Source organism: Alcanivorax sp. DSM 26293, from assembly GCF_900107995.1.
Classification (GTDB): Bacteria; Pseudomonadota; Gammaproteobacteria; order Pseudomonadales; family Alcanivoracaceae; genus Alcanivorax.
The window spans coordinates 115344-173014 of sequence record NZ_FNUM01000006.1; the positions used below are offsets into that span (position 1 = coordinate 115344).

Here is a 57671-nt window from a genome sequence, read left to right on the forward strand (position 1 = left end):
GAGCCGGTCTCACTCCGCTGCTGATTGGCGCTGGCCAGAAAGACCGCCAACAAATTGCCCGCATCCAGGGCTTTCTCAGTGACCCGGTGATGGATTTGTGCGACCAACTGAGTCTGGCCGGTCTGGTGGCCTTGCTGAAACGCAGCCGGGGGTTTATCGGTAACGACAGCGGCCCCATGCATCTGGCCGCCGCCTGCGGGGTTGCCACCGTGGCCCTGTTCGGCCCCACCGATGACACCCTCTGGCACCCCCTGTCTCCCCATGCACGGGTACTGCGGTGGCAGCATTGTCTGCGCAATTGCGAACGCAGCAGCTGCGCCCTGGACAGCTACCCGTGTCTGCAACGGATCACCATAGACCGGGTAATCCGTACCCTGGACGAACTGGGCGTGATGCCTGACGCCCACCTGGGCGCGCTGAAGACATTGCGTATTTCCTGACGCGACACACCTTCCCGGTTGGAGCCTTGCTTGCAAGGCGAAGGGTCAAAACCACCCCGGAGCCTGCTGATACCATCGCTTTGCAAGCAAAGCGCCAACGAGCGCTTTCCCCTGTCAAAAAAAACCGCGAGGCGTTTCCACCTCACGGTTTATGGACAAGGAAGACGGCTTTTTTGTTATTGGAAATCAGAACCCATCCAGTAGCCCGGCCAGCAGATCGGTAACCGGAGATAACAAATCCAGCAAGGGGGCCAGGGGACTGAGGAGACGCTCATCCAGTTGCTCAGTCACTTCCCGCACCACGATCAGCAGTCCGGAAGACAAGGCATCGCCGGGCAAGGTGGAGTATTCCTCGGCACCGGGGATCTGGTTGAGCCAGAGCACATCATTGACCAGGTTTTCCAGGGTTTGCTGCACCGTGCCCACCAGTTGCTCACCGGTGGCGCTGGTATCCAGCAGCACCAGCTGCTCCAGGGTATTGGCCAGCCCCAGGGACACCGTGGACAGCACCGAGGTCAGACCGGCAAACACCGGCACCTCTGCCGGCACCTGTTCTTCGATGCCGTCGAGGATGTTATTCAGGTTGCGGGACAGCGCCACCAACGGGCCGGCGATAAAGGCGATGTCTTCCACCGTGCTGCCATCACCCGCGTCGCTGCCATCGCCGCCAAAACCGTCTGCCAGGGCATCAAAGGCACTGCCCAGCTGATCAAAAGGTGCCGGCAAACTGCGGGTATCGATGGCCTGCAATTGCTCCGCCGCCGCCAGCACCGCCTGCACGGACTGGCTCATCTCGCTGCTGTCGCCTTCCAGGATGGCAGCCGTGGCCGCGTCCAGCGCATTGAAGAGAATGTCGGTGCCGGCAATCATCTGATCAAAGACCTGACGCTGCTCTTCGGGCAGGTCTGCTCCCACCTGTGTGAAGCCGGAAACCAGGGTTTCACGGAGTTCTTTCAGTGGCCCGGTAAAGTCCGCATCAAAGCCATCCGGCAAGGGCAGCGGCAAGGCACCTTCCCCCAGTGGCAAGCCGGAGAAGTCATTACCCGGAGCAATACCCGCCATGGGCTGTTTGTCATAGCAATGGGTATAGGCCGGCGTCAGTTCGCCATCGCTGATCACACCGAGCCCCTCCGCCTCCGGATCCACCACGTAGGCATCCAGGCAGAGCCTGGCCGGCGCCAGCGTGGCCGGGTCGGCTTCGGTGGCCTTCATCCAGAAGAAGCCATAGACATCGCCCTGCTGGAAGCGGGCCACATTGCGCTCCGGGTCATCAATGGAGCGAGTCTTGCCCGCCGCACCACTGACCACGAATTCGGTACGACCACACTCCGGTACCGCTTCAAGCACCTGCAGGTCATGATCGTGACCGGCAAAGAAAAAGTCGGTCTGATCACAGACCGCTTCTTCCATAAAGGCTTTCCACCGCTCGCCGGCCAGCACTGGCAGGATCTCACTGGGCACACCATCGTAGTTACCGGCATTACCGTGAGTGCCGTTGGACAGGTAGGGGTGGTGGGCCATGGCGATCTTGAAGACCGCATTGGAGCCGGCCAGCGTATTGACCACCCAGTTACGCTGATCAACGCCGTAGGTGTGGTAGGCATAGGCGATATCCGGATCGCCAAAGCCGCCGGCAATCGGATTGGAATCCAGTGCGACAAAATCCACCAGCGGGCGCGGGTTGGTGTGGGTGGTGCCGGCACTGTGCAGGAAGTAACGATCCGGCATGTTCCAGCGGTTGGACAGTTTGCCGTCAAAGTAGGTGTAATCCACCTGGAACTCGCCACGGGCATTACCGGCGCCATCACCGCCCACATAGGCCGTGTTGTCGTGGTTGCCAAGCACCATGTAGAAAGGCAGTTGCACCGGCTCGAAAGGCTTTTCGAATTTTTCCGCGAACTGGGGATCATCCACGCTGGTGACACCGGATTCATAGATATTGTCACCCAGACCGACGACAAGATCACAACCCGGGAACGCCATATCACCCACGAACTCATCTTTTTCCTCGCAGACGCTGGCGATGGCTTTACCTACCGCATACTGACCGGCGGAGCCACTGCCGGAATCGCCGATCACGATAAACCGCACGGCTGCCGGCGGGTTGCTGGCCACCGGATTGTCGCCCCCGTCATCATCGCTGTCTCCGTCACCCGGCTGGGACGGATTGTTTGGGGTTTCCGTATTCCCCCCCGAGCCATCGTTATTGGCGGGGTTGGAACCGGAAGATCCCCCGCCGCCGCAGGCAGTCAGCGTCAGTGCCGCCACCAGGGGCAGCAATTTCCAGGGAAAAGTCATGACATCACCTCATTGGAACTCGGTACAGGGGGGTGGAAAAACGCGGTGCGCAGCGCACGGGGACGCGAGGGCGGCAGGTCTTCGACAATGCGACTATCACCGCTTTTCACCGCCACCACCTTGGTTTTGCCGGTATCAATCTGGCCGCGCAGGTCGAAGGACTCGATGCTCTGCGCGTAATAGAACTCGCCCTGGGTTCGCTGGCGATCCACATCCACCAGAATGAAACCGCGGGATTTGGCTTCCACATAACGGATATGCGGGTTGACCACCGGAATCAGTGCGCCGGCCACTTCCGCGGCACCATCCGGGAAGCCCGGGCTGGTCACCGCCGGGGTGACCAGTTCTGCCGCCAGCGGCTTGTCGAAGAGATCCCCGAGCAGCGAGCCCGGATTGCGGTAGATTTCACTGGCCCAGGAGGTGTGAATATCCCCGGTGAGAATCACCACATTGTCGATACGGTTGTCATCGATATGGTTGAGAATTTTCAGCCGGTCTGCCGCATAGCCATCCCATTGATCCATATTGATGGCGGACAGATTGCCGCGCAGCTGGGCACTACGCTCATCCAGGGTTGGCAGCTCGGCAATATTGAGCTGGGCAAACATGACCTGCTGACCGATGAAGCGCCACTGGCTGGTGGAGGCGCTCAGGCTGTCGAGCAGAAAGTCCATCTGCTCGGTACTGATCAGATGGCGATCTTCACTGTTGCGGGCCGGGTCAGCGGGGATCGTCAGTTGCTCGTCACGGCCTTCCAACCGCGTATCGAGCATGGTGAGGTCCAGCAGATCACCGAACTGGAAGCGGCGATAGATCACACTGTTATTCCCCGGCTCGCGGGGACGAATGGGCAACCATTCAAAATAGGCCTGCTGGGCAATCTGCTTGCGGGTCTCCCAATCGCCTTCGGTGAGCGGCTGGTGATTCTCGGCGCCGTCGCGGTAACTGTCGTTGGTAGATTCGTGATCGTCCCAGACAGCAATCATGGGGAATTGCTGATGCACCGCTTGCAGATCCTGGTCGGTCTTGTATTGGGCATGGCGCTGGCGGTAATCGCTCAGGGACACCATTTCATGGGGCGGCTGGGGATCCCGCTCCGGGAAGTTGCCGTATTCACCGGCACCGTACTCGTAAATGTAATCCCCCAGGTGCAGAACAAAATCCAGATCCGCCTGATTGGCCACCGCCCGGTAGACGGAGAAGAAACCATTGGGGTAATTGGAACAGGACACCACCGCGAAACGGGCACGGTCCGCAAAGCGATCGGCGGCCGGGAAAGTCCGGGTACGCCCCACCGGGGAGATCTGCTTGCCCACCGAGAATTGATAGTAGTACCAGCGGTCCGCCTGCAGGCCGGTCGCATCCACCTTCACACAATAATCCGCTGCCGCTGAAGCGGTGACCCCATAGGAGGCAACGGTCTGCTGCATGGCCGGGTCACTGGCAACAGTGACGGTCACAGCCACATCCTCACCGTTGCCCAGGTCCGGGGTGACCCGGGTCCACAGAATCACCCGGTCAGCAAGCGGGTCTCCGGAGGCCACACCATGCAAAAAGGAGACGCCGGGCAAGGCATCAGGCTGATCCGGTACGTCCGGCTGATTGGGTGTGGGCGTATTGACCGGTGCCGGTGATGAGCTGCTGCCCCCGCCACAGCCCGCCAGTGCCAGGGTGCTGCCTGCTCCCAGCGCCTGCACCAGACGACGTCGTTTGCGATCCATGGAATTCCCCCTGATTGAAACGTCAGCGCTTCACGCGATAACGACTCAAGATTAGGCAGGAAATTGCATCGCAACAGTGGGCCTTGGGTAGTTGCACTGTAGTGCTATGTAGCCCCCTGTAACTGCCCAGTTAAAGGTGACAGGGGCATGACCGGGCATTGAAGCGCTGATGATTTTTGCGGCTTCAGAGGACCGCAAAGGCGCCGGGTAAGTGCTGACGCAGCGTAAGCAGGTTCTCTTCCTGCACCGCCATGGGACCAAAACAATTGGCCATGGTGCCGGCATAGCGCAATCCGTCTTTCTGGATCGCTTCAGCGGTAAGCAGGGCATGATTGATGCAGCCCAGCTTCATGCCCACCACCTGAATCACCGGCAGCTCCAGTTCGGCAGCAAGGCCGGACAGCATTTCCCGATCATTGAGCGGCACCCGCCAACCACCGGCACCTTCGATCAGGATCAGGTCCGCCTTGTGGGCACTCAGGGCACCACGTACATAGCCCGCCAGACGCGCCAGGGTAACCGCTTTGCCTTCCTGCTGGGCGGCGATATGTGGCGCTACTGGCGCTTTCAGTGCCACCGGATTAACCAGCTCATAGGGCAATGTCACCGAGCTGGCCGCCATCAGCTGCAGGGCGTCATCATTGCGCCAGCCCTCCGCCGTTTCCTCACAACCCGCCGCCACCGGCTTGAGCCCATAGCAGCTCAACCCGGCCTCACGGGCCCGCTCCAGGAGACGACAACTTACCCAGGTCTTGCCGACTTCGGTGTCGGTACCGGTGACGAAGAAGATGCCCTTGAGGGCAGGAAGGGGTGGCTTCTGATTTTCCATAGCTATCCTTGGATTGAACTTATCGCTTTGATCACCCTGCGGTCGATTCCGTGCTTCGCACGGTTCGTCCCTCAAGAGGAACGCCTACAAGCGGCCTCGTAGACACTTCTGACCCCCCGCGAACGTCCGGGCCTTTCTTAATCCAATCAGCGCAGCTCAAAGCTTTTCCGCTTCCAGAAACAACACATTCCACGTCAACGGCAAGCCCTGACCGGTTCTTTTGGTTTCATACTCGGCCACCATGGCTTGCCAGGCATGCTTGCCGGTCAGGCCGCTGGCGCCACTGACATGGTCGGCGCCGGTGGCCTTGAGGCGGCGGGCAATCTGTTTGACCGATTCGTAATATTCCACCATCACCTGTTGCTGAATTTGCACGTCAGCTAACCCGGCCCGCAGTGAGGCTTCTTGCCAGTCGCCCAACGTTGGCAAGGCATTCACATGGGGGCGATGATTCACCGCTTGCCAGCTCTGGCTCAATTCCCGCAGGGAGCCCGCCAACGGCACCGCCAGCAACAGTCGGCCGCCCGGTGCCAGCACCCGGTGCACTTCCGCCATCACCCGGGTCGGGTCACACCATTGCAAGGCAAAACAGGAAAAGACCAGCCCCTGGGACCCACTCTCCACGGGCAGCGATTCCGCATCGGCGCACAGAGGCCGGTATTGGTCGTTGAGTCGGCCCCGTTCAGCGGCCTCATTCAGCATATCGGAAGACAGATCCACCGCCTGCCACAATACGCCTGGCAGGGCCTGTTGCTGGGCGCGGGCAAACGGTGCGGTGGCGCAGCCCAGATCCAGTGCAGCCGGTATCGCCAGCTGCGCAGGCAAGCGCTGCACCAGGGAGCGCCCTACCGCCAGCTGCAACGCCGCATGGGCATCATAGCTGCGCGCGGCGCGACTGAAGTGCTGGCTGACCGCCGTCTTGAGAGGTCTGTCCACGGCAGCCTCAGTGGACCAGTTGATGGTCGCGATAGAAGTCATAGACCGCCCGGGTAAAGGTATCGGGAGCGGACAGGAAAGGCACATGGGCCACCTGTTCGATCAGTGCGGTGCGACCCTTCTGGATCAGGGGTTCCACCGCCGCCATGGCCGCCGCCGGTACGATATGGTCGTGCTCGCCAAACACCATCAGCACCGGCATGGGCAACGATGGCAGGGTACTGCGCAGATCCGTATCACGCAGGATATCGAGCCCGCCGCGCAACGCCCTGGGGGCAGGCAAACCACAAAAATAGAGAATTTCCTTCAAGCGCGCCGTGTCCTCACGCATGGCCACGCTTCCCTTGCAGTTGAGGGCCAGGAAGCGCACCAGGGTGCCTTCATTATCTTCATCGAACAGCTCGGCAAACTTGGCCAGGATGTCCGCCTTCATGGCCGGCTCCCAATCCGCTGCCGCGGTAAAGCGCGGAGAGGTGGCCACGGTGACCACGGACTGCACCCGCTGCGGCGCCTTCTCGGCCATGGCCAGTGCCACCAGCCCCCCCAGGGACCAGCCCAGCAGGTGAGCGTTTTTCGGCATGATGGCCAACACCTGGTCGGCGAGGAAGTCCAGGGTGTAATCATCATTGGGTAGCGGGCTTTGCCCCATGCCCGGCAGATCCACCACGGTGACCCGGAACCGCTCCAGCAATGCCGGCACAATGTCGTCAAAGACAATGGCATGCAGACCCCAACCATGGATCAGCACCACGTCCTGGGCATCCGCATCCGCGACGCCAGTGGCTTTGTAGGTGTTATGGAAAGGGACCAGCTTTGGCATTCGAGTTCCTTTGGTCAGACGTCTGACGTCGGAGGCCTGACGACAAAAACAAACAACATAATCCGGCTATCGTGGTTAGCGTCCGACGTCAGACGTCCGACATCCGACCTTTTCCAGCGCCGCCAGCAACGCATCCACGTCGCTTTCTTCATGGGCCGCCGACAGGGTGACCCGCAACCGGGCTTGCCCGTCCGGCACTGTGGGCGGGCGAATGGCGGTGATCAGAAAGCCCTGCTCGCGCAGTTGCTGGCTAAGGACCATGGCCTGCTGATCAGCGCCGATCAGCAAGGGCTGGATCGGGGTAGCCGAGTCCATCAGGGTGAAACCCAATTGCGCGGCTCCGGCCCGAAAACGCTGAATCAACACAACCAGTTTTTCGCGACGCCAATGCTCTTCACGGGCCTTGGACAGACTCACCAGGGTGGCTGACGCCACCGCTGCCGGCATGGCGGTGGTATAGATATAGGTCCGCGCGAATTGTATCAGGGTCTCGATCAATACATGGCTGCCAGCCACAAAGGCACCGGCGGTACCCAGCCCCTTGCCGAGCGTGCCCATCAGTACCGGCACCCGCTCATTGACGCCCTGTGCAACGACACTGCCACGCCCCTGGGCATCCAGTACGCCCAGACCATGGGCATCGTCCACCATCAACCAGGCATCATTGTCGTCGCAGGCAGCGGCATAGTCAGACAACGGCGCCACGTCGCCATCCATGCTGAACACACCGTCAGTGACCACCAGCTTGCGGCGCGCATCACTGCGCTGCAGCTGACCCCGCAGGGCGGATGCATCATTGTGGGCAAAACGGCGAAACCGGGCGCCACTGAGCAACCCGCCATCCAGCAGGGAGGCATGGTTCAGGCGATCATGAAAAACCGCATCGCCCTTGCCCAGCAAGGCGGTCATCACCCCCAGATTGGCCATGTAACCGTTGGAAAACAGCAACGCGCTTTCGCGACCGAGATGATCGGCCAGCGCCTCTTCCAGCTGTTGGTGGGGGCGCTGATGACCGCAGACCAGGTGGGAGGCACCACTGCCCACACCCCAGTCTGCCACGGCCCCCTGAAAGGCGTTGATCACCGCCGGATCATTGGCCAGCCCCAGGTAGTCGTTGCTGCAAAAATTCAGATAGCGGCGTCCCTCGACCACCGCATAACGGCCACAGGGGCCGTCCTGAATCACGGGTTGGCGGTAACGGTGCTGCTCACGGCGGGCCGCCAGGTCGGCAGCCAGATCGAAAGCCATGGCTCAATGTTCGGTGGCAGCGGGACGGCCGGTGTCCTTGTCCAGCACATGTTTGGCCGGTCGTTTGCCGCCCTCGCTCTGCGCCATGGCGTTATAGAACAGCCCGGCGTCTTCTGCCTGTTGCTCGGCCACCTGGGCCTTGATCACCTCTTCGTGGGCCTCGTCGGAGGCTTCATGGCGGAGGTCCAGAGGGTGAATGCCCAGCCTGTTGAACAGCTGCTTGTCGTGGCTGGCTTCCGGGTTGTCCGTGGTCAACAACCGCTCGCCGTAGAAGATGGAATTGGCACCGGCCAGGAAACACAGGGCCTGGGCCTCATCATTCATCTCCTGGCGACCGGCGGACAGGCGCACATAGGATTCCGGCATCAGAATACGGGCCACCGCCACGGTGCGGACAAACTCGAACGGGTCCAGATCATCCACATCCGCCAGCGGTGTCCCTTCGATCTTCACCAGCATATTGATGGGCACGGATTCCGGATGGTGCGGCAGATTCGCAAGCTGCTGCAGCAGACCGACCCGGTCATCACGCTGCTCGCCCATGCCAACGATACCGCCACAGCACACTTTCATGCCCGCATCGCGCACGTTGGCCAGGGTTGAGAGACGGTCGTTATAGGTGCGGGTTGTAATGACCTGGCCATAGTATTCCGGCGAGGTGTCCAGGTTGTGGTTGTAGTAATCGAGGCCGGCATCCGCCAACGCTTCCGCCTGTCCCGGATCCAGCATGCCCAGGGTCATGCAGGTTTCCAGCCCCAGGGATTTCACCTGACGCACCATATCCAGCACGTAAGGCATGTCCTTGTCGCGGGGGCTACGCCAGGCGGCGCCCATACAGAAACGCGAGGCGCCCTTGTCACGGGCGGCCCGGGCTTCTTCCACTACCCGCGCCACTTCCAGCAGCTTTTCCTTTTCCAGCTCGGTGTTGTAGTGGCCGGACTGGGAGCAGTATTTGCAGTCCTCCGGGCAGGCCCCGGTCTTGATCGACAGCAGCGTACTCACCTGCACCGCATTGGGATCGAAATGGGCCCGATGCACGCTGGCTGCCTGAAACAGCAAATCGTTGAATGGCAGGGCAAACAGGGCGTCGATCTCACTGCGTTTCCAGTCATGGCGTACAGCAACGTCAGTAGCTGACGATTGGGCGGGGCTGGCGGTTGCGGGCATGCTTCTTCTCCATTCGGGAATCCAAGCAGGCTAGGGAGCAACATGGCATCTGTCAACTTGATAGAGGTAACAAAAGTTTACTGCAGTATGATTTTTAACCAATCATGCCAGTGCCTGCTCTGCGGGCAGACACAGCGCTCCCCGGTTTGTCCGCTGTGCCTGGCAATGCTGGCCCGTCTGGATGGCCCGCTGTGCCGATGCGGCCTGCCCCACCCCGCCGGTGATCCCGGCAACCCCCTCCCTGCTCCGCTATGCGGGCGCTGCCTGAAGCGCCCGCCATCCTTTACCGTCAGTCAGGCCCCGCTGCATTACCGTTTCCCGCTGGATCACTTGATTCGTCGCTACAAGTACCGCGGTGACCTGGTCGCCGAAAGGGGCATCGAAAAATTACTGGAGGACACACCCTGCCCCTGGCCAGAGATGGATGCCCTGTGCCCCCTCCCCGCGCATTGGTACCGTCGCTGGTGGCGGGGGTTTGACCAGAGCCAGCGACTGACCGACCGCCTGGCGACGCTGTGGAAAATACCCTGCTTACCGGCATTGCAACGTCGCCAATCGACCCCCATGCAGCAGGGCCTCAGTCGTAGCCAGCGGCAACGCAATCTTCGCGGCGCCTTCGCCTGTACACGACCGGTCAGTGGTCTGAGGCTGATACTGGTGGATGACGTCATGACCACCGGCAGCAGCGCCCGCGCCGCCAGCGATTGCCTGCTGCGCCAGGGTGCCGCGGAAGTACGGGTGTGGACCCTGGCGCGGACACCGGAGCGTTAAATGCGCAATTGCGCTCACTGCGCAAACGCCGCCTTATGCGCTGTATTTCACCTGCCTGTTAGGCATAATGATGCCCAGCAGTTGCAGCATCGCCCCCTTGAGGAAAAAGGGGCACAACTTTGAAGGTGTCTGTCCACCCATCGAAACGCTCACCTTCAAGAACGGCCATAACGAGTACGCCAGGGGCTTTTCAACAGCCTGCCGGTTCACGGAGGGATACCCATGAGAACAATAATAAGCGCGATAACCCTGTTTTTTCTGTCCACTACCTTTGCCAGCCATGCTTATGCGGAAGACCGCTATAGCGGTGTTACCCTGATCCGTGGCACCGTTGTCTCGGTGGGCCGTGTCGACCCCACCGAAAATGTGGACACCGGTTTCTTTGTGGACGCCAACTACACCAGCGTGGCCATCAATGCAGGCATTGGCACTAAAAAATTCGGCGACTCCCCGCTACGCTCTGACCAGCGGGAAGACGATCTGTCTGCAGCGGATGGGGAACGGGTCAACAATGCCTACGCCGGTATCGGTTTCGGTCGCATCGTGCAGATTCAATACGGCTACGGTAACCACGGCGATCTGCTGCGCTTCCGTTCCGATTTCAATTACCGCTCGGTGGTGGATTTCTTTACTGGCAAGCGCACCCCCAAGGACCGTATGACCTTGGGCGACCGCATCACCTTTACCATTGCGGTCGAGCAATATCAGGACAGTGACGAGGAAATTTTCGACAACGCAACCTGGGGCGTGGGCTTACTGTTCTGACACGTCTCCCGGGAAAGGATCATTCATGGAAGTCCATATTGCCCAAGGACATAACCCGCCCCACAACATCCACGGCATCACTGTGGTGATCGACGTGATCAGGGCGTTCACCACCAGCCATCACGCCTTCCGCCGGGGACTGCGCTGTATCTGGCCGGTGGCCAATGCGGAGCAGGCCTTTGCCCTGCGTGACGAGCACCTGCCCGACGCCCTGTTGGCGGGTGAAGTGGACGCGCTGCCAATCAAGGGCTTCGATTTTGGCAACTCCCCCTGGGAAATCGACCAGGCGGACCTGCAGGATCGCGAGCTGATCCTGCGCACCACCAATGGTGTAGTGGCCACCCTGAAGGCCCAGGACAGCAAGGAAGTCCTGGTGGCCGGCCTGGTCAATGCGGAAGCCACCGTCAACTATCTGCGGCAACAGAACCCGCCCACCGTGGTACTGGTTGCCTCGCACCCCACGGGAGATGAAGACGTGGCCTGTGCGGAGTACATGCGCCACCTGCTGGGCGGCGAGGGCGTGAGCTACGCCAACGCCCGCGAGCGGACCCTGAACGCCCGGGCCGCAAAAAAATTCTATGACGGCACGCACCCGCGCCTGCGTCCCGAGGATATCGAAGCCGCCGCCAGCAGCGATGGGCCCGGCGCCCTGATCATGCGGGTCCGCTTTGATCCGATTCCCTGCATCACCGCCCACCCGGCACCACAGGACTGACCCCGGACGTCAAGGTTTCCGTTCTTTTTGATCAATGCGGCACCCATCACGGCCCTGCTACTGTTGAAACCAATTCAACAGACAAGGCAGCCCCATGATCCAGTGGTCCGAACAACAACAGATGATCCAGAAAATGGTGCGCGATTTCGTGGAAAAAGAAATTGTGCCGCAACTGGATGACATCGAATACAACGGTGTTCCGCCTTACGACATCCTCCGCAAACTGATCAAGACCTTCGGCATGGATGTCATGGCCAAGCAGTCTTTCGAGAAACAGCTGGCCCGTGAGAAAGCCATTGCCGCTGGGGAAACCGTCGAGGAAAAGAAAAAAGACGGCCCTTCTGCCATGGCCGGCGAAGAGGCAGCCATGCGCATGATCCCCATTATTGAAATCTGCAAACATGCCCAGGGGCTTGTCACGGCCATGGGGGTGTCCATGGGGCTTGGCGGTGGCGCCATCATGAGCAAGGGCACCATCGAGCAGAAAGAGCGCTGGGCCTTGCCCCTGCTCACCCTGGAAAAGGTGGGCGCCTGGGCAATTTCCGAGCCGAATGCCGGCTCCGACGCCTTCGGACAGATGAAGACGCTGGCCAGACGCGACGGCAATGGCGGCTATATCATCAACGGCAGCAAGACCTGGATCACCAACGGTCCCTATGCGGATACCATCATCCTGATTTGCAAGCTGGATGAAGAGGGCGTGCCCGCCGACCAGCGCAAGATTGTCTCTTTCATCCTCGACAGCGGCATGGAAGGCCTTGAGCAGTCCAAGCCCTTCAAGAAGATGGGAATCGGCTCCTCGCCCACCGGTGAACTGTTCCTGTCCGATGTGAAGGTGGGCGCCGACCGGCTGCTGGGCGGCAGCGAGGACGGTTACGGCCGCAGCGGCGCCAAGGGCACCTTCATGCAGGAACGCGCCGGCGTGGCCGCCATGGCACTGGGTATGGTGGAACGGGCGCTGCAACTAAGCACCCAGTACGCCCATGACCGGGTCCAGTTCGGCAAGTCCATCGGCCAGAACCAGTTGATTCAGCTCAAGCTGGCCAAAATGGAAGTGGCCCGCACCAACCTGCAGAACATGGTATTCCGCTATATCGAAATGACTGCTGCGGGCCAGCAGATGACCCTGGCAGAAGCCTCGGCCATGAAACTCTATGCCGCCCAGGCAGCCATGGAGGTAGCCACCGAAGCGGTGCAAATTCACGGCGGCTACGGCTACATGCGTGAGTCACGGGTGGAACAGCTGATGCGTGATGCCAAAATCCTGCAGATCTACGCGGGGACCGACGAAATGCAGATCATCGCCATTGCCCGGGATCTGCTGGGTCGCCTGTAAGCCTTTGACCACAAATGATGTAAGCATTCTGCTTGGCGCAATATCAGCATATTGACCTTTGCGCCCGGCAGAATGGTTTTTGTGGTCTTCATCACGCTCTGGATTACGGCATAAACTCAACCATTATTCGTAGTAAAGGCTGAGAAATCAGCCTGGGTGGTTGAGATGTTAGTACGCTATAGGGCTGATCGTGCCGCAGTAGCCCTGGTGTTGGCGGTGTTTGCCATTCAACTGGGCCTTTTCTTTTACAGCGAGGGCCTGACGACCTGGCTGGCCATGCTGGCACTGCTGCCCATTCAGGTGTCCTGTGGCGCCATCTGCCACAATCATCACCATGTGAATGTGTTTGTGAAAAAGCCACTGAACCGGCTTTTCGAATGCATTCTCTACCTGCAGACCGGCACCAGCCCCCTGAGCTGGACCCTGCATCACAATATCGGCCACCACAAGCACTACCTGGACCCGGAACAGGACCCCTCGTCCTGGCAGCAGGCGGATGGCTCGCTGATGCCCCGCTGGCGCTATGTACTGGTCAACACCCTGAAGGTCTACCCGGAAATTCATCGGATCGGACAAAAGCACCCTCAGTTATACCGGCGCTTTCTCCGTTTGTTGGTACTTGCAAACCTGCCCCTGCTTCTGGCGCTGCTGTACGACCCGCGGAACGCCGTCATTCTTTTCGTCCTGCCCATGGCGGCCATGTTGTTCATGCTGCTGGACAATACCTACGGCCAGCACGCCGGCACCGGTTTTGACGACCACTACCACGCATCACGGAATGTGGAACTGAAGCGCTACAACCTGCCATCCTGGAATCTGGGCTACCACACCGCGCATCATATGCTGCCCGGCATCCACTGGAGTCAGTTGCCACAACTCCATGACAAGATCCGCCACCGCATCCCCGACCACCTGATCACCGACAACGTCCTGCTGCAGTGGGAACCCGCCCGCCAGCAGCGCGAGGGGATTCCCTCATGATCCGCGTATTGCTGGTTTTCCTGATCATGGGCTGCGCGGCAGTCGCCCGGGCCCAGGATTGTTATTACTACTGGGTCCACCAGTGCATTGAGGTGGTTGACGCCAGCCAGCGACAGCTGCAGCAATATGTACTGATTTCACCGGCAGTGAACTACCTGCAAGCTGACGAGGGTCAGCAATGCAGCGAGGCCGTGACGCTTCGCCAGAGCCCCATTGCCACCGAATTGCTTGCCCGCTTCAACCAGGCGGCCAGCAAGATCAGCGCCTGCCAGACCCCCATCACGGAATTGCCAGCCAGAATCTACGACAAGCCTCACCAGGCCACCTGGCACTATAACCGCAGCCGCAAGAGCAACCCCCGGAAAACCGTGATCCCGTTGGCGGACTTGCCGGTGCTCTGACAATAAGCCCTGAAGATCACTGCCAATCGCTGCACATCCGGCTGGTTGTGCTATGATCGACCTGCTTTTTTCATCCGGGGCGAATAATGAAAACAATCAAAACTGCCGCGTTACTGATCTGCACCCTACTGCTCGCCAGCTGCCAGAATCTGCAGGGCGAACGACAAGGGGATTACTACTTCTCTCCCGCCGGCGCCTATATTCTGGATATGAGCATCAACACCTTCCGGGGTGAAGTGGTGCTCGACGAACGATGTGACCGTCAGGGTGGTTCCACCACCTTCTGGGACGGGAGCGGGCGACTGTTTCGCGTTGATTACCTGAGCGCCGAAGACCATCCGATGATCCAGGCACCACGGTTTGCCTCCGATCTGACCCTGCTCAACCTGACCCTGAACAGCTACCTGCGTGAAGTGGTGGCCAAGGCCCCCATGATTACCAGTGCGGAAGCCTCCTACCGGGAATTCCTGGAAGACGCCGATCCCCGCGCCCTGTTCGCCATTATCGGCATCAATGTGGATGCCGCCCAGGTCAAAGACAGCGAAGTGGAGAACGGGACTTACTACTACGGCTTCATGCTGTTCAAGCGCGGGGATCGTATCTATGTGTTGCAGCATCGCCAACCGGTACTGATGCCCGAGAAAATGAAGGCGGTACTGTTGAATCTGGCTGACGGCATGGAAATTCCCGGTCGCGTGCGCGATGACACGGACATGGAAAAGCTGCGTCGACTGCTGAAGAAAATGGCTCCCGGCGGCACCAGCGGCGATCCGATCCGATTGTGCGAACCCGCCTGATATTGGTTGCTTCGTAAGCGCCTGACGTTGCAACAAGCGCCCGACAAGGTGTTTACTAAACCTGTGTAGCCCGCGTTTCAGAATGATGCGACGCGGGGCTGCCGGCGCATACAAGAAACAGCGCCCAGACCCTCTTTACGGGTCTGTCGCTGTTCAAATTCATCCTCAAAACGATTCGTGCTGTTATGACTTCATTGACACAACAGAGCTGCGACGCATGCCGAGCCGATGCTCCCCGGGTAACCGATCAGGAACGCCAGGAGCTACACGGCCAGATCCCAGACTGGATTCTGGTGGAAGAAGACGGCATTGAAAAACTGCAACGGGTGTTCCCGTTCGGCGATTTTGCCGAGGCACTGACTTTTACCAATCGCGTGGCCGAACTGGCTGAAGATGAGGGCCATCACCCCGCCATCCTCACCGAGTACGGCAAGGTCACCGTCACCTGGTGGACCCACAAGATTGGCGGCCTCCACCGCAATGATTTTATCTGTGCTGCCAAAACCGACGCGCTGCTCAACGACTAACTGAGAAGCGCGTTTCGAGGTACGAGTTTCGAAGAGAGAAACCGGTTTTGCCTTTCGCTCCTCGTACCTCGTGGCTCGCCCACCGTATTTCGCTGCCCTGACCATTTCCTCCACCGCCATGATCAAAACGGCTTGCGGCAACCGCCGTTGCCTTTGCTAGCATTCTTCTCAACTGAAGGAGAAACAGCATGGCCCTTTCTGAAGAACAGAAAACCCTGATCAAAGCCGCCAGTGACAAGACCTTTCCGTTTGTGGAGCGCTGCGGGGTAAAAACCCTGGATGTGGAACGGGGCTACTGCAAAATGATGATGCCCCTTGAACCCAATCTTAATCATGTGGGCATCATGTATGCGGGCGCCCTCTACACCATCGCCGAATTGCCCGGCGGAGTGATCTACCTGACGTCCTTCGACACCAAACGCTTCTACCCCATCGTCAAGGACATGGCGATCCGCTTTCGTCGCCCGGCCACCACGGATATCACCGTGGAGATCACCCTGAGTGAAGAGGAAATTGCACGCATCGAAAGCACCACGGAAGAGGTGGGCAAGTGCGATTTCGAGTGGGACGTGGAATTGAAAGACGCCAATGGCGAGGTGGTTGCCATCTCACATAACGTGTATCAGATGCGCAAGATTGGCGCGTGACCCGATTTCCGGCGCGCCCCTGAGATCCCGGAGATACAACGCGCGCCCCCTGGGTGTCGGGACACGAGTTGAAAGAAGCGCAACGCAAGCTTGGCCTTGTCTTTCGAAACTTGCCTCCCGGAAGCCGGGGGTTCGCTTTGCAGCTCGTCGCTTACCGCCTTGTTATTTCCTGCTGAATTCCTGCACAGCGTCAATAAAGACGCCGGCATGGGACGGATCCACCTGCGGGGTAATACCGTGCCCCAGATTGAAAATATGGCCCGGGTGGTCACCAAAATCCTCAAGAATTCGCTTCACTTCCGCACGGATCGCATCCGGGGAAGCGTATAGCACCGCCGGGTCCATATTGCCCTGCAAGGCCACCTTGTGGCCGACACGACGGCGGGCTTCACCGATGTTGATGGTCCAGTCCAGTCCCAGGGCATCACAGCCGCTCGCTGCCATGGATTCCAGCCACAGGCCGCCGTTCTTGGTAAACAGGATCACCGGCACCTTGCGGCCTTCGTGATCGCGGATCAGGCCGTCAACGATCTGCTGCATGTATTTCAGGGAAAACTGCTGGTAGGCCTCCGCGGACAGGGCGCCGCCCCAGGTGTCAAAGATCTGTACTGCCTGCGCACCATGACGAATCTGGGCGTTGAGATAGGAGGTCACCGACTGTGCCAGCTTGTCCAGCAGGGCGTGAGCCAACTCTGGCTGGCTGTAGACCATACCCTTGAGATGGCGAAAGTCCTTGCTGGAGCCACCCTCGACCATATAGGTGGCCAGGGTCCAGGGGCTGCCGGAAAAGCCGATCAGGGGAACCCGGCCATTGAGCGCGCCACGAATGGTACTCACCGCCTTCATCACATAACCCAGGTCGCTTTCCGCATCCGGGATTGGCAACGCCGCCACGTCTTCCTCTGTACGCACGACCTTGCGGAATTTCGGCCCTTCGCCGGTCTCGAAATACAGCCCCAAGCCCATGGCATCGGGGATAGTCAGGATATCCGAGAACAGAATCGCGGCATCCAGCGGGTACCGCTCCAGTGGCTGCAGGGTGACCTCGCAGGCCAGATCCGCGTTCTGGCACAGATCCATGAACGAGCCGGCATGCTCGCGACTGGCCCGGTATTCCGGCAAATAACGCCCGGCCTGGCGCATCATCCACACCGGTGTCTGATCAACGGGTTCACGGTTCAGAGCACGCAGAAAACGGTCGTTTTGGAGGGGTGCGAAAGTCATTATTGATCCTATCGGTCTGACATCGGACGCCTGACGCCGGTCGCCCTGAAACACATTACAGAACCCCGCACTTTACCCTATTCCGGGCTCTGTGCGCATAACAAAAAGGCCCGCAATGCGGGCCTTTTGCATCCGGCGTCAGACATCAGATGCCTGACCGGATTCATACATCCAGATAATCAAGAATACCCTTGGCCGCTTCGCGCCCTTCCCAGATGGCGGTCACCACCAGGTCGGAGCCGCGCACCATGTCGCCGCCGGCAAAGATCTTCTCATTGCTGGTCTGGAACGGGAATTCCTGCTCTTCCGCCGCCTGCACACGACCGGAATCGTCCGTAGCCACATTCTTGGGCTCGAACCAGTCCGCCGGACTGGGACGGAAACCGAAGGCCACGATCACCGCATCCGCCGGCAGAATTTCCTCACTGCCCGGAATTGGCTCGGGACGACGACGACCGTTGTTGTCCGGCTCGCCCAGCTTGGTTTCCACGACTTTCACGCCGGTGACCTTGCCGTCTTCTCCCACCACTTCGATGGGCTGACGGTTGAACAGGAACTGCACGCCTTCTTCCTTGGCGTTGGCCACTTCCTTACGGGACCCGGGCATGTTCTCTTCGTCGCGGCGGTAGGCGCAGACCACGCTGTCCGCCTGCTGGCGAATGGAGGTGCGGTTACAGTCCATGGCGGTGTCACCACCCCCCAGCACCACAACACGCTTGCCTTTCATGTCGATGAAGTCGGCCGGATCTTTCTCGAAGCCCAGGTTGCGGTTGGCATTGGCCACCAGGAACGGCAACGCCTCATGCACACCCTCCAGGTCTTCACCGGGGAAACCGCCCTTCATGTAGGTATAGGTACCCATACCCATGAAGACCGCATCGTAGTCAGCCAGCAGTTCATCAATGGTGATGTCCTTGCCCACTTCCACGCCCAGGCGGAATTCCACGCCCATGCCTTCAAACACCTCACGGCGCTTGGCCATGACCGGTTTTTCCAGCTTGAACTCGGGAATGCCGAAGGTCAGCAGACCGCCGATTTCCTCATAACGATCGAAGACCACCGGCTTGACGCCGCTGCGTACCAGCACGTCAGCACAGCCAATACCCGCGGGGCCGGCACCGATCACGGCGACTTTCTTGTCGGTCCACACCACCTTGGACATGTCCGGACGCCAGCCCATGGCCAGGGCGGTGTCGGTGATGTACTTCTCGGTGGCACCGATGGTGACCGCACCGAAACCGTCATTCAGGGTACAGGCCCCTTCACAGAGACGGTCCTGCGGGCAGACACGACCACAGACTTCCGGCAGGGAGTTGGTCTGGTGACTCAGCTCCACCGCTTCCATCAGGTTGCCTTCACTGATCAGCTTCAACCAGTTGGGAATGTAGTTGTGGACCGGGCACTTCCACTCACAGTACGGGTTGCCACAGTGCAGGCAACGATGTGCCTGGTGCTCCACTTCCCGGGTTTCGAACGGGTAGTAGATTTCCTCGTACTTGTGCTTGCGGTCTTCAATGTCCTTTTTCTTCGGATCGTGCCGGGGCACGTCGAGAAACTGGAAGTTGTTGCTCAAACGTTCAGCCATGGTCTCCCCCGTTATGCCGGATTGGCACGCGTGCTCTTGAGCAGGTTTTCCAGGCTTGCGGCCTTGGGCTTAACCAGCCAGAACTTGCGGCTCATGGCATCAAAGTTATCCAGAATGTACTGGCCCCATTCGCTGCCGGTCTCTTGCACGTAATCGGAGATCACGCCCCGCAGGTGACTGCGGTGAGATTCGGTGGCTTCGGAGCTGATGCGATGCAGTTCGATCAGTTCCGGGTTGATGCGGTCGAAGAAGTCGTTGTCCTCGTCCAGTACAAAGGCGAAACCACCGGTCATGCCGGCACCGAAGTTATGTCCGGTGCGACCCAGCACGGTGATGGAACCGCCGGTCATGTACTCACAGCAGTGATCGCCGGCGCCTTCCACTACGGCGTGGGCGCCGGAGTTACGCACCCCGAAACGCTCACCGGCCGTCCCGGCCGCCAGCAACTTGCCGCCAGTCGCCCCGTACAGACAGGTGTTACCGATGATGGCGGTTTCCTGGCTCTTGAACGGGCTGCCATTGGGCGGACGAATCACCAGCTTGCCGCCAGCCATGCCCTTGCCCACGTAATCGTTGGCATCACCTTCGATGTACATATGCAGGCCGCCGGCGTTGAACACACCGAAACTCTGACCCGCGGTACCGGTGAAACGCACCTTGATCGGCGCCGTTTCCATATCCAGGTTACCGTGACGCTTGGCAATCTCGCCGGACACCCGGGCCCCCACGGAGCGATCACAGTTGGTGATCTCGTAGTGGAAGGAACCGCCGGATTTGCTGTCGATGGCGGTCAACATGTCTTCCACCATCTTCTGGTTCAGCAACGCCTTGTCGAACGGCTCGTTACGGCTGACCTGACAGTGGGTGGGCTTGTCCGCCGGCACCAGGTCGTTGCGCAGGATCGGGGTCAGATCCAGCTTGCCCTGACGCACGGTCTCGCCTTCCAGCACTTTCAGCAGGTCGGTACGACCGATCAGCTCGGGAATGCTTTTCACGCCCAGCAACGCCAGCAGCTCACGGACTTCCTTGGCCACAAAGGTGAAGTAGTTGATCAGCAGCTCAGGAGCACCAATGAAGTGCTCCTTGCGCAGATCGTCACGCTGGGTCGCTACGCCGGTGGCGCAGTTGTTCAGGTGACAGATACGCAGGTACTTACAACCCAGCACCACCATGGGCACGGTGCCGAAACCGAAGGACTCTGCACCCAGGATGGCCGCCTTGATCACGTCCAGACCGGTCTTCAGACCACCATCGGTCTGCAACCGGATCTTGTCGCGCAGGTCGTTGCCACGCAGGGCCTGATGGGCTTCCGCCAGACCCAGCTCCCAGGGAGAACCCGCATAGCGGATGGAAGTCAGCGGGCTGGCCGCGGTACCGCCATCGTAGCCGGAAATCGTGATCAGGTCCGCGTAGGCCTTGGCCACACCAGAGGCCACGGTCCCCACGCCAGGCTCGGACACCAGCTTCACGGACACCTGGGCATCCGGGTTGACCTGCTTGAGGTCGAAGATCAGCTGGGCCAGATCCTCAATGGAATAGATATCGTGGTGCGGCGGCGGCGAGATCAGGGTCACGCCGGGCACGGAGTGACGCAGACGCGCGATCAGCGCATTCACCTTGCCGCCGGGCAGCTGGCCGCCCTCGCCGGGCTTGGCGCCCTGGGCCACCTTGATCTGCAGCACTTCGGCATTGACCAGGTAATGCGGGGTCACGCCGAAACGACCAGAGGCGATCTGCTTGATCTTGGATACACGCTCGGTGCCGTAACGGGCCGGGTCTTCGCCGCCCTCACCGGAGTTTGAACGACCGCCCAGACGATTCATGGCGGTGGCGATGGCCTCGTGGGCCTCCGGGCTCAGGGCGCCGAGGGACATACCCGCGGAATCGAAGCGCAGCAGGATGTTCTCCAGCGGCTCCACCTCTTCCACGTCGATGGCGTCCACATCATCACGCAGAGCAAAGAGATCCCGCAAGGTGGCCACCGGGCGCTTGTTCACCAGCTCGGCGTATTCCTTGTAGGCATCGTAGTCACCGTCCTGGGTGGCCCGGTGCAGAGCGTAGATCACGTCCGGATTGAAGGCGTGATATTCCTTGCCGTGGATGTACTTGAGAATACCGCCGGCATCAATGGGCTTGCGCTGTTTCCAGGCGTCCTTGGCCAGGCTCTGCTGGTCCGCCTCGAAATCCTCGAAGCTGGCACCCTGGATACGGCTGGGCACACCCCGGAAGCACAGATCCACCACATCACTGGCGATACCCACGGCTTCAAACAGCTGGGCACCCCGGTAGGAGGTGATGGTGGAAATCCCCATCTTGGAGAGGATCTTCATCAGGCCCTTGTTGATGCCTTTGCGGAAATTCTTCTGCAGTTCCACCGCATCACCGAGCAGCTCGCCGGAACGCACCATGTCGGAGATCACGTCGTAGGCCAGATACGGGTAGACGGCGGTGGCACCGAAACCAAACAGCACCGCGAAGTGATGGGAATCACGGGCGGTGGCGGTTTCCACGATGATATTGGCGTCGGAGCGCAGCCCTTTTTCGGTCAGGGAATGGTGCACCGCGCCGGTAGCCATCAAGGCGTGGATGGTCAGCTTGTCCTGGACAATACCGTGATCGGTAAGCACCAGGATCACCTTGCCATCGCGGACCGCCTGGGCAGCCTGTTCGCAAAGGTTTTCCACCGCCTTGCGCAGACCAATCTGCGGATCGTAATGCAGGCTCAGCTTGGCCACATCGTATCCGGGACGATCGATCTTCATCAGGTTGGTGAACTTGGAATGGGACAGCACCGGCGTGGACAAAATCGCCCGGTCGGCATGGTCCGCCGTTTCCTCGAACACGTTCCGTTCGGCACCCACACAGGTTTCCAGGCTCATCACGATCGCTTCGCGCAGCGGATCGATGGGCGGGTTGGTCACCTGGGCAAACTGCTGCCGGAAGTAGTCATACAGGGAACGCTCACGGCGTGACAGCACCGCCATGGGCGTGTCATCGCCCATGGAACCGGTGGCTTCCTGGCCGGACTCGGCCAGAGGGCGCAGCACCTGATCGCGCTCTTCGAAGCTGATCTGGAAGAATTTCTGATAGCTCAGCAGGTCCTGCTGATCCACCTCGTCGGTACGCTCCACTTCGTGGTCGTAGTCCGCTTCGATGCGCAGGGCATTGCCTTTCAGCCAGTCCCGGTAGGGGTGACGCACCTTGAGACGGTTGTCGATGTCCTTGGTGTGCAGTACCTCGCCGGTTTCGGTATCCACGGCCAGGATCTGGCCCGGTCCGACCCGGCCCTTGGCCACCACGTCTTCCGGCTTGTAGCCGTAAACGCCGATTTCCGAAGCCAGGGTAATAAAACCGTTCTTGGTCACTACCCAGCGAGCCGGGCGCAAACCATTACGATCAAGCATACAGACCGCATAACGGCCATCGGTCATCACCAGGCCGGCAGGACCGTCCCAGGGCTCCATGTGCATGGAGTTATATTCGTAGAAGGCACGCAGATCCGAATCCATGGTTTCCACGTTCTGCCAGGCCGGCGGGATCATCATGCGCACGGCGCGGAACAGATCCATACCCCCAGCCAGCAACACTTCCAGCATGTTGTCCATGCTGGAGGAGTCGGAACCGGTACGGTTGACCAGCGGGCTGAGCTCTTCCAGGCCGGGCAGCAGTTCGTTTTCGAACTTGTTTTCCCGGGCCAGCGCCCAGTTACGGTTACCCTGCACGGTGTTGATCTCACCGTTGTGGGCCAGGTAACGGAACGGCTGGGCCAGCGGCCACTGCGGCAGGGTGTTGGTGGAAAAGCGCTGATGGAACACCACAATGGCGGTTTCCATGGCGCTGTCACCCAGGTCCGGGAAGAACGCCGGCAGATCCACCGGCATCATCAGACCCTTATAGGAGATCACCGAGGCCGACAGGGAGCAGACGTAGAAGTAACCATCGTTCTCGATGGCCTTTTCCGCGTGGCGGCGGGCAAAGAACAGGCGGCGGTTGAGCTCCTGCTCGGTGTTGCCGTCGGCCGCCACCAGCACCTGCCAGAAGCCGGGCAGGGAAGCACGGGCCAGGTCACCGAGACAGGCGTCGTCAGTGGGCACTTCCCGCCAGCCCAGCACCTGCACATCCTGGGCTTCCAGCGCGGCATTGATAGCCGCTTTCTGGGCGTCAGCCTGGGCCGCGTCCGGGTGGGTGAATACCATCCCCACGCCGTAGTTTTCCGGCAAGGTAATGGACTGGGCCTCCGCAACCTTGCGGAAGAAAGAATCGGGTTTCTTGAGCAACAGACCGCAGCCATCACCGGTTTTTCCGTCGGCATTAATGCCGCCCCGGTGAGTCATACATGTCAGTGCTTCGATGGCCGTTTGCAAAAGCTCGTGGCTGGCGTTGCCCTCCATATGGGCAATCAGACCAAAACCACAGTTGTCCCGGAATTCTCCGGGCTCAGTGAGCCCCCGCACCAGCGTTGAGTTCTGCTGCATCAAAACCTTTCCTCTTGAAATTCAGAGACTTACAGAAGGCGAATGGCGTCAGGATAGTGGTGACGGCAAAAAAGGGATATGCATTCTACACATTGCGCCCTTGGGCGACAAATTGAACAGTCACCCAAGGGCCATTTTTGTTTTCAGAGCTCGCTGCGAATGTCGGCCATCTTGCGGGGAAAAGGCCCCGCTGAGCGCAACTTTGCAGGCAACGTCGACTTTGCATCCAGGGCAGCCTGACGGCTGGAATAGTCCCCTGAGAGCACCAGATAGACGGATTTCCCGTTCCGCTCAGCCCGATAATAGGCCCCTTTGCGCTCCAGCTGATCCAGCACCCCACGGGCGCTGGCCTCCTGACTGGTGACCGTAATCTGCAGAAACCAGCGGCTGTCGTCCAAGGTCGCCAGCCAGTCTTCCCGCTGATAGCCCAGCTCCGCATCCAGCCCACTGAGGGCCGGCTCACTGGCAGGCACCGTATCCGGCTGATCAGGCTCTTGCGCAGACACCGGCTGCGTTTCTGGCCCCTCCGCAGGCTCAGATTCCTGAGCTGCCGGCTCCTGTGTCATTGCCACCTCAGGCTCCTCACGAGCAGGGGCGGATTGCATGACCGGGTCCGTCACCGGCGTCAGGGACACATTGGCCGCTTCCTCATTGGCTTCCGGCTCGGACTCTGGTGACTGACGTTCCGGCAGGTCCTCCAATCTCGCCACCGGCTCCATGGAGGAGGCCAACGGACGTGTGGGCGCATCGTCTGCGCCACTGGCATCAGCATCTGCCGTGGCGGGCTGCTCGGGCACCGGCAAGGCAAGCTCACGAGATTGCCCTTGGCCCTCGCCGTCATCATTGCCACCTGAGAAAACCGACCAGACGATCGCCACCACAACGAGCAGGCCAACAGCCGCTGCCACATGACGCCATGGCGGCGTCACCGCGGCGCGACGATCCTGCCCCTCTTCCGGACTGTCCCGGTCATCAAACTCCGTATCGTCTTCATCCTCGACGTCCACTGCCGATGAGGAAAAGGACAGCTCTTCCTGGGAATCGTCATCCGCCGGGCGGGACGCGAAGGCAGCAGCAGGCTCGACACCGGCTTCTTCTTCACGAGAGGCGGACATCATCATTGGCGCCCCCGCATCCTGGCTGCGCAGCAGCTCCAGAAGGCGGGCGATATTGCCATCACTGTCATGGCGCAAGCGGTCAGCCTCGTCCGCCTCCAACTCAATTCCGAGCACGAACCAGGCAAAATCCTGAATGTCATCAGCAACCAGGGAGGGCAGATCAAGCACATCATCCAGCGCCAGATCCGCGCTCTTGAGTTTTTCCACCGTGCCCGGCAGCCCCCCGAACACATAACCCAGGCGGGCGCCCAGCTTCTGCTTCAGGGCAGCCATGGTAGCGACAGCGTCGTCCTGCAGATCCTCACTGTTGTCGACCACCACCAGGATGCGGCCGTCGGCCAGAGCCTCGCGAAGCTTGTCAGGAAGTGCCGCCCTGTCGATATCGAAATGCCGCAGCAAAGACTCAATGACCACGTTGGCATTGTGCTCCGCCCCGCCGTCGATCCGCACAATTTCCATATCGCCAAGCAACGCCATCACCGTATGGCCAAGCAACGTAGAGACACCGCTACCGCTATCGCCTTCCAGTGCCACCACGGAACCCAGTCCGGCATGGGCAGTCAGCGCATCCAGATAATCGCCACGGGATGCACCACTGAAAAAACGGTCGTCATCATGTTCCACAAAAAGCCTCCAGTGTCTGGCGTAATGCCCCAGCATCATAGTCTGCCGTGACCACAGCCTCACCCAGCTGTCGCAGCAACACAAGACGAAGCTGGCCGTTTTGTACTTTCTTGTCCAGCGACATCAGATCCATGAACTGATCCGGCGTCATCCCGGCAGGCGTTGCCACCGGCAACTGCCATTGTGCCAGCACATCGGCCAGCCCGGCCTCCAAACCCGCGTCTACCCAGCCCAGCCTGACCGACATATTCACTGCCATGAGCATGCCGACCGCGACTGCCTCTCCGTGCAACCACTTACTGTAACCCGTGGCCGTCTCAATAGCGTGACCAAAGGTATGACCCAGATTGAGCAAGGCACGGTTACCCTGCTCGGTTTCATCATCAGCCACCACCTGAGCCTTGTTATCGCAACTGCGATAGATCGCTTCAGACAATGCCTCTGTGTCTCTGGACAACAGCCTTTCGTTGTTGGTTTCCAGCCAATGGTAAAAATCCGGGTCGCGAATCAGGCCATACTTGATCACTTCCGCATAGCCAGCGGCCAGCTCACGCTGCGGCAGGGAGGCCAGAACATCCGTGTCGATCAACACCAGGCGCGGCTGGTGAAACGCACCAATCATGTTCTTTCCACGGGGATGATTGACGGCGGTCTTGCCACCAACAGACGAATCCACCTGGGCAAGCAACGTCGTCGGCACCTGAATAAAGTCCACCCCACGCTGATAACAGGCGGCAGCGAACCCCACCATATCGCCAATCACGCCGCCGCCGAGAGCAACAAGCGTGGTCGTGCGCGAGTGGCGCTTGGCCATCAACGCATCGAAAATGCTTTCCAGCGTTTCCAGCGTCTTGAACGCCTCACCATCCGGCAGGACCAGGGTATCGCACTGACATCCCGAAAAATGCGGGGTCAGTCGCTCCAGATAAAGAGGGGCAATGGTCTCGTTGGTAACGATCATCACCTGATTGCCGCGCACCTGCTCGGCAAGGGGGAAGGTGTCGAGCAAGCCGGCACCGATGTGAATCGGGTAACTACGCTCGGCCAGGGCCACCTGAAGTGTTCGCATTGGATCTCCGACAGACATTGGGATGGTAGGCAATGGCAAGAGAGAAGCATCGGCAACTGCCAGACAAAACGATGCGCCACATCGCCGAGGGCCACTCAGTCAGCGCCGTTCATTCGGTGCAACAATCGCCTGCCAAGGCCATATTATCCTTGTCGGTGAGACGCCAAACAAGCCAGCACGTCATCCGCCACCTTTTTCAGGTTACCGGAGGCCGTAGACACCAAGTGATGAGACACCTGTCGATAAAGAGGATCCCGCTCGGCGAACAGCGCTTCAAGTTTAGCGCGCGGGTCTGCGGTTTGCAGGAGGGGGCGATTCTTGTCGTTTCGGGTGCGGGCAAGCTGAACGTCAACAGGGGTCCACAGATAGACCACACAGCCGCGCTCATGGAGCATATCCCTGTTCGCTGGCGTCACCACAACGCCACCCCCAGTCGCCAACACAATACCATCCTGGCGAGTCAGCTCATCAATAGCCTCTTGCTCGCGACGGCGAAAACCGGCCTCGCCTTCCATATCGAAGATCCACGGGATATCCGCCCCCGTCTTCTCCTCAATAACCCGATCAGAATCGAAGAAGGGATAGTCCAGTATCTGGGAAAGGTGGCGCCCCAGGGTGCTTTTCCCAGCACCCATGGGGCCAACCAGTATTAGAGAGGGATTCGTCTTGGTCACCGATTTGCCAAAGCATCCTTCATCAGGCGGGGAGTGATGAAGATCAGGAGTTCCTGCTTGTTATCACGCTTGATGGTTTTCTTGAACAAGTTGCCAATCCACGGCAAGTCACCCAGGAAGGGAGTCTTGGTCACGGAATTGATCTTTTCTTGCTGGAAAATACCACCAAGCACGACAGTCTCTCCATCATTCACCAGAACAGAGGTTTCAACACGGTTGGTGTTGATGGCAGCAGAACCTTCCGCGTTGAAAGAATCGTTATTCACCTTCAGCTCCATGATGATATTACCATCCGGAGTGATGTGTGGCGTCACCTCCAACTTGAGTTCCGCCTCCACAAAATCAATGGCAGTTGCACCAGAAGCAGTGGCGATCTCGAAAGGCACCTGCTGCCCGGAGGCAATAATTGCAGGCTGCTGATCGGCGGTAAGAACCTTGGGAGTCGCAACCAGCTCACCATGCCCCTCAGCCTCCAGGGCGGACAATTCCAGCTCAATCAGACCAGATGTCAAGGACGTGAAACCAATGGCAAACCGGGAGGCATCCGCAGAATCCACACCCAAATCCACGATCAAATCATCGCCATTCTCAATATCTTCGAACTCAAAATCATCTGGCCCGAAATCCACATCATCGGGATCAATAGCCGGAGTTGCCTGAGCAACTGTAGAATCCACATTGGTTGCATGCAGGTTTCTCAGCGATTGGAGCCGACCGGAAAAGCCAAAGGTCTTTTTATCCTGCAGCATTGATTCGGTATTGAAACCCAATCCGCCCCAACGCACACCGAATTCGTCAGCAATATTATTGCTTGCGACGACAACACGAGCCTCAATCAGTACCTGCCGAACAGGAACATCCAGGGTATCAATCAAGTCCCTGACTTCCTGCAATTTCGCCTGTGTATCCTGAATAATCAGCGTATTCGTTCTCTGATCCACGACCACGGAACCACGAGCAGATACCAGCGCCTCACCTTTGCCACCAGCATTACTGATCAAGGCTTTCATATCGGTGGCATTCGCGTAATTGATATTAATAAACTGAGTACGAAGGGGCGCCAGGGCCTCAATTTTCTTCTGGCTTTCCAGTTCCAGTTGTTCCCGCGCAGCGATTTCATCGGCAGGCGCCACCAGCAAGACATTGCCCACCTGACGCTTATCCAGACCTTTGGTCTTCAGAATCAGCTCCAGAGCCTGATCCCAAGGAACGTTCTGCAGCCGAAGGGTAATTCGGCCATCAACCGTATCTGACGCAACGAGATTCAACCCTGTGAAGTCAGCGATCAGCTGCAAAACCGACCGCACCTCGATATCCTGAAAATTCAGAGACAGCTTCTCACCGGTGTATTCAAAGGCATCCTTGTTTTTGCGTTCAGCCTCTGCACGGGTAATGGGCTTAACATTGATGCTGAACTGATTGTCCGCCTGATACGCCAGATACTCCCAGGTACCGGTTGGCTCAATGGTAACAACGACGCTGTCATCGCTACTCTTCGTGTCCACAACTCGGACTGGTGTGGCAAAATCAGTGACATCCAGTTTTCTGACCAATTCATTGGCAACACCAGCGCCAACGAATTTGGCAACAATTCTTCCACCCTCTTCTTTCACATCGACAGGTATGGAGGCTTTGGAAAGCCCAACAATAACCCGACCTTCGCCGCTATCGCCGCGTCTGAAGTCAACACTCTCTACAGAAGCATCATCGTCAGCCGCTACGTCACTGGTCTGGCCGGAAGCCGGCTCCCGTTGCTCATCGCCCAGCAATACAACAAGGTCATTCCCTTCAACCCGGGTTGAGTACCCTGTCAACGAGTCCAGATTAAAAATAAGCCGGGTTCTGTCCTTTGCCTCGACGATGGTGACACTGCGGGCATTGCCCGTTCCAAGGTTCTTTTGTTTTTCCGCAATTTCACTATCAGCCCCAACAAGGTCCAACGCGATTCTGGCGGGTTTTTCGATGCTGTAACCTTTTGCCTCGGGCACACCACCATCAAACTTCAGGCGGACTTCCATGCCATCGCCGGACAGAGAATTCGCTTCAATGGACGTGAGAGTGTCCGCGGCTGCGAAAGAGCTGCAGACTGACAAAACCCCCATAGCGAGAAAGCCCGCCAAGCGCCGGGAGAAGCTCATTTTTGTTGTCAATTTTTTGATATTCATAACTGGATCCCCAGCAACTGTTATTCTGAAATGGCGACGTTACTAGAACGCTCGACCCAGCCATCACGACCATCTGGCACGATTTCTATAAGGCTAACCCTGCTTTCGGAAACATCCTTCACCAAGCCAAAGTTTTTCCCCATGTAGCTCCCTGGCTTGACTCGGGTAACCGCACCGGATGGATCAGCTATCAGCGCCTGAAGTGATTCTCCCGGCTTGGTAATCGTACCTACCATTTTCAATGCATCCAGAGCGAATCGCTCCAGGTACTCTTTTGGCCTACCCATGTCTGGCTCCACTTTCCGCCCATCAGGTACAGCCATGATTTCTTGGTCGGAAGGTGCAGAAAATGGTGAACGAAGCTGATGCGCACCATATGCATAGGTTGCAATTGGCTTGAACTCCGGCGGCGGCTCTATTCGCCCTCTTGGCCTCGCCTTTATTTCCTGCAACCGGGCCTCAAGCTCACCCAGGTTCGCCCCTGTTCCACACCCCGTCAAACCCAGAAGAAAAAGTATCGCAACAGGAACCGCTGCATATTTTTTTGCCAACATCACCTGCCCCCTATTTATTCTGACCACGAGCCGGTCCTGTACTTTGAGAACTGCCGTCCTGACTTGAATAACGATACGTCTTGGCGGTGATATTCATATTCAGCAGGCCCAGGGCCTTGGCTTCTTTATCGGTAGGCCACTCAATCACAAAATCGTGGAGCGTCACAATTCGCGGCAAGGCTGCCACACCAGAAACGAAGGAGCCGAAACCATGATAATCGCCCAAGGCACTGATCTCGATGGGAAGTTCGGCATAAAACTCTTTTTCAGCCTCTTCCTTGAGTTCGATTTTCTCAAACTCCATCCCACTTCCCAGTCCGGTATGGGTAATATCCTCAAGCAAACCCGGGACTTCAGTGTCCTTTGGCAGCTGCTTCAGAAGCGCCCCGAAAGTTTGCTCCATTTCGACAAGCTGTGCCCGGAACTGATCAAGGTTGTGCGCCTCAAAAGCTTTATTCTCATAACTCTTGAGTAGCGACGCCTCTTCTCTTTGCTGTTGCTCCAGAGCAGCATTTAAATCCTTGATAACCAGGAAATAGCCCATCAAGAGCACGGCAATCAAAACGAGAACTGCGGCACCCGCTTTTATTGGCGCAGGCCATCCCCCCACATTTTCAAAGTCGAGACTATTGAGCTCTTCGATCAGCTCTCGCATATCCATGTTTTTCAGCTCAGAGGCTTTCATTGTTTTTCTTCCTCTTTATTGCTGGTCGGGGAGGCTTGCTTAACCGTCAATGTAAAGCTGTTTGCCTGCGAGCCATCTTCCAGAGCCGTTACATTTTGCAGATTCGCTTCTTTGAACCATTCAGATTGATCCAGATTACGCATCAGCCTTGAGATACGGTTATTGGACTCGGCGATCCCGTTGATTGTGTAAAGATCGCCTATACGACTCAATTTTGAATAAAACACGCCGTCCGGCAAGGTCCTGACCAACTGATCAAACACATAGACGATTGTTGGGCGGTTGCCCTGGAGGCTCTGTATCACCTCCATTCTCGCAACCAGCTCATCTCTTCTCGTCTTTAGCTCTTTGATCTCTTTAATTTTCCCATCAAGCTCCGCTGCCTTGGTCTGGATATGACTATTCCTGGCGCGCTGGTCAGCAATTTTTTGATCCACCACGCTTTTCCAACCAAAAAACAGCACCGCACCCAAAACGGCGGCCATCACCAAAAGAACGATAAATTCCTGTTGCTGGCGCTTGCGGCGCTCTTCCCGCCACGGCAGCAGGTTAATTGTTGTTGTCATTGGTCAAAGCTCCTCAATGCCAAACCGCATGCGATCATCAATGCCGGCGCATCATTGGCAATAGCAGAAGCCCCCACCTTGTTTGCCAGCGCCATATCATTGAACGGGTTGGCCACGGAACAGCTGGCACCCACTTTTTCCTGAATCAGGTCTGCCAGGTCCTGGATTGACGCTGAGCCCCCGGCCAGCAGGATATAGTCCACCTCATTGAACTGGGTGGAGCCATAGAAAAATTGCAGCGACCGATTGACCTGCTGAACCACAGCATCCTTGAAGGGCTGCAGCACTTCCGCTTCATAATCATCCGGCAGCTCGCCGGTTTTTTTGGCAAGCCCGGCCTCTTCCATGGAAATACCGTAACGGCGCTGAATTTCTTCGGTCAGCTGCTTGCCTCCGAACAGCTGCTCGCGGGTGTAGACGCTGCGCCCCTGATGGAAAACGTTCAAGGTCGTCATGGTGGCACCGATATCGAAGACAGCGACGGTCTCCAGTTCCTCGGCGTTGGGCAGTCCCGGCAACACCAGCTGGAAAGCCCGCTCCATCGCGTAGGCTTCCACATCGACGGCCTTGGCCTGCAAACCGCCAATTTCCAGAGCATCGGTTCGCATTTCCACGTTTTCTGTCCGGGAGGCGGCAACGAGCACTTCCACACGCTCATCATTACCTTCGACAGGCCCCATGACCTGGAAGTCCATGCGGACCTCGTCCAGCGGGAAGGGAATATACTGGTCGGCTTCCACCTTCAGCTGGCTCTCCATCTCGTCTTCGCTGAGAGAGGCATCCATTTCAATCAGTTTGGTGATCACGGCAGAGCCGGACACTGCCACCGCCGCGGTTTTCGCCCCGGGACGGGCGCGGCTGACCAGACGGGCAATCGCATCCCCGACGCCCTCCACGTCACTGATGTTTTTTTCGACAACCGCATTGGCAGGCAAGGGCTCAACCCCATAGCTCTCTACCTTGTAGCGGTTCCCCGATTTGGACAGCTCTAGCAGCTTCACCGCCGTGGAGCTGATGTCGATCCCCAGGAGTGTCTGGGCCTTTTTTCTGAGGAAAGGCAGCACTGTTGTCGTCCCGTCTGGTTATTATTAAAGTGTTTTTTCTTGATAAAGATACACTTACAGGTTTTTTATGTCGAATCACTTTAGGTCTAGTAATAGCAGAACAGATATTAGATCACAACAACCTTTCCACCATATAATGACCCACTTCACGGGCCCACTAGGCCTTTCTACCGATCCCAGCCAGTAGTTGCCGAAAACATGCGCTTACCCACCTGGACCCGATACCTGCTCCTTCTCCTGATTGCCGGCGCCGGTGGCGGGTTATCCATTTTGGCCGCCAGTTATCTGTATCTGGCTCCACAACTCCCCCCAGCCAGCCAGATCCGCGAAGTGGAATACCAGATTCCACTGCGCATTTACAGCAATGATATAAAACTTATTGCCGAATACGGGGAAAAGCGCCGACAACCGGTATCCTTTGACGAATTGCCGAAAACCCTGGTCCAGGCGGTGCTGGCCGCAGAGGATGAACGCTTTTTCAGGCACAACGGGGTCGACCTGAAAGGCCTGGTGCGGGCCGCGGTGGAATTGGCACGCTATCGGGAAATCCGCTCCGGCGGCTCCACCATCACCATGCAGGTGGCGCGCAACTTCTTCCTCAGCCGTGACCAGCGCTTCCTGCGCAAATTCAACGAAATCGTGCTGGCCATCCAGATTGAGCGGGTGCTCAGCAAGGAAGAGATTCTCGAGCTTTACCTGAACAAGATCTATCTCGGCCACCGGGCCTATGGGGCAGAAGCCGCCGCCCAAGTGTACTACGGCAAATCCGTCGGCGAACTCAATATCGCCCAACAGGCAATGATTGCCGGCCTGCCAAAGGCTCCTTCCGCTTACAACCCGATCACCAACCCGGAGCGGGCCAGAATAAGACGTAACTGGATTCTGTTCCGCATGGAAGAAACCGGGGCGCTGACTCGCGAAGAACGCGAAATTGCCCAGTCCGAGCCTGTCAGTGCCCGCTTCCATGCCGCCCAGCCTGAAGTGGATGCTGCCTATGTGGGGGAAATGGTACGCCTGCAGGCCGCCAGGCTGGTGGAGCAGGACATTTTCACCGACGGCATTCGCATCATTACCACCATCGACAGCAAACGGCAGACCGCGGCTGTCCAGGCACTGCGAGCCGGCCTTCACAGCTATGACGAGCGCCATGGTTATCGCGGGCCGCTGGCACAACGGGACGTGAGCGCAGCGCCGACGCTGCCAGCCATCAGCGCTTCCGACAATGAGCAGCCCCCTGCGGAGGAGAGCGAACTGCCCGCACAGGCTGAAAAAGCGGAAATCGAGAAAACCATTACCGGACTGGACCCCAACGTGGCCCACTGGGTTGCCATGATCCGCGACCAGCAACGTATCGGCCCGCTGCAACCGGTCATCGTTACCCGAGTGGGAGAAGAGGATGCCGACATCCTTTTCCGGGACGGCAAACGCGCCCGGCTTGCCTGGGAGGACATCCGCTGGGCTCGCCCGCAGCTCAACAACAAGTATGTGGGAGAAGAACCCAAGACCGCCGGCGATGTACTATCCCGTGGCGATATTATTCGCGTTCGCCCCGTGGGCCCGGAGGAAAGTCGCCGCTGGCGCCTGGCCCAGCTCCCCGCTGCACAGTCGGCACTGGTCTCGCTGGACCCGTCCAATGGGGCTGTGGTCGCCATGCAGGGCGGCTACAGCTTCTCTGCGTCGAACTTCAACCGGGCCGTACAAAGCGAGCGCCAGGCCGGCTCCGTGTTCAAACCCTTTATCTATACCTCGGCCATGGAAAACGGCTTCACCCCCGCCTCCATCATCAACGATGCGCCGGTGGTGTTCGATGACGACAAACTGGAAACCGCCTGGCGTCCCACCGGAGCCAGCGGCAAGTTCTACGGCCCCACCCGCATGCGCGAAGCCCTGTATCGCTCGCTGAACCTGGTCTCCATTCGTATTCTGCGCCAGATCGGCATCAGCCAGGCCATGAACACCCTGAAACGCTTCGGCCTTCCTGCAGAAGGCTTCCAGCGCGACCTGTCCCTGGCACTGGGCAGTGCCAGCGTCACCCCGATGGATATCGCCACTGCCTACAGCGTTTTTGCCAACGGTGGTTACCGGGTCACCCCCTGGGCCATTCAACGTATCGAGAACGCCGATGGCGACATCCTCTGGCAGGCACCGGAAGTGATACTCTGCGAACCTCCCTGCCTGCCCCCCCTGGCGCTGACAGACGACAATATCAAACCTGCCACCCCTGAGGACTCCAGCCCGGACAGCGAGGACAGCACCGACGAGCCAGTGGTGACAATACAGCCTGACCCGGTCATGGCCCCCCGGGTACTGGATCCGCGTATTGCCTGGTTGATGGACTCCATGCTGCAGGACGTGATCCGCGCAGGGACCGGCAGCAAGGCAAGGGCTCTGGGCCGCGATGACCTGGCCGGCAAGACCGGCACCACCAACGACCAGGTGGACGCCTGGTTCTCCGGTTATTCTCCGGATCTGGTCGCCACCGTCTGGGTCGGTTTCGACAACCCGGCCAATCTGGGTTGGGGCGAATATGGTGGCAAGGCAGCCCTGCCAATCTGGATCGACTACATGGGCCCGGCCCTGGAAGGCATTCCTGAACGGCAACTGGAGCAGCCCTCCGGCATCGCCACCGTACGCATCGACCCGGACAGTGGTCTGCTGGCGCGCCCGGACAACCCCAATGCCATCCGCGAATACTTTATTGAGGATCAGGTGCCCGAGCTGGAGCCCCAGCGCGGCCCGGGTGGTGGCACCAGTGCCCCCGAGCAAATTTTCTGAACGGCCCGCGATAGCGCCGGGCATTGCCTGGCGCCTGACCAGCCATAAAAAAACCGCCTTCCGGCGGTTTTTTTATGGCTGACTGCTTCTCCTACAACTCGGGAAAAATCTCATCCAGCGAGTTCAATGGATAGTGGGAAGGATACCCCTTGCGAGCCACACCACAATCCACTGCCGCACGGGCGACTGCGGAGGACACCCGCCCCAGAAGACGCGGGTCATTGGGTTTGGGAATAATGTAGTCGGCACCGAAGGTCAGCGGCTCCCCACCATAGGCATCCAGCACTTCCTGAGGCGGCGCCTCTCGCACCAGCTCGGCAATGGCATGCACTGCGGCGATCTTCATTTCCTCGGTGATTGAGGTGGAACGGACATCCAGCGCCCCCCGGAACATGTACGGGAAACACAGCACATTGTTCACCTGGTTGGGGAAATCAGAACGCCCGGTAGCCACAATCGCATCCGGGCGAGCCGCCTTGGCCACCTCCGGACGGATCTCCGGATCCGGGTTGGCCAGCGCAAAGATGATCGGCTTGGGCGCCATCTTCTTGACCATTTCCGGTGTCAGCATGTCCGGTCCGGACACACCGATAAACACATCCGCATCTTCCACCGCATCGTTGAGAGTGCGTTTGTCAGTGTCGTTGGCCAGTGCCGCCTTATACTGGTTGAGATCATCGCGACGACTGTGAATCACGCCCTTGCGATCCAGCACCAGGATATTTTCCTTGCGCGCGCCCATCTCGATCAGCAGCCGCACCGATGCCACGCCTGCGGCACCGGCACCCACACAGACCACCTTGATGTCTTCGATACGCTTTTTCTGAATTTCCAGCGCATTGATCAGACCCGCACCCACCACAATGGCGGTACCGTGCTGATCATCGTGGAACACCGGCACATCGCACTGTTCTTTGAGGATGCGCTCAATCTCGAAACATTCCGGCGCCCGGATATCTTCCAGGTTAATGCCGCCAAAGGTGCGATGGATGCGCACCACCGTGTCGATAAAGGCCTGGGAGTCTTCCGCGTCCACTTCGATATCAAACACATCGATACCGGCAAACAGCTTGAACAGAATCCCCTTGCCTTCCATCACTGGCTTGGACGCCAGCGCGCCCAGGTTGCCAAGACCGAGAATGGCCGTGCCATCACTGATCACAGCCACCAGATTGCCCTTGGCAGTAAAACGGTAGGCCAGCTCCGGCTCGCGGGCGATTTCACGCACCGGCTCCGCCACGCCCGGACTGTAGGCCAGGCTCAGGTCACGGCTGGTTGCCGCCGGCTTGGTCACCTCAACGCTGATTTTCCCTGGCCGCGGTTTGGCGTGGTATTCTAGGGCCGCCGTTCTCAAATCCTCAGACATGCTGGTCTCCGCTGGTCCCTAAGTCGGGCTAAACTGTCAGGCTAAACACTGTGTACGCAAGGTCTTAAAGCAAAAAGCACCCCGCAGGGTGCTTTTCAAAGGCTACATAAACTGCGGTGAAGACGCCGTTCAGTCCTTCTTGCTGCGCATCATGCCGAAACGCTGCTTGAACTTGTCGATCTGACCACCGCTGTCGGCCTGCTTCTGCTTGCCAGTATAGAAAGGATGGCAAGAAGAACAAACGTCCAAGGCCATGTCACCACCACGGGTGGAACGGCTTTCGATAACATTACCGCAGCTACAGGTATAGGTCGCTGCCTGGTATTCGGGATGAATCTCTGGTTTCATTGCTGAGCTCCAATCTGTGTCGCTACCTGCCTCTACGACAGGCACCACACGGCTTGCGTCTGGGAAAAAGAAGGCGAATCATAACAGCTTGGCCCCAATCCGCAAGCGCTGAGCGCGTCTCAGACGCTTCAGGCTTCAGGAAATCCCGTGTCAGCCAAGAAAACCCTGCAAATTGCCCTGCCGGTGCCGTTACCGGGCTGCTTCGACTATCTGTACCCGGGAACCACTCCGCCAGCGCGTGGCTCACGGGTGCAGGTCCCTTTCGGTCGACGCACCCTGGTGGGCCTGGTTCACGGCCACGGTCTCAGCGATCACCCGAAACTGAAAGCCATCCAGCGGGTACTGGACGACACCCCGGTCCTGCCGGAGGAACTCTACCGGCTATGCGAACGGGCGGCCCGCTACTACCACCACCCACTGGGCGAAGTGCTCAGCTATGCCCTGCCGGCCCTGCTGCGCCAGGGCAACGATGCCGAGGCCAGCCAGGAAAAACGCTGGCAAATTACCGAACGCGGGCAGCATGTCAGTGACGACCAGCTCAGCCGCGCCCCGCGACAGCGCCAGGCCCTGCACACCCTGCGCGACCACCCCAAAGGCCTGAGCAGCACCATGCTGGCGGCCCTGGATGTACCCGCCGCCGCTCTGACCAGTCTGCGTGACAAGGGCTGGGCGGAACAGGTAACGCAGGAGGACAGTGCGCCCCCCAGGGACATTCTTGCCCAGGCGCCACTGGCCGCCAACGCGGAGCAGCGCAAGGCGATCCGCGCTCTGGAGGAGGCCCGGGGCTTCTCCCCCTTCCTCCTTGACGGCGTTACCGGCAGCGGCAAGACCGAAGTCTACCTGCAGGCCATGACTGCGCATCTGGCCGCCGGCAAACAGGTACTGGTGCTGATTCCGGAAATCGGCCTGACGCCCCAGACCGTACAGCGTTTCCGCCAGCGCTTCGCCGTGCCGGTGGCGACCCTGCACTCCGGTCTCACCGATCGGGAACGTCTGGACAACTGGCTGGCCGCCCGTGACGGCAAGGCACGCATCATCATCGGCACCCGCTCCGCCATCTTTACACCGCTGGCCGCCCCGGGGCTGATCATCGTCGACGAAGCCCACGACGCCTCCCTGAAACAGCAGGACGGCTTTCGCTTTCACGCCCGCGACCTGGCCACCTGGCGGGCCCAGCAACTGGATATTCCCGTGGTGCTGGGCAGTGCCACCCCGGCCCTGGAAACCCTGCAACTGGCCCGGGATGAACGCTTCCAGTGGCTGAAACTTTCCCATCGCGCCACGGACCAGGGGCGCCCGCCCATCGAAATCCTCGACGGCACCCTGGCCGCCCCCGGCCAGCCACTGCTCCCCCAGTCCCTGCAGGCGATCAAGCACTGCGTGGAGCAGGGCAACCAGGCGCTGGTCTTTATCAACCGGCGCGGTTACGCCCCCATGATTCTCTGTCAGGATTGCGGCTGGCAGGCGGATTGCCGCCGCTGCGACAGCACACTGACCTGGCATCGCAGCGAGGGCAGCCTGCGCTGCCATCACTGTGGCTACCAGCAACGAGTCCCCCCACGCTGCCCGGAGTGCGGCTCCAGCGCCATCCACGAAGCCGGTTGCGGCACAGAAAAAATCACTGAACTACTGGAGCAGTCACAACAGGCCCCGGTGATTCGCATCGACCGGGACGCCACCCGTCGCAAGGGCAGCCTGGACGCCCACCTTGCCACCATCCAGCAGGGCAAACCGGCGGTGATGGTGGGGACCCAGATGCTGGCCAAGGGTCACCACTTTCCGAATCTCACCCTGGTGGTCATTCTTGAAATGGATGCAGGGTTCCTCAGCGCTGACTTCCGCGGTCCGGAACAGGCCGCGCAATTGATGCTGCAGGTGGCCGGACGAAGCGGCCGGGAAGGCAAAGGCCGGGTTTTATTGCAAACCCGCCACCCGGATCATCCGCTCCTGCAACTGGCTGCCAGCGGCGACTATGCGGCCCTGGCCAGTGCCCTGCTGGAAGAGCGGAAGATGGCCGGCCTGCCCCCCTTTGGCCACCTGGCCCTGTTCCGTTGCGAAGCCATGAGCATGGGCAAGGCCATGGAATTTCTGCAACAGCTGGCCGGCATACCGCTACCCCCGGACGTCCATCTGCTGGGGCCGGTACCGGCGCCCATGGAAAGGCGCGCCGGGCGCTATCGCACCCAGATGTTGCTGCAGTGCGCTCAGCGCGCACCCCTGCATCAGGCCATCAGTGTGCTGCTGGAACAGGCGCGCACCCTGCCCGCCGGCCGCCAGTGTCGCTGGCATCTGGATGTGGATCCGATCGATATGCTGTAAGACGGCGCCGGACCTGACGTCCGGCGCATGCGCCAGCGGGCCTTTTCCCGTACAATCGCCGCCCACCAGAACGGCCCCGATGCCCTCCACAAAAGAATGTCATGAAAGAACGCCTGATAACCCTGATCGACAACGCCCTGGACACCCTGATAGCCGAAGGGACTCTGCCCGCCGAGGCCAAACGCCCGGCGCAGATCGACCGTACCAAGGACAAGAGCCACGGCGACTTCGCCACCAATATCGCCCTGATGCTGGCTAAACCCGCCGGCATGAAGCCTCGCGATCTGGCGGAAAAACTGATCGCGGCCCTGCCTGCCGACAACGCCGTGGCCAAGGTGGAAATCGCCGGACCCGGCTTCATCAACTTCTTCCAGGCCGATGACTGGCTTACCGGCCTGCTGGATCAGGCCCTGGCCGACGAGCATCTGGGCGTAGCCCGTCCGGTGCAGGCACAGACCGTGGTGGTGGACTATTCCTCCCCCAACCTGGCCAAGGAAATGCACGTGGGGCACCTGCGCTCCTCCATCATCGGCGATGCCGTGGTGCGCACCCTGGAATTCCTTGGCCACAAGGTGGTTCGCCAGAACCATGTGGGCGACTGGGGCACCCAGTTCGGCATGCTGCTGGCCTACCTGGAAGAACAGAAAAGCGAAGAAAGCGACACCGAGCTGTCCCGTGAGCTGGGCGACCTGGAAGGCTTCTACCGCGCCGCCAAGCAACGTTTTGACGAATCCGACGCCTTTGCCACCCGAGCTCGAAGCCTGGTGGTAAAACTGCAGGCTGGCGACGAAGACTGCCTGGCCCTGTGGCGGGAATTCAACAGCGTGTCCCTGAGCCACTGCCAGGCCGTCTATGACCGCCTGGGCGTCAGCCTCACCCCGGCGGACGTGCGCGGCGAGAGCGCCTACAACGATGACCTGGCCCAGGTGGTCAGCGACCTGGACGCCAAAGGCCTGCTCAGCGAAGACCAGGGCGCCCAGTGCGTGTTCATGGACGAATTCAAGAACAAGGAAGGCGCCCCGCTCCCGGTGATCGTGAAAAAAGCCGACGGCGGTTATCTCTACGCCACCACCGACCTGGCTGCCCTGCGCTACCGGGCCGGCACCCTGCATGCCGATCGCATGCTCTACTTCGTGGACCAGCGTCAGGCCCTGCATTTCCAGCAGATGTTCAGCCTGGCCAAACGGGCCGGCTTTGTCCCGGAAAACACCGCGCTGGAACACATGGGCTTCGGCACCATGAACGGCCCGGACGGTCGCCCGTTCAAGACCCGCGACGGCGGCACCGTCAAACTGATCGACCTGCTTGATGAAGCCGAACAGCGGGCCTACACCCTGGTCCGCGACAAGAACCCGAAACTGGACGACTCGGCCCTGCGCACCATTGCCCATGCCGTTGGCATTGGCGCGGTGAAATACGCAGATCTGTCCAAGAACCGCAGCAGCGACTACATTTTCAATTTCGAACAGATGCTCAGCTTCGAAGGCAACACCGCCCCCTACCTGCTTTACGCCTACACCCGGGTGGCCAGCGTATTCCGCAAGGCGGGCCTGGACATGGCCGACGTCAACGGCGACTTCCTGCTTCAGGAAGAGGCGGAACAGGCCCTGGCCGCCCGTCTGGTGCAATTCGGGGAAGTGCTGGAAAGCGTGGCCGAAAAGGGTCTGCCCCACCTGCTGTGCACCTATCTGTATGACGTGGCCGGCCTGTTTTCCACATTTTACGAGCATTGCCCGATCCTCTCCGGCGACAATGAGGCCCTGAAGCAGAGCCGCCTGAAACTGGCCGCCCTCACAGCCCGCACCCTGAAACAGGGCATGGAACTGCTGGGCCTGAGCCCGCTCGAACGGATGTAGCCGAGAACCACAGGACTCCCCATGGCAAAGAACACCAACAAACGAGGGGCCAGCCGCGGCCCGGTACGCAAGAAGAGCCAACGCCAGGTCCCGGGCTGGGTGTGGCTGTTCACGGGTCTGATGGTCGGTCTGTTCGTGGCTTTCCTGTTTCACCTGGGCAAGACCCAGATGGAGCAAGGCGGCAACGGCAAGGTGGCACAGAAACCGGCACAACCTGCCAAACCGACCAAACCCGCTCCGAAAAAGGACAGCAGCGACGAGTCCCCGCAGTTCGACTTCTATGCGGTACTGCCGAAAATGGAAGTGATCGTGCCGCAGAATGAAGGCGACTCCGGCACTCGCAAGAGCCGTGATACCGCCCAGGACAAACCCGCCAGCGAGCGCAAGTCAAACGCTGGCACCCGCTCCAGCAACGAACGCTATTTGCTGCAGGCGGGCAGCTTCCGCCGCAACGAAGATGCCGACCGCCGCCGGGCGGAGTTGATCCTCAAGGGGTTCGACGCCGCCATCCAGTCCGTGGATCTGGAAAGCGGCGACAGCTGGCACCGGGTCATGATCGGCCCCTACGACAACCTCAACGCCATGCATCGTGCCCAGGACCAACTGGCCGGCAATGGTATCGAGACCCTGCCGATCAAAATGAAAAAATAGGCGCAGGCGCACAGCGGAGATGGGCGCACGCCCATTTCCGCCCTTAAGGTCCCACCTTCACCCGGCGACTGTGCGCGGCCACCCTGCGCTCGGCTCCACCTGCAGCCAGCCGCGAAACGATTAACGGTTAATTGCCTTCAATTCCCCTTGAATCCCCTACCACCAGCCCCACATCTGCAGAATCACTGTGAAAGGAGCTGAATGTGACCACGATCGTATCCGTACGCCGCGGCAATAGCGTTGTGATTGGCGGTGACGGCCAGGTGTCACTGGGCAACACCGTCATGAAAGGCAATGCCCGCAAGGTGCGCCGGCTCTACCACGGCAAGGTCATTGCCGGGTTTGCCGGCGGTACCGCCGACGCCTTTACCCTGTTTGAGCGATTTGAAGCGCAGCTGGAAAAACACCAGGGCCATCTGGTTCGTGCCGCTGTGGAGCTGGCCAAGGACTGGCGCACCGACCGCGCCCTGCGTCGCCTGGAGGCCCTGCTGGCCGTGGCCGACAAGGAAGCCTCCCTGATCATCACCGGCAATGGCGATGTCATCGAGCCGGAAAATGACCTGATCGCCATCGGCTCCGGCGGCCCCTTTGCCCAGGCTGCCGCCACCGCCCTCCTGCATAACACCGAGTTGGCCGCCGGGGATATTGTCGAAAAGAGCCTGACCATCGCCGGCGATATCTGCGTCTACACCAATCAACAGCAAACCATTGAAGAATTGAGCTGGTAATCCGATGCCAAACCTGACCCCGCGCGAAATTGTTCATGAACTGAACAAGCACATTGTCGGCCAGGAGCCGGCGAAAAAATCCGTTGCCCTGGCCCTGCGCAATCGCTGGCGCCGCATGCAGTTGCCGGCAGAAATGCGTGCCGAAGTGGCGCCCAAGAACATCCTCATGATCGGCCCCACCGGCGTGGGCAAGACCGAAATTGCCCGCCGCCTGGCCAAGCTGGCCGACGCTCCCTTCATCAAGATCGAGGCCACCAAGTTCACCGAAGTGGGCTATGTGGGCCGCGATGTGGAATCCATCATCCGCGACCTGGTGGAAATGGCCATCAAGATGCTGCGCGAGAAAGCCATCGCCCGCGTGGGCAGCCAGGCGGATGATGCCGCCGAAGAACGCATCCTCGACGCCCTGCTGCCCGCGGCCCGAGGCGACGAAGAGAGCAAGACTGACAACAGCACCCGCCAGATCTTCCGCAAGAAGCTGCGCGAGGGCGAGCTGGACGACAAGGAAATCGAGATCGAGGTGTCCAGCAATCCGGCCGGGGTGGAAATCATGGCCCCTCCCGGCATGGAAGAAATGACCAGCCAGCTGCAACAGATGTTCTCGAAAATGGGCGGGGGCGGCCGCAAGCGCAGCCAGAAGCTGCGTGTGCGCGAAGCCTACCGGCTGATCCGGGACGAGGAAGCCGCGCGCTTCGTCAATGAGGACGAGCTGAAGGTGCAGGCCATCGATGCAGTGGAAAACAACGGCATCGTCTTCCTGGATGAAATCGACAAGGTGGCCAAGCGTGGTGAAAGCGGCGGCACTGATGTGTCCCGTGAAGGGGTACAGCGAGACCTGCTGCCGCTGATCGAAGGCTGCACCGTGTCCACCAAGTACGGCATGGTCAAGACTGACCACATCCTGTTTATCGCCTCCGGCGCCTTTCACTTGGCCAAGCCCAGCGATCTGATCCCGGAGCTGCAGGGCCGTCTGCCCATCCGCGTGGAACTGAGCGCCCTGACCCCGGATGACTTCCAGCGCATTCTCACCGAACCCCGATGCTCCCTCACTGAGCAGTACAAGGCCTTGCTGGATACCGAAGGACTCAACCTGGAGATCACCGACGACTGCATCCGGCGCATTGCTGAAGTGGCCTGGCAGGTCAACGAACGCACCGAAAACATCGGTGCCCGCCGCCTGCACACGGTACTGGAGAAACTGCTGGAAGAGATCAGCTACGATGCTGACTCCCTGGCCACCCAGTACCACGACAAGCCCCTGGTGCTGGATGCGGAAGCGGTGGATCGCTATCTGGGTGAACTGGCCGATGACGAGGACCTGAGCCGCTATATCCTCTGATTGCCCGAGGCCTGACCACAGACGTCTGACGCTGAATTCATTGGCGTCAGGCGTCTGACTTCCGACGGCCGACCGCTTTCCTGCTATGATCCCCGCCGGAGGAAAAACCATGACCGCCGGCGAACAGCTTCAACACTATCTCAACCGTTTCTTTGCCCTGCGCCAGCATGGCGACGACACCGTATTCCTGAGCCGCTTGCGGCGCTTGCAGGACTGGCAGAGCCAGCGCCTCAGCCATACCCACCGCCATCTTCTGGACGACCCGGCCACGGCAGAGGGGATCCGCTTTCTGCTCGACGAAGTCTACGGTGGCCGGGAGCTGCTACCGGTGGCCCGGGAAATCCGGCGCGCCCTGCCCAAGGCCATGAAACTGCTGCCGGACAAGGTCATGGCCACCTCTGCCAGTGCACTGGAGGCTGCGATCCTCACCCAGGAGCTGGATGAGCAGATCACCGACTCACTGGGCAGCGAGCTGGATCAACCACTCACCGAGCCGACCTACCTCAAGGGCTTTCGACAGGACCACCACCTCGATGCCCGTCAGCGCCAGCTACAATTGGTGGCCGAACTGGGTCATCGCCTGGACCGCTATATCCGCTCGCGGATGATACAGACCACCTTTCGCATGGTCCGCAAACCGGCCCATGCGGCAGGCTTTGCGAACCTGTATGATTTCATGGATCGCAGCTTCCGGGTGATGAAACCGGTGCCCAGCGTGGGCCTGCTGCTGGAGCAGCTGGCCGCACGGGAAGAGACCATCATGCAGAAGGTCTTCGACCATCACCCGGCCCCCTTCGAGGACTGACATGAACGACGAAACCAAGGTCACCCACTTCGGTTACCAGCAGGTACCGTGGCAGGAAAAGCAGCAGAAAGTGGCCGGCGTATTCCGCTCCGTGGCGGGCAAATACGATGTCATGAACGACCTGATTTCCATGGGCAGCCACCGCCTGCTCAAGCGCATGACCATCGAGCTGGCCGGGGTACGACCGGGACACAAGGTACTGGACCTGGCCGGAGGCACCGGCGACCTGGCCATCAAGTTTTCCCGCCTTGTCGGGGAGACCGGGCAGGTGGTGCTGGCGGACATCAATGACGCCATGCTGGCAGTGGGCCGCGACCGCCTGTTCGATGCGGGTTGCAGCCATAACACCCAGGTCACCCAGGTAAACGGCGAATGTCTGCCTTTCGAAGACAACAGCTTCCACTGCATCACCATTGCTTTTGGCCTGCGCAATATCACCGACAAGGATGCCGCCCTGCGCTCCATGCTGCGGGTATTGAAACCCGGCGGCCGGCTGCTGGTGCTGGAGTTTTCCACCCCGGTGCACAAGCCCCTGGCCAAGGCCTATGAGCTGTATTCTTTCGGTGTGTGGCCCAAGCTGGGCAAGCTGATCGTCAACGACGCGGACAGCTATCAGTACCTGGCCGAGTCCATCCGCATGCACCCGGACCAGGACACCCTGCAGGGCATGATGGATCAGGCCGGGTTTGCCCGCACCGAATACTTCAACATGCTGGGCGGCATCGTGGCACTGCACAGAGGGTTCAAATTTTGAGTCTGAAAGACCAGTCCCGCTCCCCCGGCCTGCTCTCCACCACGGCCCTGGCCACGGTGGAAAGAGCCATCAACACCGCCCTGCGCTCTGATCCGGCCAGTGCTGACCGACTGGCGCTGCATGCCGGCCGCCTGCTGGCCATCGAAGTGACCCTGCCGCCGCTGGCCATCTATGCGCTGATCGTGGAAGACGGGGTGGAGTTGTATCACCGCAGCGATGCCAACGCGGATGTCACGGTAAAGGGCAATCCCATGGACCTGGCTGCCTTGCTGCTGAACTGGAATACCCGCCCCGGCGTCATTGGCGGCCCGGTAGACATTAGCGGCAACCGGGAACTGTTGCAGGAAATGCAGCAACTGGCCCGCGAACTGCAAATTGATTGGGGCGCCATCCTTGAGCCGGTCACCGGCTCGGAACTGGCCCAGCAACTGGACTACAGTGCCCGTCGCCTGTTCGGCTGGGCTCGCCAGGCCGCCGGGCGACTGACCGAGCAACTGGCCGACTACGTGGGCAACGAATCCGGCCTGACCCCGGGCCGTCGGGATGTCTACGAATTCGGTCAGGATGTGGACGAACTGCGCATGGACGTGGATCGACTGGACGCCCGCATCCAGCGCCTTCGCGCGGCAAGGGCCGGCGTGAACAGCAACGGGAGCGCCACCGACTGATGCTGCCCGTTACCCGTATTCTGGTGGTCATCCATGTGGTGTGCCGCTATCGCCTGATCGCCCTGCTCCCCGCCCATCCGCTGCGCAACCTGCTGCTGGTGATGTCGTTTCTGTTGCCCTCCAGCTGGCTGGGCACCGGCAAGCTCAGCGAAGGCGAGCGGCTGCAAAAAGCCCTGGAACGCCTCGGCCCCATCTTCATCAAGTTCGGCCAACTGCTGGCCACCCGCCAGGACATGCTGCCACCGGAATGGACCCGCGCCCTGGCCCGCCTGCAGGATCAGGTTACCCCCTTCGACGGACAACAGGCCCGGGATCTGGTCGAGGCCAGTCTCAACCAGCCCTTTGATGAGGTCTTCCGCGACTTTGACAGCACACCCATGGCCGCGGCCTCCGTGGCCCAGGTCCATGCCGCCACCCTGCATAACGGCCAGCAGGTAGTGGCCAAGGTGCTACGCCCCACCATTCTTCCGGTGGTGCAACGGGACCTGAAAGTCATGGCCTTCGGCGCCCGCTGGCTGGAACGACTGTGGCGCGATGCCCGTTACTTCCGCCCCGCACGGGTGGTACAGGATTATCGGGACATTATCCTGGGCGAACTGGATCTGGCCGCCGAAGCCCGCAACAGTGAAACCATGCGCCGGCATTTCCTGTTCAGCCCGCTGCTGCACATTCCGGCCATTCATCTGGAGCTGTCCAGCCCCACCGTGATCATCATGGATCGCATCCATGGTATCCCGGTGAATGATATCGAGCGCATCAAGGCCGCCGGCATTGATCCCAAGGTACTGGCAGAACGGGGCGTGGAGATCTTCTTTTCCCAGGTATTCCGTTTCAATTTTTTCCACGCGGACATGCACCCGGGCAACATCTTCGTCAACCCGGAACACCCGGAATCTCCTCAATACATGGCCGTGGATGCGGCCATCGCCGGGCGGCTGTCGAAGGAAGACCTGAACGTGCTGGGCCGCATGGTGCTGGCCGTGATGCGCGAGGATTACAGCGCCCTAGTGGATGCCGTGATTCGCGCCGGCTGGAATACCGCCCCCATCGATCGTCCCCGTTTTGAACGGGCCGTGATCGACATTGTCGAGCCGGTGCGGTCCGCTCAACTGGACCAGCTGGAATTCGCGCCGCTGGTGATGAAGCTGTTCGATATGGCGCGCCACTACCAGATCGAAATGCCGGTGCAGTACATCCTGCTGATGAAGACACTGGTACATATCGAAGGCCTGGGGCGCAGCATCTACCCGCAACTGGATATCTGGAGCACCGGCCGGCCTCTGCTGGAAGCCTGGATGCTGGCGGAATACGGCCCCAGCGCCACACTGAAAAAGCTGCAGAATCGCATGCCGGAATGGACCGCCCAGCTACCGGAGATGCCCGATTTGCTGCGCGACGGCCTGGAAAGCCTGCGCGAACTGCCCTACCAGCAGGATCGACTGGAAGCCCGCTTCGAACAGGCCTTGCTTCGCCACCGTCACAAGCTGTTTGCCGGCCTGGCGGGGCTGGGCTGCGCCGGTACTGCCATCTGGCTGGCAACACCCCATGTCAGCTGGCCGCTGGCCGCTGTCGCTGTGCTGCTGGTGAGCTGGAGCTGGCGGCGCTAGACTGTGGCACCGCACCGCGGCACATCGGATAATCCGTCGGCGCTCGCCGCAGGCGCCAACCATAAAGAAAGTGCAAACGCTATGTCAGATATACTCAGCCAGCTCCACCAGGTGCTTGAGTCCCGCAAGGGCGCCGACCCGGACAGCTCCTACGTGGCCAGCCTGTACGCCAAGGGGCTGAACAAGATCCTGGAGAAAGTGGGCGAGGAAGCGGTGGAAACCATTCTCGCGGCCCGCGACGCGGAGGTCAGCGGCAAAACCGACGCCCTGATCAGCGAAACCGCGGATTTGTGGTTCCATAGTCTGGTCATGTTGGCCAAACTGGGAGAACACCCGGACAAGGTGCTGGCAGAACTGGAGCGTCGCTTCGGACTGTCCGGCCATGACGAAAAAGCGGCGCGCGGCAGCAAGCACTGACACGCCCTGACTATCAGCGCCCTACCTATCGGAGAGAGACAGCATGTTTTCCGGCATCAGCATTTGGCAGTTACTGATCCTTCTGGCCATCGTGGTCCTGTTGTTCGGCACCAAGAAACTGCGCAACATGGGCGGCGACCTGGGTGGCGCGGTCAAAGGCTTCAAGAACGCCATGAAAGACGGCGAGGAAGAGCAGGACCAGAAGCGTCTTGCCGATGATGACAAGGACACCAGCGGGCAGAAAACCGAGAAGGACAAGGAAAAAGACCAGGCCTGATCTGGCTCCGCCTTTCCCTGGCCCCGTTAAGAGGTTTCCATGTTCGATATCGGCTTCGCCGAACTGACCCTGATTTTCATCATCGGCCTGGTGGTACTCGGCCCGGAACGCCTGCCCAAGGTGGCCCGGACCCTGGGCCAATGGGTCGGTCGTGCCCGCTCCACCTTCAATCATCTGAAAAACGAACTGGAACGCGAAGCGGTAACCCAGGACATGCGCGAGCGCATGGAAAAGCAGATGCGGGAAATGGGCCTGGACGAAGACAGTATCCGCGAAGCCAGGGAAAGTCTGCTCAGCCCGGAGCAGATCGCCAAGGCACGCAGCCCCAGGGACAAACAGGCCGACCCTGGCGACGACCGCGAAAACCCCCAGGAACCCCCGCGCCATGAATGATGCCAGCAACGATTCCGGCCAGCCATTGATCGCTCATCTGCTGGAGCTTCGTAATCGGCTACTCAAGGCCATGGCCGCGATTTTCGTGGTGTTTCTGGGGCTGTTCTACTTTTCCCGGGAGCTGTACACCCTGGTGGCCAAGCCGCTGATGCAGGCCATGCCGGAAGGGACCAGCATGATCGCCACCGGCGTCGCCTCGCCGTTCCTGGCGCCCTTCAAACTGACCCTGTACCTGAGCATCTTCGTGGCCATGCCCTTTATTCTTCATCAGGCCTGGGCCTTTGTGGCTCCCGGCCTGTACCGGCATGAAAAGCGCCTGGCAGTGCCCCTGCTGGGCAGCAGCGTGCTGCTGTTCTATGCCGGCGCTGCCTTCGCCTATTTCGTGGTGTTCCCGCTGATGTTCCAGTTCTTTACTGCTATCGCCCCGGAAGGGGTGGCGGTGACCACGGACATCAGCAGCTATCTGGATTTTGTCCTGGCCCTGTTCCTGGCATTCGGGCTGGCCTTTGAACTACCCATCGCCATCGTGTTGCTGGTGAGCACCGGGGCAACGACGGTGGAAAAACTGGCCGCCGCCCGCGCCTATGTGGTGGTGGGATGTTTTGTGGTGGGCATGTTGCTGACTCCCCCCGACATCATCAGCCAGACCCTGCTGGCACTGCCCATGTGGTTCCTGTTCGAGATCGGCCTGTTGGCGGCCCGCCTGATTCGCCGGGAAAAACAGAAACAGCAAGACGCACCTGACGCCTGATATCCACCCTGATCAAAAGCGGTAGCCATTATTGCCGGTTGCGGCAGGAGGCAACGGCAGGGGTGTCATATCGTCCATCACCTCATCACGGGCCGGAGGCTGGGGAGCCGGAGCGGCGCAGCCATTCCCTTCCAGGAAATTCACAATGCGCTGCTGCACCGCCGGATCCCGAGTGCTTTCGATATGCCCACCGCGCAACCGCTGAAACTGCTTGGGCTCATTCGCGGCGGCAAACAGTCGCTTACCGTGCTGATAGGGGATAACCGGATCGTCTTCGCTGTGCATGACCAACAAGGGGGTTGGCGCCAGCCCGGCAATCCGGGACTCCGGGTCCAGATCCGCGCCCGGCATGCCCGGCACCACCAGCCAGCGCAGCGGCCACAATAGCCAGCTACCCTTCATCACATCATCGGTAATCCCCCGATAACTGGCAAACGCCGCTTCCAGCACCACACAGTCTGCCGCGTTCTGATTTTTTTCATCCCCCAACACCGTGGCGGCCATGGCACCACCCAGGCTCTGACCAAATACGGTCAGCGGGCCTTGCGTCTGCCTGGCATTGCGCAACCAGTCCAATCCCAACTGCACATCGTCAAATACCGCCGGCAGTTTCGGCTTGCCCTCAGACAGGCCATAACCCCGGTAGTCGAGGAGAAAAACGTTATAGCCCTGTTCCGGCAACCATTGCACGCTGGCCAGGTGGGTACTGATGTTCTGGGCATTCCCATGAAGAAAATACACGGTGCCACGGACATGCCCCTCACCGGCGGCCGGCAACCACCAACCATGCAGGCGCAGCCCGCGCGGATGGATCAACACCACATCCTCGTAGCTGAGCCCCTGGTTTTCCGGATTCTGCACCCAGGGCTCCATGGGATAGAAGAACAGTTTGCTGCAGCCTGCCAGCGCCGTGGCCAGGCTGGCCAACAGAATCAGTCGAAGTACCATCGCCATTGTAATTTGAACTCGTAATCGCCATCCCCGCGCCAGCCTTCCCGGCTCAGCGATGCCCGCAACCCATGCTGACGGGCAAAAGCCCAGTGCACGGCGAACTCGGAAGTATGTCGATAGGTATCGTTGTTGAAGTAATGTCCCACACTGCCCAGCTGCCACTGCCAGCGTCCGCGCTGATAGAGCAGCCCCGCATCCAGACCAGCCCCGGGGGTGAGGAAGGTATCAAAGTCGCTATTATTTTCCATTCGCAGGCTGGTTAACAGGTAGGGCTGCCAGTTGCCCAAGGCCCAGCTGCCACCCGCGCCGCCCTGGACATAGCGCACCAGACGTCGGCGCCCTGCCCAGGCCCTCTCCAGTCCTCCCTCCACATACCAGCTCAACGGCTTGCTGAAGCGATTGCGGGGAGCAAGCGAGCGAATGCTTACCACATCCAGTTCTTCCAGGCGTGGATCACCGGATTCCGTGCTGCGCAGGGTCAATCCCATGCCTTCAATCTGGGCCCCGCGTAGAAAACCGTAACCATTATCCAGCAGGTCGTGGTAGGTCAATCGGTAGCTCAGCTCGCCGAAATCCTGATTCGCCTCACGCTGACCACCGGCCAGAGCCAGCATCTGCGTGCCATGGCCCGCTTCCGGAGGTTCAGGATTCACGGTTTCCGGCACATCCACCTTAGGCAACCGGTTCATTTCCGTGAGTAGCGTAAAGGAATCCCGGGCAGCTCGCGGCTTCCTGACTCCTTTCCGGTTGACCAGTCGCAGATAGCGATAGGCGGTGGTCACCATCAGCGCCTGCTGCCGGGGCTCGGCCTGTTGAAATGCTTCCGATTCCAGCAGCCCCGGGTCATCCGCGAGAGCACGGGCCAGCCGCTGCTGCTGTGCCGTCATCTGGCGACGCAGGTTATCCAGCTCAACCGCCTTGGAGGGCCGGTAATGACGCTCACTGATCAAGCCCCGATCATCCAGGGCGCGGACCGTATTCACTGGCACTTCGGCAAAACGCAGTTCCGTGAGCAGCTGCGAGCCCGGCCTCGCGACTTCCACCAGTTCCAGCAGACGGAAAGAACAGTTTTCATCGAAAAAATAATAATCAAAATTGATGTCTTTCAGTTCCCACAGGTGCTCTATCAGCCAGTCAATTTCCTGCTGATCCAGATCCAGGGTGTACTCCCACATATCGCGATTTTCCATGTGGGAATATTCCTGAATTTTTTGCACATAAGGGACCAGGGCAAAGCGGCCAGGATAGCCGCCGGCTAACCCGCGATAAATATAGAAAAAGGAATTATCAGCCTCCGTGGATACGGCTCCGAAATTCACCGCCCAGGACAACCAAACCGCACTGTCTTTACCCTGATCCAGGCGCAGTAGTGTATGGCCGAACATGGACGACGGGCTGTTCAGATAGGCCGCAGGAAACACCAGGACTGCCCGGCTGGCATGTACTGCAGAGCGCCACCGGGAATACTCCTCGCAGTGGTCAAAAGGCGCATCCTCCTGCCAATCCAAATGTCCGGCAAGAAAACGGTAACGGGCGGGGTAACGGCATCGCTCAGGGGCTTTGGCAGGCTCTAACGCAGCCAACGTTGCTCGCAGCTCTGCAAGCACATCATCCTTGCCATTTTTCGCCAGAAAATAATTATCATCATCGATATAACTGCGACCCCGATCGCGCAGCGTAGCACCGGGATTCACATGCATGAGCGCCTGCCACCGTGGCGAGGCAGCAAGATCCGCCAGGGAGAGAGAGGAGTTCGCGGCCAACGCCGGGGCAATCCAGCACAGCAGCACACAAAGGAGTCCAGTGCGCATCCGGTATTATCCGTGATTCGGGCGGGAAAATTCCGTCCTGGGTCTGTGATTCCAGATCGGACAAACAAAGCCCCGCCGGAGGGCGGGGCTCGTCAATAAACGCAGTTTATCGTTTAGGCCAGGTACTTGGACAGGCTCTCGTCCTGCTTCATTACCTCGGTGATGTTGGCCATGACTTCCTCGGCGGTTACATCCTGGTGCGGGAAAATAACAGCGAAGTTTTCATGCATGGCAGCATTGAAACGGGCACGATCGTCGGCCTGGATCCCCATGGATACGGACAATGCGGTCAGGGCTTCGCCTTCACCTGTGGCCATATCCTGAGCCACTTCTTCCATCACACCGGTCATGCCGAGCAGGCTCTGGCCGCTGTAGGTCAGGGAACCGTTGGTATCACAGCCGTTGGTACCGGTGGTCATACCGAACGTTGCGTTGCCGGAGGTGCCGTTCACAATAGTCGCCAGCAGGTGCATGGGCAAACCGGAATTGCCTTCGAACAGCATGTTACCCCAGCCACAACCGGGACCACCCGGAGCTACAGCCATGGCAGAAGTTGAAGCGCCGAGCAGAGTGGCAGCAATAAGCGTCTTTTTCATTCTGAGATACCTCCAAGTTTTTATATGTCATCCCTGGGGATACTTCACAGCACCAGGCTGTATTTAGCAACCCTGTCGCAGCGATGCTGCTCAGTGCTCTCCCCGTCACCCGCAAAACAGGCAACTGACTTCATCATAAACAAGGCGAGGACCTTTGCAATACAATTGCAAAACTACGGTCATGAGCTCAAAAGAAATGTGACAGGGCCATCATTGACAAGATGTACTTGCATATCGGCACCAAACACACCACTGGTCACTGGAATATTCTTTTCCCGTAATTCCCGCAAATAACAATCGTATAGCTGCCTTCCCTGCTCCGGCGGGGCCGCCTTGCTGAAACTGGGCCGACGGCCCTTTCGGGTATCCGCCGCCAAGGTGAATTGGGATATGGCAAGAATTTCTCCATCAATATCGCGCACGTCCAGGTTCATCTTGTCATCGCTGTCGGCGAACACCCGGTAACCCACTGTCCTTTCCGCCATTCGCGCCACCGTCGCCTCATCGTCACCGGCCTCGATCCCAACCAGCAGCAACAGACCCTGGCCGATACGCCCCACACACTCGCCGGATACCGTCACCGAGGCTTCGCTGACACGCTGCAACAACACTTTCAATCGTCGATCCTCCTCTCCAGTCTTTTCACTGCCTCCACCAATGCACTGGCAATCAACGGGTCAGAGGATGAATGACTGCCCCCTGCCACCCAATGCAACTGACTGCCCGGCAATACCCGGTGTAGCTCAAGCGCCTGGTCCGCCGGGCAGACGAAATCCCGGGTGCCGTGAATAATCTCTACCGGCAGCCCCATCCCTGCGCATGCCTCCAGCAAGGGAGCGGCAAGAAAACCATCATGAAGAAAATAATGGGTTTCCTGCATAGCCATACACAGCTCGTCATCGCTGGCTTCTCCAGGGGGTGACACCGGCGTTAATGCCAGCACGGATTCCCAGTTACACCAGTTACGGGCATGGTAGCGGGCGCGCTTGCCCTGCAAGCCCTGATGATAGCGCTGTAGAAGGTCCCCCTCCCCCGGCGGCGCCTGCTCCTCAAATGCTGCCCATGACTCGGGAAAGAGCCGCGCAGCCCCGAGAGGCGTATAAAGCCAATCGCGATCCTGTTGTCGACAGAGAAAGACGCCCCGCAACACCATACCGGCGACCCGCTGGGGATACGTCGCCAGGTACGCCAGGGCCAGAGTGACGCCCCAGGAGCCAGCGAAGACTCGCCAACGCGTTATACTCAGCGTCTCCCTCAGACTCTCCAGGTCTGCAACCAGATGGGTGGTGGTATTGTCCTGAATCGACGCAAAGGGTCGGCTTTGACCACTGCCTCGCTGATCAAAGAGAATAATGCGGTACCGTCGGGGATCGAAAAACCGGCGCATGAAGGGGGAGCAACCGCCGCCGGGACCGCCATGCAGGACAACCACAGGCACGCCGTCCGGATTACCGCTTTCTTCCACGTAAAGCTGGTGCCCCTGACCCACTGATACCAGAGACTGCCGATAACTGTCCGGCAAGGGAAATAACGCCATGAGAGCTGCACTTATCTGCAGAAAGACCTCAGCATACCTGCTGGTGATTACCCTGCAACTGTTGCTGGCAGGCTGCAGCAAAACCCCACCGGAGCAGGCCATCCTGGACGCCCTGGAGAATCTTGAGGCGGCTATCGAGGCTGGCGATACCGGATCGGTGATGGACGCACTCACCGATCCTGCAGAGATTCAGCGTGGCGGCCACACCCTGCAACGGAACGAGGTGCGGCGCCTACTGATGGGCACCTTCCTCCGCTACCCGCAACGCCAACTTGCACTCACCCAGATCAACATCGAGCTGGACCCTGTTACCCAACGCCACGCCCGCGTCACCTTCACCGCCTTCGCCTGGGGCGGACAGAACGTCATGCCCGAGAACGTGGATAGCTATCGGGTGGTGAGCGACTGGCGCGAGGACGGGGAGTGGAAAATTGAGGCGCTGACAGCGAATGGGCTTAGGGAGTGAACAGTTCGCGATTTTGCGCTCGTTATTTCCCAACGCAAGAGGCCGCGCCCAGAGTATGGACGCAGCCTCTTGCGTTGCAGAACCTGAAGTCCAGTCCCGCGAACTGTTAACTATTCACTATTAACGGTTAACTGCTTCATCAATCCTCATCGCCACCAGCCAACTCTCCCTCCATATCCAGCTCCTTGATCTTGCGGGTGAGGGTGTTGCGACCCCAGCCGAGCAAAGCGGCGGCATCGCGCTTACGGCCGCCGGTGTGCTGCAGGGCCACTTCGATCATGGTGCGCTCGAACCCCGGAACCGCCTGTTCGAGGATGCTGCGCTCACCCTGGGACAGGGCCCGGTCGGCCCAGTTGCGCAGGGACTTGAGCCAATCACCGCTGACGTCGGCGCCCTTGGCGGCACCGGCCTCTTTCAGTTCCGGCGGCAGATCATCCACCAGCACCTCTCGACCGGATGCCATCACCGTCAGCCAGCGACAGGTATTTTCCAGTTGCCGCACGTTACCCGGCCAACCCTGAGCGGCCAGGTATTTTTCCGTGTCCTTGTGCAGCACCTTGGGCTCCACGCCCAGCTCATTGCCCGCCCGCTGCAGGAAGTAGTTGGCCAGGCGGGGGATATCTTCACGGCGCTCAGCCAGCCGGGGAATATGGATACGGATTACATTGAGGCGGTGGAACAGATCCTCACGGAAGTCCCCATCCTTGACCAGACGCTCCAGATCCTGGTGAGTGGCTGCAATAATGCGAACATCCACATGGATCGGAGTGGTACCACCAACGCGATAAAACTCGCTCTCCTGCAATACCCGCAACAGGCGAGTCTGCGCTTCCAGCGGCATGTCACCGATTTCATCAAGGAACAGGGTGCCACCGTTGGCCTGCTCAAAACGCCCCACACGCTGGTTATTGGCACCGGTAAAGGCCCCCTTTTCGTGACCAAACAGCTCGGATTCGATCAGGTCCTTGGGGATAGCCGCCATGTTCAGTGCCACAAAATTCTTTTCACGACGCATGGAGTGACTGTGCAGGGCCCGGGCAACCAGCTCCTTACCGGTACCGGACTGGCCGTTGATCAGTACCGTGACGTTGGAATGGCTGAGTCGGCCAATGGCGCGGAACACCTCCTGCATGGCCGGCGCTTCGCCGATAATTTCGGTGGACTCTTCCTCCACGGCGGGCGGCTGCTCACCGCGGGATTCTTCACGATGCTTGATGGCACGCCGCACCAGAGCCACCGCCTCGTCCACATCAAACGGCTTGGGCAAATACTCAAAGGCTCCTCCCTGATAGGAGGCCACCGCGGAATCCAGATCAGAGTGGGCGGTCATGATGATCACCGGCAGATCCGGGTTCTTGCGCTGTAGAATCTTGAGCATCCGCAGGCCGTCGGTGCCCGGCATGCGCACATCACTGATCAGCACTTCCGGCTCCTGCCCACCCTCCTCCAGGGTGTTCAGCGCCTCATCGCCATCCTCGAAACAGGTTACTGCGTAACCCTCCTGGCTCAATGCCTTTTCCAGCACCCAGCGAATGGACCGGTCATCGTCAACTACCCATACCGTTACGCTCATGACCGGCCACTCCCTGGTGTTTCACTGTTGTCGTTGTTCACGGCTGCAAAGGCGCTCATGACTGTTCGCTCTCCGTTATTTCCGGCTGCTCCATTGGCAGCAAAATACTGAATACGGTGTTACCCGGGGCGCTCTCGCACTCAATCAACCCCTGATGCTGACTGATAATGGACTGGGCAATGGACAAACCCAGCCCGGTACCACTGGCCCGGCCGCTGACCATGGGATAAAACAGGGTCTCCTGCACATCCGGGGCAATACCCGGGCCGTTGTCGATAATATCTACCCGCAGCACCAGACGGTGGCGCAACGAGCCAATGGTGAACTGGCGCAATACCCGCGTGCGCATGATGATGCGGGCATCTTCTGTATGCGATTCCAGCAAGGCCTGGGTGGCGTTGCGGATAATATTGAGCAATACCTGAATCATCTGATCCCGGTCGGCAATCACATCCGGCAGGCTGATATCGTAATCCCGCCAGATCGCGACCCCCTGGGGGTGCTCCGCCAGCAACAGCTGACGAACATGCTCCAGGCATTCATGCACATTCACCGGCTTGAACTCCGGCGGCTTGCGCGGACCAAGCATACGATCTGCCACCGTGCGCAACCGGTCTGCCTCATCGATGATGACTTTGGTGTACTCGGTCAACTCAGGGTCCGGCAGAGCGCGCTCCAGCAACTGAGCCGCCCCGCGGATACCCCCCAGAGGGTTCTTGATCTCGTGGGCCACCCCTCGCACCAGCGCCCGGGTCGCCTGATGCGCATGGATCAACGCTTCTTCCCGGGTGATGCGCAGCAGCCGATCCAGCGGCTGCATTTCCATCAGCAGGCTCAGGGGCTGCCCGGGTTCATTAATCGGACTGACGGAATAATCCACAGTAATTTCATAACCCGGCGCCACCGCAAGACGAGCCTCCCGCCGCGTGAAGGGGTGCTCATCCTGGATGCACTGGCGCAGGGCATCACGGGCTTCTTCGTCATCAAAAAAATAATCCGGCAGCGGCTGCCCCATGGCACGGCTGGCGCTGGTGGCAAGCAGCATCTCTGCCGCCGGATTCAGATAGCGGACCTGCAGCTTGTGATCCAGCATGACCACCGCAGTGCGCAGGTGATCCAGTAAACGTTTGTGCAAGATGACACCACCCATCAACTGTTGGCCCATAACAGGGCATAAGCAATTATCAGGCCACCTCTGCCAACGCCGCAGGTGCACGGCTATAGGTCTTCAATGCAGAGAACGGAGCCCCATGATGATGAGTGTAGCGAGATCAGAGGAAAGATTGCACTATAATGGTGCAGAACTAGGGAGCCAGAATGGGTCGCCGCTGAGACGGTCGAGCAGGATCTCCTCGCCCCGCCGGGTCACCGGCCCCGGCGGGACCGCCTGACGATGCGGATCCACCCGTTTCCGCAGCGCCACCCCGGCTGGCAGGGTCACCAATAACACCCGGCCCCCCATTGCCAGGCGAATTCTGGAA

53 protein-coding genes (2 of these 53 cut by a window edge) are annotated in these 57671 nt (G+C 59.6%); 25 read left to right on the forward strand and 28 right to left on the reverse strand.

Annotation, left to right across the window (positions count from 1 at the left end):
- Positions 1-440, forward strand: the 3' portion of a protein-coding gene (locus C4S63_RS11870) for a glycosyltransferase family 9 protein (RefSeq protein WP_235000003.1). It extends 643 nt beyond the left edge of the window; the window shows 440 of its 1083 coding nt (coding positions 644-1083); its start codon lies beyond the left edge, outside the window; its stop codon occupies positions 438-440.
- Between the two features lie 186 nt (positions 441-626).
- Here C4S63_RS11870 and C4S63_RS11875 read toward each other — a convergent pair whose 3' ends face one another.
- The 7 genes from C4S63_RS11875 to bioB all read right to left on the reverse strand — a co-directional run bounded on the left by C4S63_RS11875 (position 627) and on the right by bioB (position 9459).
- Positions 627-2738, reverse strand: coding sequence for a metallophosphoesterase (locus C4S63_RS11875; RefSeq protein WP_103917678.1), 2112 nt, complete (start codon positions 2736-2738; stop codon positions 627-629).
- Entirely contained in the window at positions 2735-4459 is a 1725-nt protein-coding gene (locus tag C4S63_RS11880; protein WP_103917679.1) for an alkaline phosphatase, read from the reverse strand. The genes C4S63_RS11875 and C4S63_RS11880 overlap by 4 nt, the downstream gene beginning before the upstream one ends.
- 184 nt (positions 4460-4643) lie before the next feature.
- Positions 4644-5288, reverse strand: coding sequence for a dethiobiotin synthase (gene bioD, locus C4S63_RS11885; protein ID WP_103917680.1), 645 nt, complete (start codon positions 5286-5288; stop codon positions 4644-4646).
- 156 nt (positions 5289-5444) lie between these two features.
- A complete protein-coding gene (gene bioC / locus C4S63_RS11890; RefSeq protein ID WP_235000004.1) occupies positions 5445-6266 on the reverse strand; it encodes a malonyl-ACP O-methyltransferase BioC in 822 nt (273 codons plus the stop codon).
- Positions 6232-7044 (reverse strand): pimeloyl-ACP methyl ester esterase BioH, encoded by an 813-nt coding sequence (bioH, locus tag C4S63_RS11895; RefSeq protein ID WP_103917682.1) that lies wholly within the window; start codon positions 7042-7044, stop codon positions 6232-6234. Before bioH ends, bioC begins: the two co-directional genes overlap by 35 nt.
- Positions 7045-7119: 75 nt before the next feature.
- The gene (gene bioF / locus C4S63_RS11900; protein ID WP_103917683.1) at positions 7120-8292 is read right to left on the reverse strand and encodes an 8-amino-7-oxononanoate synthase; all 1173 of its coding nucleotides are present in this window, start codon (positions 8290-8292) and stop codon (positions 7120-7122) included.
- 3 nt (positions 8293-8295) lie between these two features.
- Positions 8296-9459: a biotin synthase BioB gene (gene bioB / locus C4S63_RS11905; protein WP_103917684.1), complete on the reverse strand. Its 1164-nt coding sequence runs from the start codon at positions 9457-9459 to the stop codon at positions 8296-8298.
- A gap of 165 nt (positions 9460-9624) precedes the next feature.
- Here bioB and C4S63_RS11910 point away from each other — a divergent pair, with 165 nt between their 5' ends.
- The 9 genes from C4S63_RS11910 to C4S63_RS11950 all read left to right on the forward strand — a co-directional run bounded on the left by C4S63_RS11910 (position 9625) and on the right by C4S63_RS11950 (position 16399).
- A complete protein-coding gene (locus C4S63_RS11910; RefSeq protein WP_235000005.1) occupies positions 9625-10230 on the forward strand; it encodes a ComF family protein in 606 nt (201 codons plus the stop codon).
- Positions 10231-10452: 222 nt separating this feature from the next.
- A complete protein-coding gene (locus tag C4S63_RS11915; RefSeq protein WP_062815720.1) occupies positions 10453-10995 on the forward strand; it encodes a hypothetical protein in 543 nt (180 codons plus the stop codon).
- A gap of 25 nt (positions 10996-11020) precedes the next feature.
- Positions 11021-11710, forward strand: coding sequence for a 2-phosphosulfolactate phosphatase (locus tag C4S63_RS11920; RefSeq protein WP_062815719.1), 690 nt, complete (start codon positions 11021-11023; stop codon positions 11708-11710).
- 94 nt (positions 11711-11804) lie between these two features.
- Complete coding sequence (locus C4S63_RS11925) at positions 11805-13046, forward strand: acyl-CoA dehydrogenase family protein (RefSeq protein ID WP_063509094.1); 1242 nt, start codon at positions 11805-11807, stop codon at positions 13044-13046.
- Positions 13047-13211: 165 nt separating this feature from the next.
- Complete coding sequence (locus C4S63_RS11930) at positions 13212-14027, forward strand: fatty acid desaturase (RefSeq protein ID WP_231874162.1); 816 nt, start codon at positions 13212-13214, stop codon at positions 14025-14027.
- Positions 14024-14428: a hypothetical protein gene (locus C4S63_RS11935; protein ID WP_103917686.1), complete on the forward strand. Its 405-nt coding sequence runs from the start codon at positions 14024-14026 to the stop codon at positions 14426-14428. The genes C4S63_RS11930 and C4S63_RS11935 overlap by 4 nt, the downstream gene beginning before the upstream one ends.
- Positions 14429-14514: 86 nt before the next feature.
- Positions 14515-15225, forward strand: coding sequence for a hypothetical protein (locus tag C4S63_RS11940; protein WP_062815716.1), 711 nt, complete (start codon positions 14515-14517; stop codon positions 15223-15225).
- Between the two features lie 185 nt (positions 15226-15410).
- Entirely contained in the window at positions 15411-15752 is a 342-nt protein-coding gene (locus tag C4S63_RS11945) for a 4a-hydroxytetrahydrobiopterin dehydratase (RefSeq protein ID WP_062815715.1), read from the forward strand.
- A 188-nt stretch (positions 15753-15940) separates the two neighbouring features.
- Complete coding sequence (locus C4S63_RS11950) at positions 15941-16399, forward strand: PaaI family thioesterase (protein WP_063509090.1); 459 nt, start codon at positions 15941-15943, stop codon at positions 16397-16399.
- 162 nt (positions 16400-16561) lie between these two features.
- Here C4S63_RS11950 and hemE read toward each other — a convergent pair whose 3' ends face one another.
- From hemE to C4S63_RS12005, 11 genes are all read right to left on the reverse strand, one after another.
- On the reverse strand, positions 16562-17623 hold the full coding sequence (hemE, locus tag C4S63_RS11955) for a uroporphyrinogen decarboxylase (RefSeq protein ID WP_103917687.1): 1062 nt from the start codon (positions 17621-17623) through the stop codon (positions 16562-16564).
- 163 nt (positions 17624-17786) lie between these two features.
- Positions 17787-19208: an FAD-dependent oxidoreductase gene (locus tag C4S63_RS11960; RefSeq protein WP_062815712.1), complete on the reverse strand. Its 1422-nt coding sequence runs from the start codon at positions 19206-19208 to the stop codon at positions 17787-17789.
- 11 nt (positions 19209-19219) lie between these two features.
- Positions 19220-23683, reverse strand: a complete 4464-nt coding sequence (gene gltB, locus C4S63_RS11965) for a glutamate synthase large subunit (protein WP_103917688.1) — start codon at positions 23681-23683, stop codon at positions 19220-19222.
- Positions 23684-23826: 143 nt separating this feature from the next.
- Positions 23827-25425: an SPOR domain-containing protein gene (locus C4S63_RS11970; protein WP_235000006.1), complete on the reverse strand. Its 1599-nt coding sequence runs from the start codon at positions 25423-25425 to the stop codon at positions 23827-23829.
- The gene (aroB, locus tag C4S63_RS11975; RefSeq protein ID WP_103917690.1) at positions 25415-26494 is read right to left on the reverse strand and encodes a 3-dehydroquinate synthase; all 1080 of its coding nucleotides are present in this window, start codon (positions 26492-26494) and stop codon (positions 25415-25417) included. The genes C4S63_RS11970 and aroB overlap by 11 nt, the downstream gene beginning before the upstream one ends.
- A gap of 143 nt (positions 26495-26637) precedes the next feature.
- Positions 26638-27168: a shikimate kinase AroK gene (gene aroK / locus C4S63_RS11980; RefSeq protein ID WP_255409084.1), complete on the reverse strand. Its 531-nt coding sequence runs from the start codon at positions 27166-27168 to the stop codon at positions 26638-26640.
- On the reverse strand, positions 27165-29333 hold the full coding sequence (pilQ, locus tag C4S63_RS11985) for a type IV pilus secretin PilQ (RefSeq protein ID WP_103917691.1): 2169 nt from the start codon (positions 29331-29333) through the stop codon (positions 27165-27167). The genes aroK and pilQ overlap by 4 nt, the downstream gene beginning before the upstream one ends.
- 20 nt (positions 29334-29353) lie before the next feature.
- Positions 29354-29887 (reverse strand): pilus assembly protein PilP, encoded by a 534-nt coding sequence (locus tag C4S63_RS11990; protein ID WP_062815707.1) that lies wholly within the window; start codon positions 29885-29887, stop codon positions 29354-29356.
- Positions 29888-29897: 10 nt separating this feature from the next.
- Positions 29898-30572: a type 4a pilus biogenesis protein PilO gene (locus tag C4S63_RS11995; protein ID WP_103917692.1), complete on the reverse strand. Its 675-nt coding sequence runs from the start codon at positions 30570-30572 to the stop codon at positions 29898-29900.
- On the reverse strand, positions 30569-31138 hold the full coding sequence (locus C4S63_RS12000) for a PilN domain-containing protein (protein ID WP_103917693.1): 570 nt from the start codon (positions 31136-31138) through the stop codon (positions 30569-30571). Before C4S63_RS12000 ends, C4S63_RS11995 begins: the two co-directional genes overlap by 4 nt.
- Positions 31135-32202 (reverse strand): pilus assembly protein PilM, encoded by a 1068-nt coding sequence (locus C4S63_RS12005; protein WP_103917694.1) that lies wholly within the window; start codon positions 32200-32202, stop codon positions 31135-31137. Before C4S63_RS12005 ends, C4S63_RS12000 begins: the two co-directional genes overlap by 4 nt.
- A 198-nt stretch (positions 32203-32400) precedes the next feature.
- Here C4S63_RS12005 and C4S63_RS12010 point away from each other — a divergent pair, with 198 nt between their 5' ends.
- A complete protein-coding gene (locus tag C4S63_RS12010) occupies positions 32401-34977 on the forward strand; it encodes a penicillin-binding protein 1A (RefSeq protein ID WP_103917695.1) in 2577 nt (858 codons plus the stop codon).
- Positions 34978-35068: 91 nt separating this feature from the next.
- Here the strand turns inward: C4S63_RS12010 and C4S63_RS12015 are convergent, their stop codons facing one another.
- Both C4S63_RS12015 and rpmE read right to left on the reverse strand, forming a co-directional pair.
- On the reverse strand, positions 35069-36343 hold the full coding sequence (locus C4S63_RS12015; protein ID WP_062815703.1) for a malic enzyme-like NAD(P)-binding protein: 1275 nt from the start codon (positions 36341-36343) through the stop codon (positions 35069-35071).
- 129 nt (positions 36344-36472) lie between these two features.
- Positions 36473-36691 carry a 50S ribosomal protein L31 gene (gene rpmE / locus C4S63_RS12020; RefSeq protein ID WP_062815702.1) on the reverse strand — a complete coding sequence of 73 codons (219 nt, stop codon included), beginning with the start codon at positions 36689-36691 and terminating at the stop codon, positions 36473-36475.
- A gap of 147 nt (positions 36692-36838) precedes the next feature.
- On the opposite strand from rpmE, the gene C4S63_RS12025 reads away from it, so the two are divergent.
- From C4S63_RS12025 to tatC, 13 genes are all read left to right on the forward strand, one after another.
- Positions 36839-39010, forward strand: coding sequence for a primosomal protein N' (locus C4S63_RS12025; protein WP_103917696.1), 2172 nt, complete (start codon positions 36839-36841; stop codon positions 39008-39010).
- 101 nt (positions 39011-39111) lie between these two features.
- Positions 39112-40866 carry an arginine--tRNA ligase gene (argS, locus tag C4S63_RS12030; protein ID WP_103917697.1) on the forward strand — a complete coding sequence of 585 codons (1755 nt, stop codon included), beginning with the start codon at positions 39112-39114 and terminating at the stop codon, positions 40864-40866.
- 21 nt (positions 40867-40887) lie between these two features.
- The gene (locus C4S63_RS12035; protein ID WP_103917698.1) at positions 40888-41517 is read left to right on the forward strand and encodes an SPOR domain-containing protein; all 630 of its coding nucleotides are present in this window, start codon (positions 40888-40890) and stop codon (positions 41515-41517) included.
- Between the two features lie 203 nt (positions 41518-41720).
- On the forward strand, positions 41721-42245 hold the full coding sequence (gene hslV / locus C4S63_RS12040; protein ID WP_035245145.1) for an ATP-dependent protease subunit HslV: 525 nt from the start codon (positions 41721-41723) through the stop codon (positions 42243-42245).
- A gap of 4 nt (positions 42246-42249) precedes the next feature.
- The gene (hslU, locus tag C4S63_RS12045) at positions 42250-43584 is read left to right on the forward strand and encodes an ATP-dependent protease ATPase subunit HslU (RefSeq protein ID WP_063508196.1); all 1335 of its coding nucleotides are present in this window, start codon (positions 42250-42252) and stop codon (positions 43582-43584) included.
- 109 nt (positions 43585-43693) lie between these two features.
- Positions 43694-44389: a hypothetical protein gene (locus C4S63_RS12050; RefSeq protein ID WP_063508195.1), complete on the forward strand. Its 696-nt coding sequence runs from the start codon at positions 43694-43696 to the stop codon at positions 44387-44389.
- 1 nt (position 44390) lies between these two features.
- The gene (gene ubiE, locus C4S63_RS12055) at positions 44391-45143 is read left to right on the forward strand and encodes a bifunctional demethylmenaquinone methyltransferase/2-methoxy-6-polyprenyl-1,4-benzoquinol methylase UbiE (RefSeq protein ID WP_062815696.1); all 753 of its coding nucleotides are present in this window, start codon (positions 44391-44393) and stop codon (positions 45141-45143) included.
- Positions 45140-45811 (forward strand): SCP2 domain-containing protein, encoded by a 672-nt coding sequence (locus C4S63_RS12060; RefSeq protein ID WP_063508194.1) that lies wholly within the window; start codon positions 45140-45142, stop codon positions 45809-45811. Before ubiE ends, C4S63_RS12060 begins: the two co-directional genes overlap by 4 nt.
- On the forward strand, positions 45811-47418 hold the full coding sequence (locus C4S63_RS12065; RefSeq protein ID WP_062815694.1) for an AarF/UbiB family protein: 1608 nt from the start codon (positions 45811-45813) through the stop codon (positions 47416-47418). The genes C4S63_RS12060 and C4S63_RS12065 overlap by 1 nt, the downstream gene beginning before the upstream one ends.
- An 81-nt stretch (positions 47419-47499) precedes the next feature.
- Positions 47500-47835 carry a phosphoribosyl-ATP diphosphatase gene (locus C4S63_RS12070; RefSeq protein ID WP_062815693.1) on the forward strand — a complete coding sequence of 112 codons (336 nt, stop codon included), beginning with the start codon at positions 47500-47502 and terminating at the stop codon, positions 47833-47835.
- A 43-nt stretch (positions 47836-47878) separates the two neighbouring features.
- Positions 47879-48112, forward strand: coding sequence for a Sec-independent protein translocase subunit TatA (gene tatA, locus C4S63_RS12075; RefSeq protein WP_062815692.1), 234 nt, complete (start codon positions 47879-47881; stop codon positions 48110-48112).
- A 39-nt stretch (positions 48113-48151) separates the two neighbouring features.
- Positions 48152-48505: a Sec-independent protein translocase protein TatB gene (tatB, locus tag C4S63_RS12080; protein ID WP_063508850.1), complete on the forward strand. Its 354-nt coding sequence runs from the start codon at positions 48152-48154 to the stop codon at positions 48503-48505.
- Positions 48498-49256, forward strand: coding sequence for a twin-arginine translocase subunit TatC (gene tatC / locus C4S63_RS12085; RefSeq protein ID WP_063508851.1), 759 nt, complete (start codon positions 48498-48500; stop codon positions 49254-49256). Before tatB ends, tatC begins: the two co-directional genes overlap by 8 nt.
- Positions 49257-49268: 12 nt before the next feature.
- Here the strand turns inward: tatC and C4S63_RS12090 are convergent, their stop codons facing one another.
- The 5 genes from C4S63_RS12090 to pip form a co-directional block, all read right to left on the reverse strand.
- Positions 49269-50210 carry an alpha/beta hydrolase gene (locus C4S63_RS12090; protein ID WP_103917699.1) on the reverse strand — a complete coding sequence of 314 codons (942 nt, stop codon included), beginning with the start codon at positions 50208-50210 and terminating at the stop codon, positions 49269-49271.
- Complete coding sequence (locus tag C4S63_RS12095) at positions 50189-52018, reverse strand: DUF4105 domain-containing protein (RefSeq protein WP_103917700.1); 1830 nt, start codon at positions 52016-52018, stop codon at positions 50189-50191. Before C4S63_RS12095 ends, C4S63_RS12090 begins: the two co-directional genes overlap by 22 nt.
- Before the next feature lie 113 nt (positions 52019-52131).
- The gene (locus C4S63_RS12100) at positions 52132-52614 is read right to left on the reverse strand and encodes a DUF3015 domain-containing protein (RefSeq protein WP_062815687.1); all 483 of its coding nucleotides are present in this window, start codon (positions 52612-52614) and stop codon (positions 52132-52134) included.
- Between the two features lie 179 nt (positions 52615-52793).
- A complete protein-coding gene (gene dtd / locus C4S63_RS12105; protein ID WP_103917701.1) occupies positions 52794-53231 on the reverse strand; it encodes a D-aminoacyl-tRNA deacylase in 438 nt (145 codons plus the stop codon).
- Entirely contained in the window at positions 53228-54151 is a 924-nt protein-coding gene (gene pip / locus C4S63_RS12110; RefSeq protein ID WP_103917702.1) for a prolyl aminopeptidase, read from the reverse strand. The genes dtd and pip overlap by 4 nt, the downstream gene beginning before the upstream one ends.
- Between pip and C4S63_RS12115 the strand changes: the two genes are divergently transcribed.
- Complete coding sequence (locus tag C4S63_RS12115) at positions 54150-54617, forward strand: nuclear transport factor 2 family protein (protein ID WP_063508782.1); 468 nt, start codon at positions 54150-54152, stop codon at positions 54615-54617. The genes pip and C4S63_RS12115 overlap by 2 nt on opposite strands.
- Before the next feature lie 139 nt (positions 54618-54756).
- Here C4S63_RS12115 and ntrC read toward each other — a convergent pair whose 3' ends face one another.
- The 3 genes from ntrC to C4S63_RS12130 all read right to left on the reverse strand — a co-directional run.
- A complete protein-coding gene (gene ntrC / locus C4S63_RS12120) occupies positions 54757-56190 on the reverse strand; it encodes a nitrogen regulation protein NR(I) (RefSeq protein WP_103917703.1) in 1434 nt (477 codons plus the stop codon).
- 55 nt (positions 56191-56245) lie between these two features.
- Positions 56246-57355: a nitrogen regulation protein NR(II) gene (gene glnL / locus C4S63_RS12125; RefSeq protein WP_103917704.1), complete on the reverse strand. Its 1110-nt coding sequence runs from the start codon at positions 57353-57355 to the stop codon at positions 56246-56248.
- A 139-nt stretch (positions 57356-57494) separates the two neighbouring features.
- Positions 57495-57671, reverse strand: partial view of a DUF4124 domain-containing protein gene (locus tag C4S63_RS12130; protein ID WP_103917705.1) — the 3' portion only. Its footprint extends 552 nt past the window's final position; the window shows 177 of its 729 coding nt (coding positions 553-729); its start codon lies off the right edge, out of view; it ends in the stop codon at positions 57495-57497.

Coding starts and splice junctions, on each gene's coding strand:
- tatB (WP_063508850.1), top strand. CDS start 48,152: ATGTTCGATATCGGCTTCGCCGAACTGACCCTGATTTTCATCATCGGC.
- C4S63_RS11960 (WP_062815712.1), bottom strand. CDS start 19,208: ATGGCTGAACGTTTGAGCAACAACTTCCAGTTTCTCGACGTGCCCCGG.
- C4S63_RS11940 (WP_062815716.1), top strand. CDS start 14,515: ATGAAAACAATCAAAACTGCCGCGTTACTGATCTGCACCCTACTGCTC.
- argS (WP_103917697.1), top strand. CDS start 39,112: ATGAAAGAACGCCTGATAACCCTGATCGACAACGCCCTGGACACCCTG.
- C4S63_RS11990 (WP_062815707.1), bottom strand. CDS start 29,887: ATGTTGGCAAAAAAATATGCAGCGGTTCCTGTTGCGATACTTTTTCTT.
- C4S63_RS12070 (WP_062815693.1), top strand. CDS start 47,500: ATGTCAGATATACTCAGCCAGCTCCACCAGGTGCTTGAGTCCCGCAAG.
- bioH (WP_103917682.1), bottom strand. CDS start 7,044: ATGCCAAAGCTGGTCCCTTTCCATAACACCTACAAAGCCACTGGCGTC.
- pilQ (WP_103917691.1), bottom strand. CDS start 29,333: ATGAATATCAAAAAATTGACAACAAAAATGAGCTTCTCCCGGCGCTTG.
- gltB (WP_103917688.1), bottom strand. CDS start 23,683: ATGCAGCAGAACTCAACGCTGGTGCGGGGGCTCACTGAGCCCGGAGAA.
- C4S63_RS11995 (WP_103917692.1), bottom strand. CDS start 30,572: ATGAAAGCCTCTGAGCTGAAAAACATGGATATGCGAGAGCTGATCGAA.
- C4S63_RS11910 (WP_235000005.1), top strand. CDS start 9,625: ATGCTGGCCCGTCTGGATGGCCCGCTGTGCCGATGCGGCCTGCCCCAC.
- C4S63_RS12095 (WP_103917700.1), bottom strand. CDS start 52,018: ATGCGCACTGGACTCCTTTGTGTGCTGCTGTGCTGGATTGCCCCGGCG.
- bioF (WP_103917683.1), bottom strand. CDS start 8,292: ATGGCTTTCGATCTGGCTGCCGACCTGGCGGCCCGCCGTGAGCAGCAC.
- C4S63_RS11915 (WP_062815720.1), top strand. CDS start 10,453: ATGAGAACAATAATAAGCGCGATAACCCTGTTTTTTCTGTCCACTACC.
- C4S63_RS11935 (WP_103917686.1), top strand. CDS start 14,024: ATGATCCGCGTATTGCTGGTTTTCCTGATCATGGGCTGCGCGGCAGTC.
- ntrC (WP_103917703.1), bottom strand. CDS start 56,190: ATGAGCGTAACGGTATGGGTAGTTGACGATGACCGGTCCATTCGCTGG.
- C4S63_RS11920 (WP_062815719.1), top strand. CDS start 11,021: ATGGAAGTCCATATTGCCCAAGGACATAACCCGCCCCACAACATCCAC.
- C4S63_RS11925 (WP_063509094.1), top strand. CDS start 11,805: ATGATCCAGTGGTCCGAACAACAACAGATGATCCAGAAAATGGTGCGC.
- C4S63_RS12115 (WP_063508782.1), top strand. CDS start 54,150: ATGAGAGCTGCACTTATCTGCAGAAAGACCTCAGCATACCTGCTGGTG.
- C4S63_RS12035 (WP_103917698.1), top strand. CDS start 40,888: ATGGCAAAGAACACCAACAAACGAGGGGCCAGCCGCGGCCCGGTACGC.
- C4S63_RS12100 (WP_062815687.1), bottom strand. CDS start 52,614: ATGAAAAAGACGCTTATTGCTGCCACTCTGCTCGGCGCTTCAACTTCT.
- pip (WP_103917702.1), bottom strand. CDS start 54,151: ATGGCGTTATTTCCCTTGCCGGACAGTTATCGGCAGTCTCTGGTATCA.
- hemE (WP_103917687.1), bottom strand. CDS start 17,623: ATGACTTTCGCACCCCTCCAAAACGACCGTTTTCTGCGTGCTCTGAAC.
- bioB (WP_103917684.1), bottom strand. CDS start 9,459: ATGCCCGCAACCGCCAGCCCCGCCCAATCGTCAGCTACTGACGTTGCT.
- glnL (WP_103917704.1), bottom strand. CDS start 57,355: ATGGGCCAACAGTTGATGGGTGGTGTCATCTTGCACAAACGTTTACTG.
- rpmE (WP_062815702.1), bottom strand. CDS start 36,691: ATGAAACCAGAGATTCATCCCGAATACCAGGCAGCGACCTATACCTGT.
- aroB (WP_103917690.1), bottom strand. CDS start 26,494: ATGCGAACACTTCAGGTGGCCCTGGCCGAGCGTAGTTACCCGATTCAC.
- C4S63_RS11950 (WP_063509090.1), top strand. CDS start 15,941: ATGGCCCTTTCTGAAGAACAGAAAACCCTGATCAAAGCCGCCAGTGAC.
- C4S63_RS12065 (WP_062815694.1), top strand. CDS start 45,811: ATGCTGCCCGTTACCCGTATTCTGGTGGTCATCCATGTGGTGTGCCGC.
- tatC (WP_063508851.1), top strand. CDS start 48,498: ATGAATGATGCCAGCAACGATTCCGGCCAGCCATTGATCGCTCATCTG.
- C4S63_RS11875 (WP_103917678.1), bottom strand. CDS start 2,738: ATGACTTTTCCCTGGAAATTGCTGCCCCTGGTGGCGGCACTGACGCTG.
- C4S63_RS11930 (WP_231874162.1), top strand. CDS start 13,212: ATGTTAGTACGCTATAGGGCTGATCGTGCCGCAGTAGCCCTGGTGTTG.
- C4S63_RS12050 (WP_063508195.1), top strand. CDS start 43,694: ATGACCGCCGGCGAACAGCTTCAACACTATCTCAACCGTTTCTTTGCC.
- C4S63_RS12015 (WP_062815703.1), bottom strand. CDS start 36,343: ATGTCTGAGGATTTGAGAACGGCGGCCCTAGAATACCACGCCAAACCG.
- hslU (WP_063508196.1), top strand. CDS start 42,250: ATGCCAAACCTGACCCCGCGCGAAATTGTTCATGAACTGAACAAGCAC.
- bioC (WP_235000004.1), bottom strand. CDS start 6,266: ATGACTTCTATCGCGACCATCAACTGGTCCACTGAGGCTGCCGTGGAC.
- C4S63_RS11945 (WP_062815715.1), top strand. CDS start 15,411: ATGACTTCATTGACACAACAGAGCTGCGACGCATGCCGAGCCGATGCT.
- C4S63_RS12010 (WP_103917695.1), top strand. CDS start 32,401: ATGCGCTTACCCACCTGGACCCGATACCTGCTCCTTCTCCTGATTGCC.
- C4S63_RS12000 (WP_103917693.1), bottom strand. CDS start 31,138: ATGACAACAACAATTAACCTGCTGCCGTGGCGGGAAGAGCGCCGCAAG.
- C4S63_RS11880 (WP_103917679.1), bottom strand. CDS start 4,459: ATGGATCGCAAACGACGTCGTCTGGTGCAGGCGCTGGGAGCAGGCAGC.
- ubiE (WP_062815696.1), top strand. CDS start 44,391: ATGAACGACGAAACCAAGGTCACCCACTTCGGTTACCAGCAGGTACCG.
- tatA (WP_062815692.1), top strand. CDS start 47,879: ATGTTTTCCGGCATCAGCATTTGGCAGTTACTGATCCTTCTGGCCATC.
- bioD (WP_103917680.1), bottom strand. CDS start 5,288: ATGGAAAATCAGAAGCCACCCCTTCCTGCCCTCAAGGGCATCTTCTTC.
- C4S63_RS12090 (WP_103917699.1), bottom strand. CDS start 50,210: ATGGCGATGGTACTTCGACTGATTCTGTTGGCCAGCCTGGCCACGGCG.